This is a genomic window from Streptomyces sp. NPDC060002, from assembly GCF_042737245.1.
In the GTDB taxonomy this organism is placed as follows: domain Bacteria; phylum Actinomycetota; class Actinomycetes; order Streptomycetales; family Streptomycetaceae; genus Streptomyces.
In genome coordinates this window covers 1-57,355 of the sequence record NZ_JBHWUW010000045.1, presented here as the reverse complement: position 1 = coordinate 57,355, position 57,355 = coordinate 1, and the positions used below count along the sequence as shown (strand labels likewise).

Annotated in this window: 51 protein-coding genes (1 of these 51 cut by a window edge); 33 read left to right on the top strand and 18 right to left on the bottom strand. The window is 71.2% G+C overall.

Annotation, left to right across the window (positions count from 1 at the left end):
- Together ACFWBD_RS30945 and ACFWBD_RS30940 are read left to right on the top strand one after the other, a co-directional pair.
- On the top strand, positions 1–429 hold the final stretch of the coding sequence (locus ACFWBD_RS30945) for an SDR family oxidoreductase (RefSeq protein WP_385673942.1). It extends 456 nt beyond the left edge of the window; 429 of the gene's 885 nt are visible here — the last part of the coding sequence; its start codon lies beyond the left edge, outside the window; the stop codon is at positions 427–429.
- Positions 430–523: 94 nt separating this feature from the next.
- Positions 524–814, top strand: a complete 291-nt coding sequence (locus tag ACFWBD_RS30940; RefSeq protein ID WP_385673939.1) for a hypothetical protein — start codon at positions 524–526, stop codon at positions 812–814.
- Positions 815–880: 66 nt separating this feature from the next.
- Here ACFWBD_RS30940 and ACFWBD_RS30935 read toward each other — a convergent pair whose 3' ends face one another.
- Positions 881–4,348 (bottom strand): S41 family peptidase, encoded by a 3,468-nt coding sequence (locus tag ACFWBD_RS30935; protein ID WP_385673937.1) that lies wholly within the window; start codon positions 4,346–4,348, stop codon positions 881–883.
- Between the two features lie 182 nt (positions 4,349–4,530).
- On the opposite strand from ACFWBD_RS30935, the gene ACFWBD_RS30930 reads away from it, so the two are divergent.
- The 6 genes from ACFWBD_RS30930 (at position 4,531) to ACFWBD_RS30905 (ending at position 10,622) form a co-directional block, all read left to right on the top strand.
- Entirely contained in the window at positions 4,531–5,136 is a 606-nt protein-coding gene (locus ACFWBD_RS30930; RefSeq protein WP_385673934.1) for a TetR/AcrR family transcriptional regulator, read from the top strand.
- A gap of 139 nt (positions 5,137–5,275) precedes the next feature.
- Entirely contained in the window at positions 5,276–7,525 is a 2,250-nt protein-coding gene (locus ACFWBD_RS30925) for an MMPL family transporter (protein WP_385673931.1), read from the top strand.
- A gap of 239 nt (positions 7,526–7,764) precedes the next feature.
- Positions 7,765–8,256, top strand: a complete 492-nt coding sequence (locus ACFWBD_RS30920) for a YbaK/EbsC family protein (RefSeq protein ID WP_385673928.1) — start codon at positions 7,765–7,767, stop codon at positions 8,254–8,256.
- Positions 8,253–9,098: an EamA family transporter gene (locus ACFWBD_RS30915; RefSeq protein ID WP_385673925.1), complete on the top strand. Its 846-nt coding sequence runs from the start codon at positions 8,253–8,255 to the stop codon at positions 9,096–9,098. The genes ACFWBD_RS30920 and ACFWBD_RS30915 overlap by 4 nt, the downstream gene beginning before the upstream one ends.
- A gap of 97 nt (positions 9,099–9,195) precedes the next feature.
- Positions 9,196–10,275, top strand: coding sequence for an arylamine N-acetyltransferase (locus ACFWBD_RS30910; RefSeq protein WP_385673922.1), 1,080 nt, complete (start codon positions 9,196–9,198; stop codon positions 10,273–10,275).
- Positions 10,276–10,349: 74 nt separating this feature from the next.
- Positions 10,350–10,622 (top strand): DUF1876 domain-containing protein, encoded by a 273-nt coding sequence (locus ACFWBD_RS30905; protein WP_385673985.1) that lies wholly within the window; start codon positions 10,350–10,352, stop codon positions 10,620–10,622.
- Positions 10,623–10,635: 13 nt separating this feature from the next.
- Here the strand turns inward: ACFWBD_RS30905 and ACFWBD_RS30900 are convergent, their stop codons facing one another.
- The 6 genes from ACFWBD_RS30900 to ACFWBD_RS30875 all read right to left on the bottom strand — a co-directional run bounded on the left by ACFWBD_RS30900 (position 10,636) and on the right by ACFWBD_RS30875 (position 15,712).
- Positions 10,636–11,823, bottom strand: a complete 1,188-nt coding sequence (locus tag ACFWBD_RS30900) for a serine hydrolase domain-containing protein (protein WP_385673920.1) — start codon at positions 11,821–11,823, stop codon at positions 10,636–10,638.
- A 77-nt stretch (positions 11,824–11,900) separates the two neighbouring features.
- Positions 11,901–12,365, bottom strand: coding sequence for an organic hydroperoxide resistance protein (locus ACFWBD_RS30895; protein WP_385673917.1), 465 nt, complete (start codon positions 12,363–12,365; stop codon positions 11,901–11,903).
- A 267-nt stretch (positions 12,366–12,632) separates the two neighbouring features.
- Positions 12,633–13,100: a MarR family winged helix-turn-helix transcriptional regulator gene (locus ACFWBD_RS30890; protein WP_385673914.1), complete on the bottom strand. Its 468-nt coding sequence runs from the start codon at positions 13,098–13,100 to the stop codon at positions 12,633–12,635.
- Entirely contained in the window at positions 13,097–13,885 is a 789-nt protein-coding gene (locus tag ACFWBD_RS30885) for an energy-coupling factor ABC transporter ATP-binding protein (RefSeq protein ID WP_385673912.1), read from the bottom strand. The genes ACFWBD_RS30890 and ACFWBD_RS30885 overlap by 4 nt, the downstream gene beginning before the upstream one ends.
- On the bottom strand, positions 13,873–14,634 hold the full coding sequence (cbiQ, locus tag ACFWBD_RS30880; RefSeq protein WP_385673909.1) for a cobalt ECF transporter T component CbiQ: 762 nt from the start codon (positions 14,632–14,634) through the stop codon (positions 13,873–13,875). The genes ACFWBD_RS30885 and cbiQ overlap by 13 nt, the downstream gene beginning before the upstream one ends.
- Before the next feature lie 4 nt (positions 14,635–14,638).
- Positions 14,639–15,712, bottom strand: coding sequence for an energy-coupling factor ABC transporter permease (locus ACFWBD_RS30875; RefSeq protein WP_385673906.1), 1,074 nt, complete (start codon positions 15,710–15,712; stop codon positions 14,639–14,641).
- A 220-nt stretch (positions 15,713–15,932) separates the two neighbouring features.
- Between ACFWBD_RS30875 and ACFWBD_RS30870 the strand changes: the two genes are divergently transcribed.
- Positions 15,933–16,289, top strand: coding sequence for an SsgA family sporulation/cell division regulator (locus tag ACFWBD_RS30870; protein WP_385673903.1), 357 nt, complete (start codon positions 15,933–15,935; stop codon positions 16,287–16,289).
- A 36-nt stretch (positions 16,290–16,325) separates the two neighbouring features.
- Here ACFWBD_RS30870 and ACFWBD_RS30865 read toward each other — a convergent pair whose 3' ends face one another.
- Entirely contained in the window at positions 16,326–18,005 is a 1,680-nt protein-coding gene (locus ACFWBD_RS30865; RefSeq protein WP_385673900.1) for a penicillin-binding transpeptidase domain-containing protein, read from the bottom strand.
- A 233-nt stretch (positions 18,006–18,238) separates the two neighbouring features.
- Positions 18,239–19,870: a penicillin-binding transpeptidase domain-containing protein gene (locus tag ACFWBD_RS30860; RefSeq protein WP_385673897.1), complete on the bottom strand. Its 1,632-nt coding sequence runs from the start codon at positions 19,868–19,870 to the stop codon at positions 18,239–18,241.
- 422 nt (positions 19,871–20,292) lie between these two features.
- Between ACFWBD_RS30860 and ACFWBD_RS30855 the strand changes: the two genes are divergently transcribed.
- Entirely contained in the window at positions 20,293–22,518 is a 2,226-nt protein-coding gene (locus ACFWBD_RS30855; protein WP_385673894.1) for an ATP-binding protein, read from the top strand.
- A gap of 699 nt (positions 22,519–23,217) precedes the next feature.
- Here ACFWBD_RS30855 and ACFWBD_RS30850 read toward each other — a convergent pair.
- Positions 23,218–24,969 (bottom strand): dolichyl-phosphate-mannose--protein mannosyltransferase, encoded by a 1,752-nt coding sequence (locus tag ACFWBD_RS30850; protein ID WP_385673891.1) that lies wholly within the window; start codon positions 24,967–24,969, stop codon positions 23,218–23,220.
- Positions 24,970–25,065: 96 nt separating this feature from the next.
- On the opposite strand from ACFWBD_RS30850, the gene rsmI reads away from it, so the two are divergent.
- The 13 genes from rsmI (at position 25,066) to ACFWBD_RS30785 (ending at position 41,152) form a co-directional block, all read left to right on the top strand.
- Complete coding sequence (gene rsmI / locus ACFWBD_RS30845) at positions 25,066–25,926, top strand: 16S rRNA (cytidine(1402)-2'-O)-methyltransferase (RefSeq protein ID WP_385673888.1); 861 nt, start codon at positions 25,066–25,068, stop codon at positions 25,924–25,926.
- A gap of 317 nt (positions 25,927–26,243) precedes the next feature.
- Positions 26,244–26,675, top strand: a complete 432-nt coding sequence (locus tag ACFWBD_RS30840; protein ID WP_385673886.1) for a hypothetical protein — start codon at positions 26,244–26,246, stop codon at positions 26,673–26,675.
- 43 nt (positions 26,676–26,718) lie between these two features.
- Positions 26,719–27,597, top strand: a complete 879-nt coding sequence (locus ACFWBD_RS30835; RefSeq protein ID WP_385673883.1) for a TatD family hydrolase — start codon at positions 26,719–26,721, stop codon at positions 27,595–27,597.
- Between the two features lie 114 nt (positions 27,598–27,711).
- Complete coding sequence (locus ACFWBD_RS30830) at positions 27,712–29,247, top strand: ubiquitin-like domain-containing protein (protein ID WP_385673880.1); 1,536 nt, start codon at positions 27,712–27,714, stop codon at positions 29,245–29,247.
- Complete coding sequence (rsmA, locus tag ACFWBD_RS30825) at positions 29,244–30,239, top strand: 16S rRNA (adenine(1518)-N(6)/adenine(1519)-N(6))-dimethyltransferase RsmA (RefSeq protein ID WP_385673877.1); 996 nt, start codon at positions 29,244–29,246, stop codon at positions 30,237–30,239. The genes ACFWBD_RS30830 and rsmA overlap by 4 nt, the downstream gene beginning before the upstream one ends.
- A complete protein-coding gene (locus tag ACFWBD_RS30820; RefSeq protein WP_385673875.1) occupies positions 30,236–31,141 on the top strand; it encodes a 4-(cytidine 5'-diphospho)-2-C-methyl-D-erythritol kinase in 906 nt (301 codons plus the stop codon). The genes rsmA and ACFWBD_RS30820 overlap by 4 nt, the downstream gene beginning before the upstream one ends.
- A gap of 121 nt (positions 31,142–31,262) precedes the next feature.
- Positions 31,263–32,741, top strand: coding sequence for a HEAT repeat domain-containing protein (locus ACFWBD_RS30815; protein WP_385673872.1), 1,479 nt, complete (start codon positions 31,263–31,265; stop codon positions 32,739–32,741).
- Positions 32,742–33,063: 322 nt separating this feature from the next.
- On the top strand, positions 33,064–34,869 hold the full coding sequence (locus ACFWBD_RS30810; protein WP_385673869.1) for an ABC-F family ATP-binding cassette domain-containing protein: 1,806 nt from the start codon (positions 33,064–33,066) through the stop codon (positions 34,867–34,869).
- A gap of 191 nt (positions 34,870–35,060) precedes the next feature.
- A complete protein-coding gene (locus ACFWBD_RS30805) occupies positions 35,061–36,899 on the top strand; it encodes a PQQ-binding-like beta-propeller repeat protein (RefSeq protein WP_385673866.1) in 1,839 nt (612 codons plus the stop codon).
- Positions 36,900–36,984: 85 nt separating this feature from the next.
- A complete protein-coding gene (locus ACFWBD_RS30800; RefSeq protein WP_385673863.1) occupies positions 36,985–39,078 on the top strand; it encodes a PQQ-binding-like beta-propeller repeat protein in 2,094 nt (697 codons plus the stop codon).
- Positions 39,079–39,328: 250 nt separating this feature from the next.
- Positions 39,329–40,042: a LuxR C-terminal-related transcriptional regulator gene (locus ACFWBD_RS30795; protein ID WP_384115452.1), complete on the top strand. Its 714-nt coding sequence runs from the start codon at positions 39,329–39,331 to the stop codon at positions 40,040–40,042.
- Positions 40,039–40,494, top strand: a complete 456-nt coding sequence (locus ACFWBD_RS30790; RefSeq protein ID WP_385673859.1) for a hypothetical protein — start codon at positions 40,039–40,041, stop codon at positions 40,492–40,494. Before ACFWBD_RS30795 ends, ACFWBD_RS30790 begins: the two co-directional genes overlap by 4 nt.
- Positions 40,495–40,579: 85 nt before the next feature.
- On the top strand, positions 40,580–41,152 hold the full coding sequence (locus tag ACFWBD_RS30785) for a dihydrofolate reductase family protein (RefSeq protein ID WP_385673856.1): 573 nt from the start codon (positions 40,580–40,582) through the stop codon (positions 41,150–41,152).
- Here ACFWBD_RS30785 and ACFWBD_RS30780 read toward each other — a convergent pair.
- On the bottom strand, positions 41,122–41,409 hold the full coding sequence (locus ACFWBD_RS30780; protein WP_385673853.1) for a DUF397 domain-containing protein: 288 nt from the start codon (positions 41,407–41,409) through the stop codon (positions 41,122–41,124). The two genes, ACFWBD_RS30785 and ACFWBD_RS30780, sit on opposite strands and share 31 nt — an antisense overlap.
- 10 nt (positions 41,410–41,419) lie before the next feature.
- Complete coding sequence (locus ACFWBD_RS30775) at positions 41,420–42,271, bottom strand: helix-turn-helix domain-containing protein (protein ID WP_385673850.1); 852 nt, start codon at positions 42,269–42,271, stop codon at positions 41,420–41,422.
- Positions 42,272–42,476: 205 nt separating this feature from the next.
- On the opposite strand from ACFWBD_RS30775, the gene ACFWBD_RS30770 reads away from it, so the two are divergent.
- The gene (locus tag ACFWBD_RS30770) at positions 42,477–42,884 is read left to right on the top strand and encodes an ATP-binding protein (RefSeq protein WP_385673847.1); all 408 of its coding nucleotides are present in this window, start codon (positions 42,477–42,479) and stop codon (positions 42,882–42,884) included.
- Between the two features lie 103 nt (positions 42,885–42,987).
- Complete coding sequence (locus ACFWBD_RS30765) at positions 42,988–43,257, top strand: hypothetical protein (RefSeq protein WP_385553944.1); 270 nt, start codon at positions 42,988–42,990, stop codon at positions 43,255–43,257.
- 69 nt (positions 43,258–43,326) lie between these two features.
- Here the strand turns inward: ACFWBD_RS30765 and ACFWBD_RS30760 are convergent, their stop codons facing one another.
- Together ACFWBD_RS30760 and ACFWBD_RS30755 are read right to left on the bottom strand one after the other, a co-directional pair.
- Positions 43,327–43,725 (bottom strand): hypothetical protein, encoded by a 399-nt coding sequence (locus tag ACFWBD_RS30760; RefSeq protein ID WP_385673844.1) that lies wholly within the window; start codon positions 43,723–43,725, stop codon positions 43,327–43,329.
- A gap of 36 nt (positions 43,726–43,761) precedes the next feature.
- On the bottom strand, positions 43,762–45,462 hold the full coding sequence (locus tag ACFWBD_RS30755; protein WP_385673841.1) for a sodium:solute symporter family protein: 1,701 nt from the start codon (positions 45,460–45,462) through the stop codon (positions 43,762–43,764).
- Between the two features lie 149 nt (positions 45,463–45,611).
- Here ACFWBD_RS30755 and galT point away from each other — a divergent pair, with 149 nt between their 5' ends.
- From galT to galK, 3 genes are read left to right on the top strand one after another with little or no spacing between them, the layout of a single operon-like run.
- Positions 45,612–46,673, top strand: a complete 1,062-nt coding sequence (galT, locus tag ACFWBD_RS30750; protein ID WP_385673838.1) for a galactose-1-phosphate uridylyltransferase — start codon at positions 45,612–45,614, stop codon at positions 46,671–46,673.
- Complete coding sequence (gene galE / locus ACFWBD_RS30745) at positions 46,670–47,665, top strand: UDP-glucose 4-epimerase GalE (protein WP_385673835.1); 996 nt, start codon at positions 46,670–46,672, stop codon at positions 47,663–47,665. The genes galT and galE overlap by 4 nt, the downstream gene beginning before the upstream one ends.
- Complete coding sequence (galK, locus tag ACFWBD_RS30740; protein WP_385673832.1) at positions 47,665–48,822, top strand: galactokinase; 1,158 nt, start codon at positions 47,665–47,667, stop codon at positions 48,820–48,822. Before galE ends, galK begins: the two co-directional genes overlap by 1 nt.
- Positions 48,823–48,939: 117 nt before the next feature.
- On the opposite strand, the gene ACFWBD_RS30735 is transcribed toward galK, so the two are convergent.
- Positions 48,940–49,434: a GNAT family N-acetyltransferase gene (locus ACFWBD_RS30735; protein ID WP_385673829.1), complete on the bottom strand. Its 495-nt coding sequence runs from the start codon at positions 49,432–49,434 to the stop codon at positions 48,940–48,942.
- A 270-nt stretch (positions 49,435–49,704) separates the two neighbouring features.
- Between ACFWBD_RS30735 and ACFWBD_RS30730 the strand changes: the two genes are divergently transcribed.
- Positions 49,705–50,472, top strand: coding sequence for a LuxR C-terminal-related transcriptional regulator (locus ACFWBD_RS30730; RefSeq protein ID WP_385673826.1), 768 nt, complete (start codon positions 49,705–49,707; stop codon positions 50,470–50,472).
- Here the strand turns inward: ACFWBD_RS30730 and ACFWBD_RS30725 are convergent.
- On the bottom strand, positions 50,431–50,928 hold the full coding sequence (locus ACFWBD_RS30725; protein ID WP_385673823.1) for a MarR family winged helix-turn-helix transcriptional regulator: 498 nt from the start codon (positions 50,926–50,928) through the stop codon (positions 50,431–50,433). The two genes, ACFWBD_RS30730 and ACFWBD_RS30725, sit on opposite strands and share 42 nt — an antisense overlap.
- 89 nt (positions 50,929–51,017) lie before the next feature.
- On the opposite strand from ACFWBD_RS30725, the gene ACFWBD_RS30720 reads away from it, so the two are divergent.
- The 3 genes from ACFWBD_RS30720 (at position 51,018) to ACFWBD_RS30710 (ending at position 52,424) form a co-directional block, all read left to right on the top strand.
- Complete coding sequence (locus tag ACFWBD_RS30720) at positions 51,018–51,815, top strand: trans-aconitate 2-methyltransferase (RefSeq protein ID WP_385673820.1); 798 nt, start codon at positions 51,018–51,020, stop codon at positions 51,813–51,815.
- Between the two features lies 1 nt (position 51,816).
- On the top strand, positions 51,817–52,185 hold the full coding sequence (locus ACFWBD_RS30715; protein WP_385673816.1) for a glyoxalase: 369 nt from the start codon (positions 51,817–51,819) through the stop codon (positions 52,183–52,185).
- Positions 52,186–52,250: 65 nt separating this feature from the next.
- Positions 52,251–52,424, top strand: a complete 174-nt coding sequence (locus ACFWBD_RS30710) for a CsbD family protein (protein WP_385673813.1) — start codon at positions 52,251–52,253, stop codon at positions 52,422–52,424.
- 136 nt (positions 52,425–52,560) lie between these two features.
- Here the strand turns inward: ACFWBD_RS30710 and ACFWBD_RS30705 are convergent, their stop codons facing one another.
- Positions 52,561–53,241, bottom strand: a complete 681-nt coding sequence (locus ACFWBD_RS30705) for a TetR/AcrR family transcriptional regulator (RefSeq protein ID WP_062645257.1) — start codon at positions 53,239–53,241, stop codon at positions 52,561–52,563.
- Positions 53,238–54,251, bottom strand: coding sequence for an acyl-CoA desaturase (locus ACFWBD_RS30700; protein ID WP_385673810.1), 1,014 nt, complete (start codon positions 54,249–54,251; stop codon positions 53,238–53,240). The genes ACFWBD_RS30705 and ACFWBD_RS30700 overlap by 4 nt, the downstream gene beginning before the upstream one ends.
- 313 nt (positions 54,252–54,564) lie before the next feature.
- On the opposite strand from ACFWBD_RS30700, the gene ppc reads away from it, so the two are divergent.
- Entirely contained in the window at positions 54,565–57,306 is a 2,742-nt protein-coding gene (gene ppc / locus ACFWBD_RS30695) for a phosphoenolpyruvate carboxylase (RefSeq protein ID WP_385673807.1), read from the top strand.
- The last annotated feature ends 49 nt before the right edge of the window (positions 57,307–57,355 follow it).

The window sequence follows — 57,355 nt, the reverse complement described above, 5'->3', positions numbered from 1 at the left end:
TACTGCGCGTCCAAGTCGGGTGTGGAGGCGTACGCGCACAGTCTGCGGGCCGAGGTCGGGCACCAGGGTGTGCGGGTCGGCGTCGGCTACCTGTCCTGGACCGACACCGACATGGTGCGGGGCGCCGATCAGGACGAGGTGATGCGGGAGTTGAGGCAGCGGCTGCCGTGGCCGTCGAACAAGACGTATCCGCTGGGGCCGGCCGTCGACCGGATCGTGGCCGGGATCGAACGGCGCTCGTCGCACGTGTACGGACAGTGGTGGCTGCGGGGGATGCAGGGTGTGCGCGGCTATCTTCCCGCGATCGTCGGGACGGTGGGCCGGCGCGAGATGAAGCGGTTCGCGCCCCGGCTGCACGGGATGCGGACGGGGCTGGTGGGCGCGGGCGGTTCCGCCGACGAACAGGCGAGGGCTACGCAGCGTAGTTGATCGACATGCGCGCCGTGAGCGCCCGTGTGAATCTGGTCGAGGCCCCACCAAGGGGCCCCAACCCCCCCTCATCTCCCCACAGGAGTGAACCCACATGGGTATGAAGGACAAGTTCCAGGACCAGTCCGAGCAGTTCAAGCAGCAGGCCAAGCAGAAGGTCGAGCAGGCCAAGGAGCAGGCTCAGCGTGGCAAGCAGCGCCCGGGCGAGCGTCCCGGTGAGCGGCCCGGAGAGCGTCCCGGTGAGCGTTCCAACGGGCGTCCCGGTGAGCGTCCCGGTGAGCGGTCCGGTGAGCGGTCCGGCGAGCGGTCCGGTGAGCGTCCCGGCCAGCCGGAGCGTATGCGGCGCGAGGACGACGAGCGCATCGGCCAGGACTTCGACGTGTAGCTGATCTCGGCTACCGCCGTTGACGTGGGGCGCCCTCCCTCGGGAGGGCGCCCCTGCGTTCTGCGTTCAGCGCCCTGTGCGGGGCGGCAGCCGGGGGCGGGAGCGGTCGGGGACGTCGTCGTAGGTCGGCGGGGTCGCCGGGGGGCGGGTGGCGAGGAGGTCCAGGGCCAGCCGTACGGCGTCGTCGAGTTGGGCGTGGCGGCCCTCGGCCCAGTCGAGCGGGGTGCGCAGCACCTCGAGGTCGGGGGTGACTCCCTTGTTCTCCACGGACCAGCCGTACGCGTCGAACCAGGCCGCGTTCATCGGGACGGTGATGACGGTGCCGTCGCCGAGCCGGTGGCGGCCGGTCATGCCGACCACGCCGCCCCAGGTGCGCTGGCCGACCACCGGGCCCAGCTTCAGCAGCTTGAAGGCGGCCGTGATCATGTCGCCGTCGGAGGACGTCGCCTCGTCGGCCAGGGCCACCACCGGGCCCCTCGGCGCGTTCGAGGCGTACGACACCGGCTGGGCGTCGCGGGTGAGGTCCCAGCCCAGGATCGTGCGCGTCAGCTTCTCCACCACCAGCTCGCTGATGTGCCCGCCCGCGTTGCCGCGCACGTCCACGAGCAGCGCGGGCCTGGACACCTCCATCCGCAGGTCGCGGTTGAACTGGGCCCAGCCCGAGCCGCCCATGTCGGGGATGTGCAGATAGCCGCACCGGCCGCCGCTCAACTCGTGGACCACGGCCCGCCGTTTGGCCACCCAGTCCTGGTAGCGCAGGGGGCGTTCGTCGGTGAGCGGGACCACGGCCACCCGGCGCGGGCGGCCCGCCTCGCCCTGGGCCGGGGTGAAGGTGAGTTCCACGGTCGTGCCGCCCGCGCCGGCGAGGAGCGGGTACGGGCCGGTGGCCGGGTCGACCTGCCGGCCGTCCACGTGGGTGAGCACCGCCCCGTCCCGGATCCCGGTGCCGGCCAGCGGTGAACGCGCCTTGGAGTCGGAGGAGTCGCCGGGCAGGATCCGCCGGACGGTCCAACCGGCATCTCTGCGCACGAAGTTGGCGCCCAGCAGGCCCTGGAGACGCTGGTAGTGCGGCGGTCCCTCGTTGCGGCGGGCGGCGGTGACGTACGCGTGGGACGTGCCGAGTTCGCCCAGCACCTCACGCAGCAGATCCGCGAACTCGTCGGGTGACGCGACCCGTCCGACCAGTGGCCGGTACTGGTCGAGGATCGCGTCCCAGTCGATGCCGCACATCCCCGGGTCCCAGAAGTAGGCGCGGATCAGCCGTCCGGCCTCCTCGTACGACTGACGCCACTCGGCGCTCGGGTCCACCTGGTGCAGGATGCGCCGCAGGTCGATCCAGACCGTGGAGTCCGAGTCCCCGGCCTCGGCCGACGGCACCGCCCGCAGGTCGCCCTCGTCGACCACGACCAGCCGGGAGCCGTCCCCGCTGAGCGCGAACCAGTCGAGATCGTCGACGAGTTCGGACTTCTTCGCCTTGCTGATGTTGAAGTACTCGAGCGTCGGCCGTCCGCTGGTGTCGTCCGGGTTGGCGAAGGTCTCGCCCAGCGCCCCCGAGATCGGCCAGCGCAGCCACACAAGACCGCCGCCCGCCACCGGGTAGAGCGCCGAGTACTTGGACGCCGGTACCGGGAAGGGCGTGACGCGGCTCTCCAGGCCCTCGATCTCGACGGTCACGGCTCCGTCGCCGCCCTCGTCGTCCTGCACCGGGTCCAGGCCTCCGGCGGCGGGCCGGCCCTCCGGGGTCAGGGCGAAGGGGGAGGGGGTCGCCGACGACAGCGGCACCAGGTAGGGGCGGCAGCCCAGCGGGAAGGACAGGTCGCCGGTGTGTACGTCGTACACGGGGTCGAAACCGCGCCAGGAGAGGAAGGCCAGGTAGCGGCCGTCCCGGGTGAAGACCGGGTTCTCGTCCTCGAACCGGCCGTTGGTGACGTCGACGATGAGCCGGTCCTTGATGCGGGCCATCTTGATCTGCCGCAGCGACCGGCCGATCCCCGGATGCGACCAGGTCAGCCAGTTCCCGTCGGGGGAGAAGGCCAGGTCCCGCACGGGTCCGTTGACCGACGAGATCAGCTCGGTGACCGCGCCGTCCGCGTTCGCGCCGTCCGGGCTCGCATCAGCCGCGTTCGCGCCGTCCGGGTCCGCGCCGTCCGGGTCCGCGCCGTCCCGGTCCGCGCCGTCCGGGTCCGCGCCGTCCCGGTCCGCACCGGCCGGGTCCGCACCGTCCGGGTCCGCACCGTCCGGGTCCGCGCCGTCCGGGTCCTCGGCGCCCGTGTCGTCGGGCCCGGTGATGTCGTCGGCCATGGTGACGTCGTCGGACACGGTGATGAGGAGCAGCCGTCCGTCGTGCGCGGCGACGGCGAGCCGCTCGCCGTCGGGGTCGGACACCATCTCCAGCACCCGCCCGAGCCGTCCGGAGGCCAGCCTCCGGGGTGCGCGGTCGCCGGTGGCCCGGGGGAGATGGGCGATCTCGACGGCGTCCTCGCCCTCGGCGTCCGTCACATAGGCGACCTGGCCGCCCGAGCCGAGCATCTCCGGCAGCCGCACCCGTACCCCGGGGGTGTCGGTGATCGTCCGGGCGGGGCCGTCCCGGTGCGTCAGCCAGTACAGGCTGCCGCGTACGACGACGGCGCTCGCCCGTCCCGTCTCGTCCACGGAGATGCCGTCCACGTGCTGGGCGGCCGGGATCTGGTAGGGCCGCCGCCCCGCGCGCGGTCCGCCGAGTCGTACGTCGATCCGGCGCGGCTCGGAGCCGGCGGCGAGGTCGTCGACGATCCACAGGTCCCCGGCGCACTGGTACACCACCCGGGTGCCGTCGCCGGCGGCGTGCCGGGCGTAGAAGGCGTCGTGGTCGGTGTGCCGGCGCAGGTCGGAGCCGTCGTGGGCGCAGGAGTAGAGGTTGCCGACACCCTCGTGGTCGGAGAGGAAGGCGATCCGTCCGCCGGCGAAGAGGGGGGAGTGCAGATGCCCGTCGAGGTCGGCCAGGAGCCGCTGGCCGTGCAGCCACAGGCGGCCCGTCGCCCCGCCCCGGTAGCGCTTCCAGGCGGCGGGTTCGTGCGGTGGGGTGCCGGTGAGCAGGAGGGTTCTGCGTTCGCCGTCGATGTCGGCGCTCTGGAGGTCGGAGACCGGGCCCCAGGGGAGCTTGCGGCCGGGTGCGCCGTCGGTGGGGACCTTGTAGGCCCAGGTGAAGTAGGAGAAGGGCTCGCCGTGGGAGGCGACGGCGAGGATGTCGGTGTTCCCGTCCTGGTCGGGGGGCGTCCAGCCGCAGACCTGGGTGTCGGAGCTGCCCCAGTACGTCAGCCGCCGGCCCGGTCCGCCGTCCACGGGCACCAGATGGATCTCCGGGACGAGACTGCGCCAGCTCGTGTACGCGATCATGCTTCCGTCGGGGGAGAACCGGGGGTGTCCGGCCTTGGTGCGGTCGACGGTGAGCCGCCAGGCGCGGCCGGGGTCGGCCAGGGGGGCCAGCCAGAGGTCGTCCTCGGCCACGAAGCACAGCAGGTCACCACTGAGGTGGGGCAGACGCAGATAGCTCACCTCCCCATGCTTTTCCGGCGAATGGGGCCGGGCAACTTATGTGCTCGCCGTGCGCCCGTCTTATGCGCCCTTCACGTTCGTGAGCCAGCACACGTACGAAACGGTTTCGTTTCGCTACTCCTCAGGGTATCTTCATGGTGTACGAGACGAGTTGGCTACGACGGAGCCGGAAGGTGAGTGGCATGACTGAGATCGCAACGGCGCGTCGCAGTCGCATCACACCCGAGCGCGAGGCCGAGCTGTACCGGGCCGTGCTCGACCTGCTCCGCGAGGTCGGCTACGACGCCCTCACCATGGACGCCGTCGCCACCCGCACCCGATCCAGCAAGGCGACGCTCTACCGCCAGTGGGGCGGCAAGGCCGAGCTGGTGGCGAAGGCGGTGCGGCACGACAAGCCGGGCGCCTCCGCCGGCGGTGTCGACACCGGATCGCTCCGAGGCGACCTGCACGCCCTCACCATGCGTTCGGACGACTGCGAGATGGAGCAGAACTCCGCGCTGATGCGAGGACTGGCCATGGCGATCCATGGCAGCCCGGACCTCCTGAAGGCGTTCAAGGAACACCTCGTCGAGCCGGAGATGGCGGAGTTCCGCAAGGTGCTCCAGCGGGCGATCGACCGGGGCGAGGTCCGTGCGGACAACCCCGCGCTCGACTTCGTGCCGCACATGATGATCGGCGCGTTCGCCGCCCGCACCATGCTCGACGAACAACCGCCGACGCAGGCCTTCCTCCTCTCGTACATCGACGCCGTGGTCCTCCCTGCCCTCGGCGCCTCCACCACCACCTGACCGTCCCCACGGTCCGCCCATCCTGACGTCACCGCTCACGTCGTCGGGCCGATCACCCCTGCCCTCCCCGCCGGGTTGGTCAACCCTGCCCTTGGGGCCTTGAGTCCCCACACCACGACCTGACCGGGAGTACGCCTCCGTGGCCACGTTCCTTTACAAACTCGGCCGGTTCGCCTTTCGGCGCCGCCACTTCGTCGCCCTGATATGGGTGGCCCTGCTGACCCTCGCCGGCGTCGGCGCCGCCTCCGCGCCCGCCGCCGGCACGACCTCCTTCTCCATCCCGGGTGTCGAGGCCCAGAAGGCCTTCGACCTGCTGGAACAGCGTTTCCCCGGAGCCAGCGCCGACGGCGGGACCGGACGCATCGTCTTCAAGGCGCCCGAGGGCCAGAAGATGACGGACGCCGCCAACAAGGCGACCGTCGAGAAGACCGTCAAGGCGCTCGGCGACGGCTCCGAGGTCGTCTCCGTCACCGACCCGTTCACGACGAACGCGGTGAGCAAGGACGGCACGGTCGCCTACACGTCGGTGAAGTACGACGCCCCCGGCATGGAGCTGAAGGACTCGACCAGGGACGCCCTCGAGACGGCCGGCGACGAGGCCCGCGCCACCGGACTGACCGTGGACGTCGGAGGTGACGCCCTGCAGGCAGGGGCCGAGCCCGGTGCGATCGGCGAGGTCATCGGTCTCGCGATCGCCGCCGTCGTCCTCGTCATCACCCTGGGCTCCCTGGTCGCGGCCGGACTGCCGCTGCTGACGGCGATCATCGGCGTCGGCATCGGCGTCTCCACCATCACCGCCCTCGCCAAGGCGCTCGACCTCGGCGACACCACCTCCACCCTCGCGCTGATGATCGGCCTCGCGGTCGGCATCGACTACGCGCTGTTCATCGTCTCCCGCTACCGGAGCGAACTGGCCGAGGGCCGCGACCGCGAGGAGGCGGTCGGCCGCGCCACCGGCACCGCCGGCTCGGCGGTGGTCTTCGCCGGCCTCACGGTCGTGATCGCCCTGGCGGGCCTCGCGGTCGTCAACGTGCCGATGCTGACCAAGATGGGCCTCGCGGCGGCCGGCACGGTCGTGGTGGCCGTCCTCATCGCGCTGACCATGATCCCGGCGCTGCTCGGATACGCCGGCAAGAAGGTCAAGGCCACGGGCGAGAAGCGCAGGCCGACCGGCGAGAAGACCGGTGACAGGACCGGCGGGGAGGGCCGGCCGGGCAAGCAGGCCAAGCCCGGCCCGGGCGTCCGCTGGGCGAGCTTCGTCATCCGCCGTCCGGCCGCCGTGCTGCTGCTCGGCGTGGTCGGTCTGGGCGCGGTCGCCGTCCCCGCCACCCAGCTGGAGCTGGGCCTGCCAGACGACGGCTCGCAGCCGACGTCCACGACGCAGCGCCGGGCGTACGACCTGCTGTCGGAGGGCTTCGGCCCCGGTTTCAACGGTCCCCTGATGATCGTGGTCGACGCCAGGAACAGCGACGACCCCAAGGCGGCGGCCACCACGGTGACCGACGGGATCAAGGACCTCGAGGACGTCGCGACGGTCACCCCGGCGATGTTCAACAAGGCCGGCGACACCGCCACGATCACCGTGATACCGGGCTCCAAGCCGTCCTCGACCCAGACCGAGGACCTGGTGCACGCCATCCGTGACCAGGGCGTCGACGTCAGGGCCGAGACGGGCGCGCAGGTGCTGGTCACCGGTACCACCGCGATGAACATCGACTTCTCGCAGAAGCTCAACGACGCGCTGATCCCGTACCTGGGCCTGGTCGTCGGTCTGGCCTTCCTGCTGCTGATCGTGGTCTTCCGCTCCATCCTGGTCCCGCTGAAGGCGGCCCTCGGCTTCCTGCTCAGCGTGCTCGCCGCGCTCGGCGCCGTGGTCGCGGTCTTCCAGTGGGGCTGGCTCAGCGGCCTGATCGGCGTCGAGGAGACCGGCCCGATCATGTCGATGATGCCGATCTTCATGGTGGGCGTGGTCTTCGGCCTCGCGATGGACTACGAGGTGTTCCTCGTGACCCGGATGCGGGAGGCGTACGTCCACGGCGAGAGCCCGAGCCAGGCCATCGTCACCGGCTTCCGGCACAGCGCCAAGGTGGTGGCCGCAGCCGCGATCATCATGATGGCCGTCTTCGGCGGCTTCATCAGCTCCACCGAGTCGATGATCAAGATGATCGGCTTCGGCCTCGCGATCGCCGTCTTCTTCGACGCGTTCATCGTGCGCATGGCGATCGTGCCGGCGGTGCTGGCCCTGCTCGGCAGGAAAGCCTGGTGGCTGCCGAAGTGGCTGGACCGCGCCCTGCCCAACGTGGACGTCGAGGGCGAGGGCCTGAAGACCCAGGCCGACGCCGCCTCGTCCCGGGACGGCGACGAGGACCGGGAACTGGTACGCGCCTGACGTACCGGTCCACCTGAAGACCGCCGGTGAGGGCTCCGTGGGGACGGGGCGCCCTCACCGGCTTCCTTTCCACCGTCGGCCAGGGTCGGGGTCATCGTCATGCCGGGCCGCCGTCGTGATCCTTCTCAGCACTTCGCACGCGCTCGTGCGGGACGTACGTCGGCTCCGCGCGGGGCCGGCATCGTGAGGCGGGACAACCCGCTCGCGTGCCCCGTACACCGACCGCTAGCGTGCCGTGCATGACGACGACAGCCGCGCATCCCCGATTCGCCGAGGCGCTGCGGGAACTGGGCCTCGACCAGCTGCACACCCGGGTCCGCCGCTTCCCCGAGGCGACCCGGACCGCCGCCGAGGCCGCCGCCGCGATCGGGTGCGAGCTGAGCCAGATCTGCAAGTCGCTGATCTTCGCGGCGGACGGGGTGCCGGTGCTGGTGCTGATGGACGGGGCCTCGCGCGTCGACCTGGAGCTGGTACGCAGGGAACTCGGCGCGCGGAAGGTGACCCGGGTCGCCGCCGACGTCGTACGGGAGACCACCGGGTACGCGATCGGGGGCGTGCCGCCCTTCGGGCACCGGACGCGGACGCGGGTGCTGGCCGACCGGAAACTGCTCGCGCACGACATCGTGTGGGCCGCCGCCGGGAACCCGCACGTCGTCTTCCCCATGGCGCCCGGAGACCTCGTCGAACACGCCGACGCCACCCTCGTGGACGTGCGCGAGCACACCGCGTGACCCCGCTGGTCACCACGGCCGTCCTGTTCGCCGCGATCACCCACGCCAGCTGGAACGCCATCGCCCACCGGATCACCGACAAACTCGTCGGGTTCACGCTGATCGCCGGCGGCGGCATGCTCATCGGGCTCGCGATGGTGCCGTTCACCGCGTTCCCGGCGGCCCGCGCGTGGCCGTACCTGCTGTCCTCCGCGCTGATCCACATCGCCTACTACGTGCTGCTGATGCGGTCGTTCCGGCTCGGCGACTTCGGGCAGGCCTACCCCATCGCGCGCGGCTCCGCGCCGCTCGTCGTCACCGTCCTCGCCGCCGTCTTCGCGCACGAGGTGCCGGACGGCTGGGCGGCCGCCGGTGTCGCGCTGTCCTGCGCCGGGCTGACCGGCGTCGCCCTGTGGGGACTGCGCGGCCGGCGGCCGAACTGGGCGGCGATCAGTGCCGCGCTGGCGACCGGGCTGACCATCGCCGCGTACACCGTCGTCGACGGGCTCGGCGTGCGCGCCTCCGGGTCCTCCCTGGGGTACATCGCCTGGCTGATGGCCGTGCAGGGGGCCGTCATCCCGGCGTACGCCGTCCACCGCTGGCGCGGGCGGACCCTCGCCGTGCTGCGCCCCTACGCCGCCCTGGGCCTCCTCGGCTCCGCGCTGTCCGTCCTCGCGTACGCGCTCGTCCTGTGGGCGCAGACCCGCGCCGAACTGGCGCCGATCGCCGCGCTGCGGGAATCGTCGGTCATCGTCGGGGCGGCCATCGGCGCGCTGTTCTTCAGGGAACGGTTCGGCGCGCCCCGGCTCGTCGCCGCCGGACTCCTCGTCGTCGGTATCGGCCTGATGCTGCACACCGGCTGAGCCACCCGTCCGTCTCGTCCGTCTCCCCTCCCCTCCCTCTCTTTCCTCTCCTCCGTCTTCTCCGCTCGTCCGGCGGCCGGCTGGTTAGGGTGAGGTCATGCCCGAGACGACAGCGTTCGGCCCCGACGAACTCGACGCGTATCTGCGGCGGATCGGCTGGGAGGGGGAACGCCGTGCCGACGCGGCGACCCTGCGGGGTGTCCACCTGGCCCACAGCCGCGCCATCCCCTTCGAGAACCTGGACCCGCTGCGCGGCACGGTCCCCTCGCTCGCCCCCGCGGACCTGATCGCCAAGCTGGTCCGGGGCGGCCGGCGCGGCGGCTACTGCTACGAGCACAACATGCTGTTCGCGACCGTCCTGGAGGCGCTGGGCTTCGGAGTGACCCTGCTGACGGCCCGGGTCGTCGTGGGCGCGCAGCGGTTCGAGGACCGGCCCCGCACCCATATGGCGCTCCTCGTCGAGGTTGCCGGCGACCCGCGGCCGTACCTCGCCGACGTCGGTTTCGGCGCCCGGGGAGCCCTGCTCGAAGCCGTCCCGCTCACCGCGGACGCCGAGTTCCACGACGCGGGCCGCCGCCATCGCCTCGTCCACGCCCCGCACCGCGGCCCGCTGGAGCTGTGGGTGCTCCAGGCGAACGGGGCGCACGCGGCGAACGGGGTGCCCAAGGCGCCTGAGGCAGCCGGGGTGGCCGAGACAGCCGGGGCGGTCGGGGCGGTCGGGGTGGCCGGGGTGGCTGGTGCGGCCGGGGTGCCGGAGACGGCCGAGGCGCCCGAGACGGCCGGGGTGGCCGAGGGGCTCGAGACGGCCGGGGCGGCCGGGGTGGCCGAGACGGCCGGGGCGGCCGAGACAGCCGGGGTGCCCGAGACGGCCGGGGTGGCCGACGGGGGTGCCTGGCAGGCGCAGTACGCCTTCACTCTCGAACCGTTCGAGCGGCCCGACTTCGAAGTGATCAACTGGCACATCGCCACCAACCCCCGCTCACCGTTCAGCAGCCGCGCCTACGTCCAGCGCAGCACGCCCGACCGCCATCTCCTCCTCGACGGCCCGCTGCTCACCGAGACCCACGCCGACGGCTCCGTCAAGCGGCGCGAGCTCACGGACGAGACGGAGGCGCGTCGGGTCCTCGACGAGGAGTTCGGCATCGCCGTGCCGGACGGGACGCGGCTGCTGCCCTGAGCCGACTGGGTGCGTCCGTCCGCTCTCAGGAGCACTCTGGAAGGAGGACTTCCGGAGGTGACCTCATGACCACTATGCACACCACTGTCGGATGGCATGTCGAGCTGGAGTTCGAGGAGGATGGCCGGCACACACGCGCGGTCGCGCTGGTACGCCTGCCCGACGGGACCGAGATCAGGACCCAGGGGCATGCCACCCGGCACAACGTGGACATCGACCAGCCACGGGTCGGCGAGGAGATCGCCGGCGCCCGCGCCCTCAACGAGATAGCCATGCGGTTGCTGACCAAGGCCCATGTGGAGATCGACGACGACTCGGGCCGCAGGTCGCACTCGATCAACGTGTGAGCGCGTGAGAGCCTCAGCGTCCGGCGGCCAGGGCCGTCCGCACCGCCCGCAGCAGCGCCTGCGCGCGCGGGTCAGCCGTCACGCTCGTCCGGAAGCCGTTGGTGACATAGCCGAAGGCGACCCCCGACTCGGGGTCCGCGAGGCCGAGCGCGCCCCCGCGGCCCGGGTGCCCGAAGGAGGTGGGGGACAGCAGCGGGGACGCGGCTCCGTGCAGCATGGGGCCGAGGCCGAACCGGGTGTTCACGACGAGCACCCTGTCCGGGCCCGAGGACTGCTCGCCGCGCGCCAGTTCCACCGTCTCCGGCCGCAGCAGCCGCACCCCGCCCGCCACCTCGCCGATCAGCGACGCGTAGAAGCGGGCCAGGCCGTCGGCGGTGGCGATGCCGTTGGATGCGGGGAGCGCCGCGGCCCGGTAGGCGGGGTCGTTCTCGTCGGGGAGCGGGGTGATCGCGGCGAAGGCGCGGCGGGTGAGCGAGTCGGGATCGGCGTAGGCGGCGACGACGGCCGGCTTGGGCCGGGTCCGCAGCGCCCCGCTCTGCGCGGGCGCGTCCACCTGCCCCACGCGCCCCACTCGCGCGCGCTGCGCCTGCGGCAGTCCGAGCCACAGGTCGGCCCCCACGGGCCCGGTGATCTCGTCGGCGATCCACTCGCCGATGGTCCTCCCGGTGATCCGCCGCACCAGCTCGCCGGTCAGCCAGCTGTATGTCTGCGCGTGGTAGCCGTGGTCCGTCCCGGGCTCCCAGGCCGGTGCCTGCGCCGCCACCGCCGCCGCGCCGAGGTCGGGGTCGGCGGCTTCGGCGGGGGTCAGCGGCCGGTCCAGCACGGGTACGCCGGCGCGGTGCGCGAGCAGGTGCCGCACGAGCGTCCGCTCCTTGCCCGCCGCCTTGTACTCCGGCCAGTACGCCCCCACGGGCGCGTCCAGGTCCAGTTCCCCGCGCTGGTGCAGCAGCAGCAGCGCGGCGGCGGCGACGCCCTTGGTCGCCGACCGCACGATCTGCGCGGTGCCCTGTTCCCAGGGCGCCCCGTCGGCGGCGCCGGCCCCGCCGTCGACGTCTCGTGTGCCGCCCCACAGGTCGACGACCTTGTGCCCGTCCCGGTAGACGGCCACCGCCGCGCCCCGGTCCCCGAGCATCTCGAAGTTGCGGACGAACGCCTCCCGGACCGGCTCGAAGCCCTCGGCCACCGCACCGCTCACGTTCACGCCCGCCACGCCCTCTCGAAGATCGCCTTCAACTCCTGGGGGAACACCCCCGTCGAGCCTGCGATTCCTTCGTTCCGCTAGCCGAGAATGATCGTTACGTCGATGTTGCCGCGGGTGGCGTTCGAGTACGGGCAGACCTGGTGCGCCGCGTCCACCAGCTTCCCGGCGAGTTCCGGGTCGAGTACGGGGAGCGAGACGCTGAGCGCGACGGCGAGCCCGTAGCCCTTGGTCTTGTTGGGGCCGATCCCGACCTTCGCCGCCACCGTGGACCCGGTGAGGTCGAAGCCCGCGCGGTTGCCGACGAGGATCAGCGCGTTGTGGAAGCAGGCGCTGTAGCCGGCCGCGAAGAGCTGCTCCGGGTTGGTGCCGTTGCCGTCGCCGCCCAGCTCCGGCGGCATCGCCACCTTCAGCCCGATCTGGCCGTCCTGGCTGGTCACGTACCCGTCGCGGCCGCCGTGGGCGGTCGCCTCGGCGACGTATGTGATCTTCGTCGGACGGGTGTCGACGGTGTGGACGCCGTCGACGGCGCTGCCTTCGGTCACGGCGGGACCTCCCCCGGGAACTTGCCCAATTGCTTTGCCCAATTACATCGTGCACAAGGTACCGGCCGGTAGGTAGGCGCTCGCTTACCAGGGGGGTGGTAACCGGGGGTAACTTCAACCGACGAGACGGCAACCGGGCTGCGGCGGGACGGCGGCCGGGCTGCGGTGAAACGGCGGCCGGACGGCGGCCGGGCTGCGGCCGGGCTGCCATGAGGTCGTTGCGGGCGTTGCGGGGGCAGGCGAAGTCGTCACGGGCGGCCGCGGGGTTCAGCGGGTGCGGTCCGCCGCGCCCTGCGCCCGTTCCGCGAGCCCCCACAGTTCCTCGCGCAACCGCGTGACCTCGGCCGTCCCGAGCCCCGTCGTCGCGAGCAGGGTGCCGGGTACGCGCTCCGCGCGCCCCTTCAGCTCCTGGCCGCGCCCGGTGCACGCGACGAGCACCGAGCGCTCGTCCCGCGCCGAGCGCTCCCGGCGCACGAGCCCCGCCGCCTCCAGTCGTTTCAGCAGCGGCGACATCGTGCCGTAGTCGAGGCGCAGGGCCGTGGCCAGCTCCTTGACGGTCGTCTCACCGCGCTCCCACAGGACCAGCAGCACGAGGTACTGGGGGTAGGTGAGCCCCAGTTCGTCCAGGAGCGGCCGGTAAGCGGCTGTCACCGCGCGCTGGGCCGCGTACAGCGCGAAGCACAGCTGCTCGTCGAGGAGCAGCGTGCCGTCGGCGGTGGGTGCCTCGTTCGTCACGCGCCCATTGTTGCGGAGCGCGGGTCGAACCCGAAGGGCAACTCCAGGCGATGGGCGCGCATGAGGGCGTCGTCGGCGAGCAGACCGCCGGTCCGGCCGTCCGCCGCGATCACGCCCTCACTGAGGATGAGGGCGCGCGGGCACAGCTCCAGGGCGTACGGCAGGTCGTGCGTGACCATGAGTACGGTGACGTCCAACGACCGCATGATGTCGGCCAGCTCACGGCGCGAGGCGGGGTCGAGGTTGGAGGACGGCTCGTCCAGGACGAGGATCTCCGGCTCCATCGCGAGCACCGTGGCGACGGCCACCCGGCGCCGCTGGCCGAAGGACAGGTGGTGCGGCGGACGGTTCTTGAACTCCGCCATGCCGACCTGCTCGAGCGCGTGGTCGACCCGCGCCTCCAGAGCGGCCCCCTTCAGCCCGGCCGCCGCCGGTCCGAACGCCACGTCCTCGCGGACCGTCGGCATGAACAACTGGTCGTCCGGGTCCTGGAAGACGATGCCGACCTTGCGGCGGATCTCGGCCATGTGCTGCTTGCCGACGGGCAGCCCGGCCACCGTCACGGTGCCCGCGCCGCCGGTCAGGATGCCGTTGAGGTGCAGCACGAGGGTCGTCTTGCCGGCGCCGTTGGGGCCGAGCAGCGCGACCCGCTCGCCCCGTGCGACGGAGAAGTCCACGCCGAACAGGGCCTGGTGGCCGTCGGGGTAGGCGAAGGCCAGGCCGGCCACTTCCAGGGAGGGCGAGGGCGGCACGGCGGGCGTCACGGCGTCAGTCACAGGGACCATCCCAACACGCAGACCAGGAGGGCGGCGAACGGGAGGGTCAGCGCGTACGACCACTGTGCCCGCGACGCGGTCACCTCGTCGATCACCGGCATCGAACCGGCGTACCCCCGGCTGATCATGGCCAGATGTACGCGCTCGCCGCGCTCGTAGGAACGGATGAACAGCGCGCCCGCCGACTTCGCGAGCACCCCCCAGTGCCGTACGCCCCGCGCCTCGAACCCGCGCGACTCCCGGGCGATCCGCATGCGCCTCATCTCGTCCGTGATGACGTCGCCGTAGCGGATCATGAAGGACGCGATCTGCACGAGCAGCGGCGGCAGCCGCAGCCGCTGGAGGCCGAGGAGCAGTTCACGCAGCTCCGTGGTGGACGCCAGCAGGACGGAGGCGGCGACGCCCAGGGTGCCCTTCGCGAGGACGTTCCAGGCGCCCCACAGGCCGTTGACGCTGAGCGACAGGCCGAGGACGTCCACCCGCTCGCCCTCCGCCACGAACGGCATCAGCACCGCGAACGCGACGAACGGCACCTCGATCAGCAGCCGTTTGAGCAGGAAACCGGCGGGCACGCGCGCGTGGTGCGCGGCGAAGGCCAGCAGGACGGCGTACAGGCCGAACGCCCACATCGCCTCGCGCGGCGTCGACACCACGACCACCACGAAGGCGAAGACGGCGGCGAGCTTGGTGTGCGGCGGCAGGCCGTGCACGGGCGAGTGCCCGTGCCGGTAGAGCCGGTGCGCGTGTCCTGCGCCCATGACGTCAGACGTTCTCTACGGCCGTCGGTGACACGTCGTCACCCGTCCGGCGCCTGCGCACCGCCCAGAACACCGCGCTGCCCGCGACGACGGTCGTCCCTACGCCGATCACGCCCGCGAGACCGCCGGACAGCCGGGCGTTCGTCACGTCCTCGACGCCGTAGTCGGCGAGCGGGGAGTCGGCGGACGCGTGCTTCTCGGCCTTCGCGTCGATGCCCTTGTCGGCGGCGACCTTCTCCAGGCCGTCGGGGTTCGCGGAGGCGTAGAAGCTGACGAAGCCGGCCAGGACGAGGGAGGTGACCAGACCCGTCACCCACAGCGTGCGCCGCGAGGTGCGCGCCGCCACGGGTGCCGTGCGTGCGCCGGCCGGCGCCTCCTCGGCCGCCGGAGCGTCGACGAGCTCGCCGTGCACCCGCAGCTGGAGCTTCTGCCGCAGATCGCGCGCGCCGTGGACGAGATCCGGCCGTACGGCGACGACGGCGCCCACGGTCAGCGCGGTGATCACGGCCTCGCCGATGCCGATCAGCACATGCACGCCGATCATCGCGGTCGCCACCTTGCCGATCGACACGTCGGTGGTGCCGCCGATCCAGTAGATGAGCGTGAAGGCCACGGCGGCGGCGGGCACGGACAGCACGGCGGCGACGAAGGACGCGGCCGTGATGGACCGGCGGCCGCGGGGCAGCACCTTCACCAGGCCGCGGAAGACGGCGTACGCCACGACGGTCGTCACGATCGCCATGTCGGTGATGTTCACGCCGAGCGCGGTCAGACCGCCGTCGGCGAAGAGGATGCCCTGCATCAGCAGGACCACGGACACGCACAGGACGCCTGTGCAGGGGCCCACGAGTATCGCGGCGAGCGCGCCGCCGAGCAGATGGCCGCTGGTCCCCGCCGCGACGGGGAAGTTCAGCATCTGCACGGCGAAGATGAACGCCGCCACCAGGCCGGCCAGCGGCGCGGTGCGGTCGTCGAGCTCGCGGCGCGCGCCGCGCAGGCTCACGGCGATGGCGCCGGCTGCGACGACTGCGGTCACGGCGGAGGTCGGGGCGTCGATGAATCCGTCGGGTACGTGCACCCGTCGATGATAGTGGCTTAATGCGAACGGTTCGCAAGAGCGAGCAGGTTGTCTCTTCGCGCTCGTGGCAGGTCCGTACCGGTGGCGCGCACCGGACCCCGTGTATCGCACATGTGAGATATGCCTGCGCGGAGGAGCGCAATCCGCAAAATATGCGACATTGGAAGGGGAGTGGACGCACAGCTTCCGTACAGGTCACGCTGCGTGAGAGGGTCGGCCGATGTCCGTAGTCGAACAGTACGCGCGAGCCCACATCGTCACCGACGCCGACCAGGCCGAGGAAGAACGCAAGGCCGTACCCGTCGTCCTGCGCTATGACCCCGAGGACCCCCGAGCGGTTCGTGTCGGGCTGCCCGACCGGCGCGAGTGGACGTTCTCCCGCGCCCTCCTCGAACAGGGGCTGCGCGCCCCGACCGGTACCGGCGAGGTACGGGTGTGGCCGTGCGGGCGCGTCCAGACCGTCGTCGAGTTCCACTCCCCGCACGGCGTCTCGGTCGTCCAGTTCGAGTCGAAGACGCTGGTGCGGTTCCTGCGCCGCACCTATATGGCGACGGCGCAGCAGCCCGTCACGCACTAGCCGGGGATCGGGTCGGCGGGCGTTGCGGCCGGGGTGTCAGTCGCCCATGCGCAGCAGTGACGCCACGATCGGTCCGGCCGTGTCGCCGCCGTGCCCGCCCGCCTGTACGACGCCCGCGGCCGCGAGGTCGCCTCGGTAGGCGGTGAACCAGCCGTTGGGCTTGTCCTGGTTGTCGACCTCGGCCGAGCCCGTCTTGGCGCCGTAGTCGGGGCCCAGACCGGACATCGCCTCGGCGGCGGTGCCGGCCGCGGCGGTGTAGTTCATCAGCTCCCGCAGCTGCGACACCGTGGACGACGACATCGTGCGCGAGGCCGTCGCCAGCGTGCGGTCGTCCACGGACGGGGCGACCAGATACGGCTGGTGGAAGGCGCCCGCCTTCACGGTGGAGGCGACCGAGGCCATGTTCAGCGGGTTCATCCGGACCCCGCCCTGACCGATCAGCGACGCCGCCATCTGGGCCGCCGACTGCACCGGCACCGAGCCGTCGAAGGACGGGACGCCGATCGCCCAGTCGTTCATCGACAGACCGAAGACCTGCTGCGCCTGCTTGGTCAGGCTGTCGTTGTCCAGCTCGGGCGCCTGGCTGATGAAGGCGGTGTTGCAGGATCGCGCGAAGCTCGCCTTGAAGGTGCCGCCGGTGATCTGGAAGTCGTCGTCGTTGTGGAACTTCCAGCCGCCGTAGGTGAACGTCTTCGGGCAGGGGTGCGTCTTGTCCGCCGACGCCAGGTCCTTCTCGATGAGGAGCGACGAGGTGATGACCTTCATCGTGGAGCCGGGCGCGAGCGAGCCGTTGAACGCGGTGTTGAAGCCGTGGCTCGCGTTGGCCACCGCGAGGATCTCGCCCGTGGAGGGGCGCATCACGACGACCGACGAGCGCGCGGTCTTCGCCACCTGCTGCTCGGCGGCCGCCTGGAGGGTAGGGCTCAGCGTGGTCCTCACGGTGCCCGGAGTGCCCTTGCTGAGCTCCAGCAGCGTCTTGTCGGAGGCCTTCTTCGCCTTCGACGCCTTGCCGCGGACGACCTGGAGCTCCACGCCCGCCTTGCCGCCCGCCTTCTTGCCGTACTTCTCCCGCAGCCCGTCCAGGACCGGCTCCAGGGAGGGGTACCGGGCGGCGGTGAGCTCGCCGCCCGCGCTGTCGACGGCCTTGACCGGCGGAGTGCCGGACTCACCGGTGACGAGCGTGTCGCCGTCCTGGAGGTCCGGGTGGACTACGGACGCGTGCCAGTCGACCTGCGCCTTGCCGTTCCTCGGGTTACGGACGACGGTGAGCGTGCTGTCGTACGTGAGCGGCTTGCTGACGCCCTTGTACTTCACCGTGCCCTTCACGGAGAACGGGACCTTGGCCCCGGCGGCCTTGCCGGCGGTGAGGGTGACGCCCGTGACGTGCGCGTCCTTGGTGTAGCCGGTCAGGAGGGCGGTGGCGGCCGCGGAGTCGTCCGTGGCGGCGGCCGCCCCGGACACCTTGCCCTGCTGCCAGGCCGTCAGGAACCGGGTGGCCGTGCTCTTCGCCTCGGTCGCCGACGGCGCGTCGGCCCTGACCCGCGGTACCTGCTTGCCGTTGGCCGCCGCGGCCGACCCCTCGTCGGCCGCCGCTCCGCCGCCGTACAGCGCGTAGACGCCGATGCCCGCCCCGCCCACCACGACGGCGATCATCCCGCCGGCGACGGCGGGCCGCCGCTTCTTGCGCCGCTCTTCGACGCGCCTTCTCTTGCCCACTGCCAGATCCTCCGGATCCCCAGGGGCTTCCCCCCAGCCCAGCCGCCCTCGTTGCCCTCACTGACCCCAACGACGGCTACTACCCTAGAGTCCCGTCCTGTGAGGGTGACGTCACGTGTGACGTCAGCCACCGTGCCGTCGGTCACTGTGCCGTCAGTCACCGTGCCGTCGGTCACTGTGCCGTCGGTCACCGTGCCGTCGGTCACCGTGCTGTCGGCGACCGTCCCGCCGGTTCAGCCCGCCCGCAGCACGTCCACGACGATCGGGCCGGACGCGTCGACTCCGTGACCGCCGTCCTGGGTCATCGCGGCGGCCGCGACATCACCCCGGTACCCCGTGAACCAGCTGTCCGACCTGTTCTGCCCGTCGACCTCGGCGGAGCCGGTCTTCGCGCCGATCCGGCCGCTCAGCCCGGCCATCACCTCGGCCGCGGTGCCGCTGGTCGCGGTGCGGTTCATCATGGAGCGCAGTTGCCGCACGGTGCTCGACGACAGGCCACGCGCGTGTGCCGGTTCGCGGCCGTCGAGGCTGAGCGGCACGATCACCGGCTGCCGGAAGGCGCCCGTCATCGCGGTCGCCGTGACCGACGCCATGTTCAGCGGGTTCATCTGGACCTGGCCCTGGCCGATCAGACCGGCCGCGGTGTCCGGGCCGCCGGCGGCCGGGACGGAGCCGTCGAAGGACGGGACACCGGTCTGCCAGTCGAGTCCGATCCCGAAGCGGTCCCGGGCCTCGTTCGTCAGCGAGTCGACCTTCACCTCGTCCGCGAACTTCACGAACGCCGTGTTGCAGGAGCGGGCGAAGCTCTCGGCGAGGGTCGCGTTCTCGTTCGGCTTCATGCCGGTGATGTTCTGGAAGGTCTGGCTCTCGGAGACGGCCGAGGGCGGACAGGGCGCGGGGCCGTTCGCGGTGGTGAGGCCGTTGTCGATGAGGGTGGCCGCGCTGACGATCTTCATGGTGGAGCCGGGAGCGACCTCCCCCAGGAACGCGGCGTTCCAGCCGTCGGTCCGGTTGTTGGCGACCGCCAGCACCTCACCGGTGCTCGGCTTGACGGCCACCACCGACGACTGGTTGTACTTCTGCACCGCCTTCTCCGCGGCCGCCTGCACGTCGGCGCTGAGGGTGGTGGGCACCTTGCCCGCCTTGCCCTCGGCGAGAGTCAGCAGCGGGGTGTCGGCGGTGTCCTGGGTGGCGTGTCTGATCGCCAGCTCGACGCCCGCCGTCCCGCCCGCCTTGCTCCCGTACTTGGCGCGCAGCTGGTCCAGGATCGGCCCCAGGGAGGGGTACTTCTCCTTGGTGAGCACCTTGCCGTCACGGTCCACGGCCTCGATGGTCGGCGCCGCCGACGAGCCCGTGACCAGGGTGTCGTCCATGGACTTCAGCTCGGGGTGGACGACCGACGGCGCCCAGTCCACCAGCGCCTTACCGGTGGTGACGCCCCGTACGACCGTCAGCTCGCTCTTGTAGCCGAGCGGCTTGGACTTCCCTGCGTACGACACCGTCGCCTTGACCGAGAACGGCACGCTGTCGCCCACCGCGGCGCCCGGTGTGATCTTCACGCCGGTGATGTGCGCCGACTGGCCGTAGGAGGCCAGCAGGGGCTCGGCCTTCTCCGCGTTGTCGGTGAGACCGGCGGCCACCGCGGCCTGCCCCTTCTCCCAGGCCGCGAAGAACTCGGCGCTCGTGTCCTTCACCTCGGACCCGCTGGGCGGCCCGGTCTTCACGACCGCCGGATCGCCGCCCCCCGCCCCGTCGCCCCCGCCCCCGTTCAGCGCGTTCACGATGTTGAAGGCCCCGTACCCGGCCCCGCCCACCATCACCGCGAAGACCGAGCCGACTACGGCTGCTTTGGCCCCCTTGCGCATGTTCGCCCTCCCCGTTGTCCCCGTCACTGTCCCCGCGGGGCTTTCTGAACGCGTTCAGAAAGGTCCCCTCGGCCTCACAGTAAGCGGAAAGGGTGGAGCGTGGGGCGAGAGTTGCCGCAATCGTTAGACCCACGTATCCAGCCACATACGTGAACGCCAGTCGTCGATCGGGATGGCCTGCCTGTCACTGTGACGCCTCCGGGGTCCCGCATGTCACGCCGATGAAGGCCGATCGGGCGCACCGTCCGCCTTCGGCCAGGGCTGTGTACGCACCCTTGGTGTCGCTGCACAGCGCGCCGCCCGCTGAACGGGCCGTGTCGCACAAGCGCCACGAGTCGCTGCGGCGCGCCCCTGTGTGCGGATGGGCATGCGGCCGGAGCCGGCGCGGTGCGGTCTTGTCAGGGCGGAACGTTGCCGGTGAGATGGGGCAGGCACAGCATGCGAAGTGGGCGATATCCGGCAAGGGGGAACTGGTGCGAGATCCGTTGTCGGGGGACGGCGCGCGTAATCAGGTGTCGGGCGTGGGTGCGGGTGCTGTACAAGGACGGGACTTCCAAGGCAACACGATCCATCTGCATTCCGGCGGGGCGCAGACGCCGAGGCCTCGTCAGCTGCCGCGTGACGTCTCCTGCTTCACGGGGCGGCGCCGCGATATGTCGGCCCTCGACTCACTGCTTGACGAGTCGACATCGCGGTCCGTCACCATGATTGTCTCCGCTATCGCGGGGGCGGCCGGCGTGGGGAAGACGGCGCTCGCCGTCCACTGGGCGCATCGGGTGAGGGACCGGTTCCCCGATGGGGATCTGTATGTGAATCTTCAGGGATATGGCCCGGGCAGGCCGCTTCTGCCCGGGGACGTGCTCGACGGATTTCTGACTGCCCTGGGTACGGCGCCCGAGCGCATCCCGCGGGAGGTCGAGTCGCGGGCGGCCATGTTCCGCACGCTGGTGGACGGACGGCGGATGCTGATCGTTCTCGACAACGCCAACAGTGCCGAGCAGGTACGCCCCATGCTGCCCGGTTCGCGGGGGCCGCTGGTCGTGATCACAAGCCGTAGTCGGCTGGCCGGACTCGTCGCCCGCGACGACGCGTTCCGAGTCCACCTGGATCTGCTGGCCCCGGATGAGGCAAGCATGCTGCTGGGCAAGATCGTCGGCCCGGACCGCATTGCCGCCGAGTCGGAAGCGGCCATACGCATCGCCCAATTCTGTGCGCACCTTCCACTGGCACTGCGGATCACGGCCGAGTATTTGGCGGCACATCCGCGTAGGCCGCTTGCCGAACTTGCGCAGACTCTCGCCGGCGAGGACAACCGGTTGGATGTCTTGGCTGCCGGCGATGACGAGACGACTGCGGTGCGCAACGTGTTCTCTTGGTCATATCGCGCTCTTCGCCCTGAACTGGCCCGTACTTTCAGACTCTCGGGTCTGCATGCCGGTCCTGATATGTCCATCGACGCCATCGCGGCGCTGACCGGAACGGGTACGGTCGCCACGCGCAGACTTGTTGACGGAGTGGCGGCCGTTCATCTCATTGAAGAACCCGCCGACGGCCGTTATCGATTCCACGACCTGCTACGGGTCTACGCCGGCGAGCGCGCCATCGCGGACGAGTCGGGGGCGGCCCGTAAGGAGGCCGTGGAGCGAGTGCTCCTGTGGTATTTGCACGCCACTTCGGCGGCCAGGACCGTGCTCACGGTCGGCCGGCCCCGGACCCCGCTCATGTTGCCCTCCGAATTCGGCCTCCCACCCGCTTCCGCTCCTGTATTCACAGGTCACAGGGAGGCGTTGGCGTGGTGCGATGCCGAACTGGCCAACATTGAGGCGGCGATAGGGCAAGCCGCAGAGGAAGGTCGCGACGACGTGGCCTGTTGGCTGCCTGTGGTACTTCAGCCGTACTTCCAGCGCCGAAATCCCTTCCGTGCCTGGGTCGCCACTCATACGGCCGGCCTCGACGCCGCCCGGTCGGTGAACGACGCTCAGGCAGAGGCCGAACTGAACCGGGGTATCGGGGGCGCCTACTACTACCAGGGCCGTTTCGAGGAATCGTATGAGCACCAGCGCCGGGCTCTCGACGGCTATCGGGCGCTGGGCTGGGATGGGGAGATCATACTGGTCAACCTGGGGAGCGTCTGCGCCGCTCTGGAACGATACGACGAATCCTTCGTCCATCTCCGCGAGGCATTGGGCCTGTCCCGCAGGACCGGTCACCGCAATGCGGAGGGATTCGCTCTCCAGAGCATGGGGGCAACCTGCCAGCGGCTGAACAGGTTCGAGGAGTCGGTACCCTACTGCAGAGACGCCGCCGAAGTGTTCCGCGAGACGGGTGACCGTTTCGGTTTCGGTATTGCTCTGGCCCGGCTGGCCTATGCCTTCTTACGGCAGCGCAAAATGCCCGAGTCGATCGACTGCTTGAGGCAGGCGCTCGGTAATTCCCGCGACATCGGGGACCATCCTGGCGAGGCGTGGCTCCTTGAGACCCTGGGGACCGCCACGTACGAGATCGGTCAGAAGGAATCGGCACTGGAGAACTGGCGGGACGCGCTCCGTCTCTACGAACGGCTGCTGGACAACGACGGTGCTGCCCGCGTCCGTACGCAGCTCTCCGGTCCTGCGGTCCCGCTGACCACTCCGCTTCCGCGCCTATGAGGCACCCGGTGGCGCGGACGGGGGAACAGGAGGGTGAGAAGGGTCGGATCCAGTGACGAACGAGTTCCCGGAGAAGTTCCTGCCTTGCAGCACTGGCCCGTGAAAGGTGCCTCCGCTGATGGCGTTGTGCGTGCCACCGGCACCCGCATCCACGAGCTTCGCCTGCTCATGCCATCGCTGTAGCGCCAGGTGGAAGTCTGTGTCCACGGCCGCCCGTACTGCCAGCACGGTACTGAGTGCCTGGGCGTGGGCCAGATCGCCCGGCGTTCGAACCAGTCGCGCCAGTTCGGCTTCACCCGAGCTCACTGCCGGAGCACCAGAGTCCTCGGCTCGTCGGAACGGACGCCGCACCAGCGAGCCGAGGCCGGCCCACGCTTGCCGACCGACTTCCCCGCCGGCGCCACCCGCCAACGCCGCGAGCAATCCCACCGACACCGGATCCACGCTGCACCACCTCTCTTATCTGTGCATTCACCACAAGTGGACCACCCCAGTGAGGAGGGCATGGCCCAGTCCGGTCATCTGTCGGCCGAAGGGGTCGCGAGGGCGGGTGCGATGGAGTTGTGCGCCGCAGTCTGCGGTGGCCACGAACCCGGGCCGCCTCCGGGGCCCCTGAGGAGGCCCGGAGAGGCCGTCAACGGCCGACGATGACCACGACGACTGAATGCCAGTCGTGGTCATCGTGGTGTGTCAGCCCAGCTAGACCCACGTATCGAGCCACATTCGCGAGCGCCAGTCGTCGATCGGGATGGCCTGGCCGGTGTACAGGGGCCAGAAGTAGACGAAGTTCCAGGCGATGAGGAGGACGAGGACGCCCGCGCCGGTGGCGCCTGCCACGCGGCGGGTGTCGGTGGAGCCCGGTGGGCCGACGAGCGCGCCGATCATCATCGCCACCGCCAGGCACAGGAAGGGCAGGAAGACGACGGCGTAGAAGAGGAAGATCGTGCGTTCCTGGTACATGAACCACGGCAGGTAGCCGGCCGCGATGCCGCAGACGATCGCGCCGGCCCGCCAGTCGCGGCGGAAGAGCCAGCGCCACAGGACGTAGGCGAGCGCGAAGCAGGCCGCCCACCACAGCAGCGGGGTGCCGATCGCGAGGACCTCGCGGGCGCACTTCTCGCCCGCGTCGGTCGGGCAGCCGTCCGCGCCGGGGGCGGGGGACTCGTAGAAGTACGAGACCGGGCGGCCGAGGACGAGCCAGCTCCACGGGTTCGACTGGTACGTGTGCGGCGAGGTGAGGTGGGTGTGGAACTCGTAGACCTCGTGCTCGTAGTGCCACAGGCTGCGCCACCAGTCGGGGAACAGCCAGGTCCAGTCGCCGCCCTTGCCGTCGGTGGCGGCCCAGTTGCGGTAGTAGCCGCCCTTGCCGTCGGCGGCGGACAGGATCCAGCCGGTCCACGACACCAGGTAGGTGGCCAGCGCGACCGGGACCGTGGCCAGGAACGCGAAGCCCGTGTCGCGCTTCAGCACCGCCAGGTACGGGCGGCGGGCGCCCGCCACCTTGCGGGAGCCGACGTCCCACAACACCGCCATCAGGCAGAACGCGACCAGGATGTAGAGGCCGTTCCACTTCGTGCCGATGGCCAGGCCCAGCATCAGGCCCGCCCCCCAGCGCCACGGGCGCAGGCCCAGGCGGGTGGTCTCCGCGATGTGCGGGTCGGGGCGGTAGCGGCCGTCCACGTCGGGTGGGAGCGCGGCGGCGAGTTTCTCGCGTGCCTTGTCCCGGTCGACCACCAGGCAGCCGAACGCCGCCAGTACGAAGAACATCAGCACGCCGTCGAGCAGCGAGGTGCGGCTCATCACGAAGGCGAGCCCGTCGACCGCCATCAGGGCGCCCGCCAGACAGCCCAGGAAGGTGGAGCGGAAGATCCGGCGGCCGATCCGGCACAGCAGCAGGACACTGAGCGTGCCGAGCACCGCCGTCATGAACCGCCAGCCGAACGGGTCGAACCCGAAGAGCAGTTCGCCCAGCCCGATCACGTACTTGCCGACCGGCGGATGCACGACGTAGGCCGCGTCCGCCGGGATCGTGACGTGCCCGCCGGAGGAGAGGATGACGTCGTTGGCGTTCTTGTCCCAGTTGACCTCGAACCCGCGGTGGACGACCGCCCACGCGTCCTTGGCGTAGTACGTCTCGTCGAATATCACCGCCTTGGGGCTGCCCAGGTGCCAGAAGCGGAGCACGCCCGCCAGCAGCGTGACCAGCAGCGGACCGCCCCAGGACGACCAGCGCCCGATCCGGTCAGCCCACACGGGCGGAAGGCCCAGCGCCTGCCACAACCGGGGGCTGGGCTGCGCGAACGGCGGCACCAGCCGCTCCCGGACGTCGGCGGAGGGCTCCGCCGTGTATCCGAAACGGCGCAGCCGTTGCTGCCACGACGGCCGCTGATCGGGCGGCGTCCGGCCCTGCCGGTAGTCCGTGGAGTCCATGGAGGACGCGGTACTGGTCACCGCGCCATCGTAGGGAACAGGTCTGTGTGAGTCCCGTGCATGGGCCCTAACCGGCCTGGTCGATCGAGTGGGGCCCGGCCCTGCGAGGATGGAAACGTGACAGCTACGCCCGGAATCCTCGTTCTTGCCGGTACTCCCATCGGTGACGTGTCCGACGCCCCGCCCCGGCTCGCCGAGGAGCTGGCCGGCGCCGACGTGATCGCCGCCGAGGACACGCGCCGGCTGCGGCGGCTGACCCAGGCGCTCGGGGTGACGCCCAAGGGGCGTGTCGTCTCCTACTTCGAGGGCAACGAGTCCGCCCGTACCCCTGAGCTGGTCGTGGAGCTGGTGGGCGGCGCGCGGGTGCTGCTCGTCACCGACGCCGGGATGCCGTCGGTCTCCGACCCCGGGTACCGGCTGGTCGCCGCGGCCGTGGAGCAGGACATCCGGGTCACCGCCGTCCCCGGGCCGTCCGCGGTGCTCACCGCGCTGGCCCTGTCCGGGCTGCCCGTCGACCGGTTCTGCTTCGAGGGGTTCCTGCCGAGGAAGGCGGGGGAGCGGCTGTCCCGGCTGCGGGAGGTCGCGCAGGAACGCCGGACCCTCGTGTACTTCGAGGCCCCGCACCGGCTCGACGACACCCTCGCCGCGATGGCCGAGGTGTTCGGCGCGGACCGGCGGGCCGCCGTGTGCCGGGAGCTGACGAAGACGTACGAAGAGGTGAAGCGCGGTCCGCTCGGCGAGCTGGCGGAGTGGGCGGCCGAGGGCGTGCGGGGCGAGATCACCGTCGTCGTCACCGGGGCGCCCGAGCGCGGGCCCGAGGAGTTCGACGCGGCGGAGCTGGTGCGGCGGGTGCGGGTGCGCGAGGAGGCGGGCGAGCGCCGTAAGGAGGCCATCGTGGCGGTGGCGGCGGAGGTGGGGCTGCCGAAGCGGGAGGTGTTCGACGCGGTGGTGGCGGCGAAGAACGCCGGGGAACTGTGACCGCCGTCAGCGCAAAGCCGTGGCGGTGCGGCGGTGCGGCGGTGTGACGGTGTGGCGGTGCGGCGGTGTGACGGTGTGACGGTGGGGCGGTGGGACGGTTGTTGCTCGGGTGTTGTGAAGGGACTCACACCCCCTCTGAGCAGGGCGCATGTCGTCTGAGCGTGCGCCCCATGCGCGGGCAAAGGGCACCGGGCGTTGTGGCAAGGGACGCCCAAATCGGCTTCAACAGTGCACAGGTCGAGTGCATTCGCTCCGGGTGAGGCGTCCACTGGATGACGGGACTCGACCCGTCCCACCGGCGGACCACAGGAGCGGTCATGAGTGAGATCACAGGGCAGACCGGCCTCCGCGGCGGCGCGAGCGCCGTCGTCAACGAGTCGTACTCCTTCGCCTGCATGCGTTGTGGGCACGGCTGGGAGCAGGCCTTCGAGATAGAGCACCACACCGACGCCGACGGTCACGAGTTCGTCCTCTACGTGGCGAACGGGCGGGTCGTGCCGTCGCCGCTCAGTCGCCCCGCGTGCCAGAACTGCGACGGGCACGTCGTGCGCATCATGCGGGCGGGGCAGGTGTCGTCGGTGCTCAGCGCGGCCCGTCCGCACAAGGCGTCCCCGGCGGGACCGGTCCGGGCGCCGGTCGCGGCGGCCGGGGAGCCGTCCGACCCGCAGTCCGACCCGCAGTCCGAGGTGCCGCAGCAGCACCACTGGCACCTGTCCGACCTTCTGCACCCGTTCCGCAAGGCGAGCTAGCCGGCCGGACAGGGAGGGCGTGCCCCTTCCGTAGGATCGGGGCATGCCTTCGAACGCCGACAAGAGCGCCGCGCCGCCGCTTCCGGCCCCCCTCGGGGTGCCGGTCGCCGACTCCCACACCCACCTCGACATGCAGTCGGGCACGGTGGAGGAGGCCCTCGCGAAAGCCGCGTCGGTCGGTGTGACGACGGTCGTCCAGGTCGGCTGCGACGTACGGGGTTCCCGGTGGGCGGCCGAGACGGCGGCGGCCCACGGCAGTGTCCACGCCGCGGTCGCCCTGCATCCGAACGAGGCGCCGCGCATCGTGCACGGGGACCCCGACGGATGGTCCCGCCAGGGCGCGCGGACGCCGGGCGGCGCGCAGGCGCTCGACGAGGCGCTCGCCGAGATCGACCGCCTGGCCGCGCTCGCGCACGTCAAGGGCGTCGGCGAGACGGGACTCGACTACTTCCGCACCGGCCCCGAGGGCAAGGAAGCCCAGGAGAGCTCCTTCCGCGCCCACATCGAGATGGCCAAGCGGCACGGCAAGGCCCTGGTCATCCACGACCGCGACGCCCACGCCGACGTCCTGCGCGTCCTGAAGGAGGAGGGCGCCCCCGAGCGCACCGTCTTCCACTGCTACTCCGGCGACGCCGAGATGGCCGGGATCTGCGCCCGCGCCGGATACTTCATGTCCTTCGCCGGCAACGTCACCTTCAAGAACGCCCAGCAGCTCCGGGACGCCGTCGCCGTGGCCCCGCTGGAGCTGCTCCTGGTGGAGACCGACGCCCCCTTCCTGACCCCGGCGCCCTACCGCGGACGGCCCAACGCCCCGTATCTGGTCCCGGTCACGGTGCGCGCCATGGCCGCCGTACGGAACATCGACGAGGACACCCTGGCCACCGCCCTCGGCGCGAACACCGCACGCGCGTTCGACTACTGAGCGCATCCGGCACCCGTCGAACACAACTCTCGGTAGCCGTGCCACTTTGGAGAGTGACCGTCGCTCCGCTAGGTTCTGGGGGCCCGATCCGGACCCCTCCCCTGGAGTGTCGGCGTGAGCAACTCGCAGTACTTCGAGTACGAGCCGTACGGCGGTGGCGGGTCGTACGCCGACCTGCACAACGCCGAGACGATCGCGTACGGCGTGTACGCGGCGCCCGGGACGTACGACGACACGTACCGGCCCGCGTACGAGGCGTACGAGGCACCGCCCGAGCCTCCGGCGACCCTCCAGCTCCCCGAGCCGGTCCCGTTCGCCGAGCCGGTCCCGTTCGCCGGGGCCAGTCCCTACGCCGAGACGGTTCAGCTCGCCGGGGCCGCCCAGTACGCCGAGACCGTTCAGCTCGCCGGAGCCGCCCAGTACGCCGAGACGGTCCAGCTCACCGGCCCGGTGCTTCCCCAGCAGTCGCCGCTGCCGCGGCAGGACGCGGGACAGGACGCGGGGCGGGATGCGGGGCGGGCGGCGCGTCGGCGCAGGACGCGCTTCGCGGAGCGCCCGGAGTCCACGATCCGCCGGCTGGTCCCGCAGGCACTCGTCGTGGCCTTTCTGGCCGGCGGCACCACCGCCTTCGTCGCCGAGGACAAGGCGGTCGAGCTGACCGTGGACGGCAAGCCGCGCACGCTGCACACCTTCGCCGACGACGTGACCGAACTCCTCGCGGAGGAAGGCGTGCGGGTGGGCGCGCACGACGTGGTGGCGCCCGCCCCCGGTACCGCCCTCACCAGCGGCGAGGAGATCGCGGTGCAGTACGGGCGGCCCGTCCGGCTCACCCTGGACGGACACCGGCAGGAGGTGTGGACGACGGCGCACACCGTGCAGGAGGCGCTCCAGCAGCTCGGGGTGCGCGCGGAGGGCGCGTACATGTCCGTCCCGCGTTCCCAGCCGATCGGACGCGCGGGGCTCGCGCTGGACGTACGCACCGAACGCTCGGTCACGGTCATGGCCGACGGCCGGGCCCGCACCATCCGCACCAACGCGGCGACCGTGGGCGAGGCGGTGGCCGCGGCCGGGATCACCCTGCGCGGCCAGGACACCACGTCCGTCGCGTCCGGCAGCTTCCCGCGCGACGGGCAGACCGTCACCGTGCTGCGGATCACCGGCACCAAGGAGGTGCGGGAGGAGGCGATCCCGTACGACGTGCGCCGCACCGACGACTCCTCGCTGTTCAAGGGCACGGAGGTGGTGGAGCGGGCCGGACGGCCCGGCCTGCGCCGGATCACGTACTCCCTGCGCACCGTCAACGGCGTACGGCAGACACCGCGGCGGATCCGCGACGAGCTCGTGCGCGAACCGCGCGACCAGGTGGTGAAGGTCGGGACGAAGCCGCTGCCGGCGTCCGTGCGCGGCGCCGACGGCCTGGACTGGCGGAGCCTCGCGGTCTGCGAGTCGGGCGGCCGGCCGAACGCCGTCGACCCCTCGGGCACGTACGGCGGGCTGTACCAGTTCGACACCCGCACCTGGCAGAGCCTCGGCGGCAGCGGACGGCCCCAGGACGCCCCGGCGGCGGAACAGACGCTCCGCGCGAAGAAACTGTACGTGCGACGCGGGGCGAGTCCCTGGCCGCACTGCGGGACGCGGCTGCACGGATGAGAGGTGCGGCGGCGGACGGTGTCCGTGCGCCCCCGTACCCTTGTCCCGTGAGCACCAGCCCCGCCCCCGACGCCCTCCTGGGCCCCGCCGACATCCGTGAGCTGGCGGCGGTCCTCGGCGTGCGGCCCACCAAACAGCGCGGTCAGAACTTCGTGATCGACGCGAACACGGTCCGCCGTATCGTCCGCACCGCGGAGGTCCGGCCCGACGACGTGGTCGTCGAGGTCGGCCCCGGGCTCGGCTCCCTCACCCTGGCGCTGCTGGAGACCGCCGACCGGGTCACCGCCGTCGAGATCGACGACGTCCTGGCCGGCGCGCTGCCCGCGACGATCGCGGCGCGCATGCCCGAGCGCGCGGAGCGCTTCGCGCTGGTGCACTGCGACGCGATGCGGGTGACCGAACTGCCCGGCCCCGCCCCGACCGCGCTGGTCGCGAACCTGCCGTACAACGTGGCCGTGCCCGTGCTGCTGCACATGCTGGAGACCTTCCCGAGCATCGAGCGCACCCTCGTCATGGTCCAGTCGGAGGTCGCCGACCGGCTCGCCGCCGGGCCCGGCTCGAAGGTGTACGGCGTGCCGTCCGTCAAGGCCAACTGGTACGCCGAGGTCAAGCGGGCCGGCGCCATCGGGCGCAAGGTCTTCTGGCCCGCGCCGAACGTGGACAGCGGGCTGGTGTCGCTGGTGCGGCGGACCGAGCCGATCAGGACCACGGCGTCGCGGCGCGAGGTCTTCGCCGTCGTCGACGCGGCGTTCGCCCAGCGGCGCAAGACCCTGCGGGCCGCGCTCGCCGGATGGGCGGGCTCCGCGGCGCGGGCGGAGGAGGCCCTCGTGGCGGCCGGCGTCTCGCCGCAGGCGCGCGGCGAGGCCCTCACGGTCGAGGAGTTCGCCCGCATCGCCGAGGCCGCGCCGGACCGGGAGACACCCGCCGGATCCCCGGCCTCCCTCGCCTCCCCGGCCTCCCTCGGATCCCCGAAGCGGAAGGACTCCGAGTGAGCGTCACCGTGCGGGTGCCCGCCAAGGTCAACGTGCAGCTCGCGGTGGGCGCCGCCCGCGCGGACGGCTTCCACGACCTGGCGAACGTCTTCCTCGCGGTCGGCCTCTACGACCAGGTCACGGTGGCCCCGGCCGACGCGCTCCGCGTCACCTGCGAGGGCCCGGACGCCGGCCAGGTCCCCCTGGACCGTACGAACCTGGCGGCGCGGGCCGCGATCACGCTGGCCGAGCGGTACGGCCGTGCGCCCGACGTGCATCTCCACATCGCCAAGGACATCCCCGTCGCCGGGGGCATGGCGGGCGGCAGCGCGGACGGCGCGGGCGCGCTGCTGGCCTGCGACGCGCTGTGGGGCACCGGCGCCACGCGTGACGAACTCCTCGAGATCTGCGCAGAGTTGGGCAGCGATGTGCCGTTCAGCCTGGTCGGCGGGGCGGCCCTCGGTACCGGGCGCGGCGAGAAGCTGACGCCGCTGGAGGTCGGCGGCACGTTCCACTGGGTGTTCGCGATGGCCGAGCGGGGGCTGTCGACCCCGTCGGTGTTCCGGGAGTTCGACCGGCTGGCGGAGGGCCGGGACCTCCCCGAGCCGGTGGCCTCCCGGCACCTCCTCGACGCCCTGGCCGAGGGCGACCCGGACGCCCTCGCGGCCACCGTCTCCAACGACCTCCAGCCGGCCGCGCTGTCGCTCTTCCCCGAACTCGCCGACAGCCTCGCCGCGGGCCACGCGGCCGGCGCCCTCGCCACGCTCGTCTCGGGCTCGGGCCCGACCACCGCGTTCCTCGCCCGCGACACCGCCGCCGCGGAGAAGATCGCGGAGGCGCTGCGCACGTCGGGCACCTGCAGGAGCGTGCGGGTGGCGGCGGGACCGGCGCCGGGCGCGACGGTCGTGGGGGACCGGCCTTGACGCGGCCGCCCCGGTCGTCGGTCGCCAGGTCCCGGCCGTAATTCGGCTGCCCCGGGCGCCCCGCGCCCTCTAGGCTCCCTCGGCCGGTCGCATCGCGAGACCGGCAGGGGGAGGTATGCGCATGGGGTCGACGGAACTCGTCGCGGCCGTTCGGCGGGGTGACGCCGACGCGGTTCGGGAGCTGCTGGAGGGCGGGGCGGATCCGAACGCCCGCGACCCGGCCGACGGCGTTCCCCCGCTCTGCGTGGCCGTGGCGGCCTACGACGAACCGGTCGCCGGGGAGCTGATCAGGGCCGGCGCCGACCCGCTGCGGTCGCCGGGCGGGGCGCCGGGAGGGGATCCCGGGTTGCCCGGCGGCGACACCGCGCTGACCCGGGCGGTGGACGGCGGCTGCTCGTGGATGGTCACCGCGCTGCTCCCCGACCTCGTGCACCTCGACGCCGACGCGCGGGCCGACCTGCTGGCACGCGCGCGGTACTGGGCCGAGGCAGACCTCGAGACCGAGCTGCGGCGCAGGGCCGGAGCGGCCGGGCCGCTCGAACGGGGCACGGTGCGGGTCGATCCCTGGTACGCCCACCACGAGCGGTACTCGCTCGGCGGGCAGACCGTGTGGGACGGTCATCCGGGCGTCCTCACCGTGCTGGAGGAGCGCTTCCGGATCCGTACGTCGTTCGACGAGCTGCTCGCGCGGGCGCTCACCCGCCCGGACCGGGACCACAACGTCTGGTCCGACTCCGTCTGTCTCCTCGCCGGCCGGCTGGACGAGGAGACCTGGGGCGCCGCCCAGGCGCTGAGCGCGCATCCCGACCGACTGCACCGACTCTTCGCCGCGGACGTGCTGCGGTGCCTCGTCATCGGGTTCGGCGGCCTGTTCTCGCGGCCGGGATCCGTGGTCTACAAACTCGCGCCCGAGGTGTTCCTGCCCTGGGCCCTGGAGGAACCGGACCCCGAGGTGCTCGCCCTGGTGCTGTCCGGGCTGAGCGAGGAGGGCGACTCGGCCGGGAACGGGGAGATCATCGAGCCCGTCGGTCTGTCCTACGCCGGGCATCCCGACCCGCGGGTACGCCTGGAGGTGCCCGACACCCTGAGCCGGGAACCCGCGCGTGCGCGCGTGCCGCGCGAGAAGCTCGACGTCCTGTACACGCTGGCGCGCGACCCCGACCCCCGGGTGCGCGAGCGGGCGGCCCGCTGGCTGGCGCACTGCCCCGCCGAGGCGCCCGGCATCACCGACGTGCTCGCCGGACTCCTCGGCGACGAGCTGCGGGACACCCGGGTGCACGCCGCCTACGGGCTCGCGCAGCGCGACGACCCGCGCTGTGTGGCCGCCGAGCGCGGGCTGCGGCCCCTCGACGTCGACGGCGGGCCGGACGACGGCCTCCTGCGGGCGATGTGGCGCTACGAGGAGCGCCACCCGGAGGCCCGCGGACCGAGGCTTTCCGAACCGAAGGTCTCCGAACCGGGGGTCTCCGAACCGGGGGTCTCCGAACCGGGGGTCTCCGAACCGAAGGCCTCCGATCCGGGGGTCTCCGATCCGGGGGTCTGTGAACCGGGGGTCTGTGAACCAGGGGTCTGCGAACCGAGGGTCGCCGAGCCGGAGTGACGGTCCCGTCCGGTCTGACGCGCTCACGTCCGTCTCCGGGCCGCCCGGCCCGCCCGCCTTCGCCCGCCCCGGCGTACGCGAGGCGGTGTCCGCCCGGCGTGTGCAACCGTTCGTCGCTCGGCGGGAGGCAGCTTCCGTTCGCCGACATCCGGGGGGCGTGAGCGGCTCGCGCACGCGCCGCTCGTGGGCGGCGCGCACGACGATCGCGCGCTCTGCCGGAAGCCGCTGACGCCCTCGGGGCCGCGAAACAAGCCGGGCACCCGAGCGCGTCCGCCGCGCCGACTACCCTGGAGGGTCGAGCATCCCCCGTGGCAGGAGAGAAATGGCCGTCAATCTGGTCAATGTCGAGAACGTCAGCAAGGTGTACGGGACCCGTGCCCTCCTCGACGGAATCTCGCTCGGCGTGTCCGAAGGGGACCGGATCGGCGTCGTCGGCCGCAACGGCGACGGAAAGACCACGCTGATCCGCATGCTCGCCAAGCTGGAGGAGACGGACTCCGGCCGGGTCACGCACTCCGGCGGGGTACGCCTGGGCGTGCTCACCCAGCACGACTCGCTCGACTCGGCCGCGACCGTACGGCACGAGGTCATCCGGGACATGGCCGACCACGAGTGGGCCGGCAACGCCAAGGTCCGCGACGTGCTCACCGGGCTCTTCGGTGGGCTCGACCTGCCCGGGTTCCCGCAGGGCCTGGACACCGTCATCGGTCCGCTCTCCGGCGGTGAGCGCCGCCGGATCGCGCTCGCCAAGCTGCTGATCGAGGAACAGGACCTGATCGTCCTGGACGAGCCGACCAACCACCTCGACGTCGAGGGCATCTCCTGGCTGGCCCGGCATCTGCGCGAGCGCCGCTCCGCGCTCGTCTGCGTCACCCACGACCGCTGGTTCCTCGACCAGGTCTGCACGCGCATGTGGGACGTGCAGCGCGGCGACGTGCACGAGTACGAGGGCGGCTACTCCGACTACGTCTTCGCGCGCGCGGAGCGTGAGCGCATCGCCGCGACCGAGGAGGTCAAGCGGCAGAACCTGGTCCGCAAGGAGCTCGCCTGGCTGCGCCGCGGCGCGCCCGCGCGGACGTCCAAGCCGCGGTTCCGCGTCGAGGCCGCCAACGAGCTCATCAAGGACGTGCCGCCGCCCCGCGACAGCAGCGAGCTGATGAAGTTCGCGTCCTCGCGCCTCGGCAGGACGGTCTTCGACCTGGAGGACATCACCGTCCAGGCCGGTCCCAAGGTGCTGCTCAAGCACATCACCTGGCACCTCGGCCCCGGTGACCGCATCGGCCTGGTCGGCGTCAACGGCGCCGGCAAGACCTCCCTGCTGCGGGCCCTGGCCGAGGCCGCCCGCAGCGAGGGCGAGGTGCAGCCCGCGGCCGGCCGGGTCGTCGTCGGCAAGACGGTCAAGCTCGCCTACCTCTCCCAGGAGGTCGCCGAGCTCGATCCCGGTCTGCGGGTCCTGGAGGCCGTCCAGCAGGTGCGTGAGCGCGTCGACCTGGGCAAGGGGCGCGAGCTGACCGCCGGGCAGCTCTGCGAGACGTTCGGCTTCAACAAGGACAAGCAGTGGACGCCGGTCGGGGACCTGTCGGGCGGTGAGCGCCGCCGCCTGCAGATCCTGCGCCTCCTCATGGACGAGCCGAACGTCCTCTTCCTCGACGAGCCCACCAACGACCTCGACATCGAGACCCTCACCCAGCTCGAGGACCTCCTCGACGGCTGGCCCGGCTCGATGATCGTCATCTCCCACGACCGTTTCTTCGTCGAGCGGACCACGGACCGGGTCTTCGCGCTCCTCGGCGACGCGGCCCTGCGGATGCTCCCGCGCGGCATCGACGAGTACATCGAGCGCCGGCAGCGCATGGAGGAGACCGCGGCGGCCTCGGCTCCGGCGGCCGTCGCGAAGCCCGTGGCCGAGAAGAGCGCCGCCGACCAGCGCGCCGCCAAGAAGGAACTCCAGAAGATCGAGCGGCAGTTGGACAAGGTTTCCGAGAAGGAGTCCAAGCTGCACGCCCAGATCGCCGACAACGCCACCGACTTCGAGAAGGTCGCCGAACTCGACGCCGGGCTGCGGGGACTGGTGGGCGAGCGCGAGGAACTGGAGCTGCGGTGGCTGGAACTCGCCGAGGACGCGTGAAGGGTGCGTGAAGGCGCATAACGACGGCATCACGGGCCGGTCCTCCCTTGGGAACAGGGCTGGATCGGCCCCGGGAGCCGTCCGTCACGGGTGATAGAAAGAGCCGTCTGAGAACTTTCTGAAGACGGCTCCGGGCGGGTCACTGACCTGGGGGCGTGGCTAAAAACCAGTGACATAGGGGGAACACGCTGATGGCTCAGCCGCCCAATCAGCCGCCGCAGCAGGGTGGTTTCGGAGCACCGCAGGACCAGCCGCAACAGCCACAGGCACCACAGGCGCCGCAGCCGCCACAGGGGGGTTTCGGCGCGCCCCGGATACCGCCGCAGCCGCCCCAGGGCCCGCCCGCCCAGCCGCCGCAGCCGGGTTACGGCTATCCGCAGCAACAGCCGCAGCAGCCCGGCCCGTACGGCCAGCCGCCGCTGCCCGGTCCCTACGGTCAGCCGCCGCAGCCGGGCTCGTACGCTCAGCCGGGCCCCTACGCCCAGCAGGGGCCGTACGGTCAGCCGAGCGGACCCTACGGTCAGCAGCCCGGTTACGGCTATCCGCAGCCGCCCCAGTTCCCCGGCGCGCCCGGCGCTACCGGTACCCCGCCCGGTGGGCGCAACCCCTTCAAGGGGCGGCCCGCGCTGGTGGTCGGGGCCGCGGTGGCGGCGCTGCTGGTGATCGGCGGGACGGTGTTCGCGGTCACGAACGGCGACGACGAGGGCGGCAAGAAGCCGGTCGCCGGACCGAGCGACGACGGCAAGGCCACGTCGAGCGGCGCACCGGCGAACCCCGGTGACGGCAGCGGCGACGGCGGTGCGGACACCGAGGACTTCAACGCGGACCGCAAGGCCGGCGAGGCGAAGGTGCTCTGGTATAAGGAGGCGCCCGACGCGCCCGCCTCCGGCGCCGACGCACCCGGCATGTGGATCACCTCCAAGACGGCCGTGAAGGCGGCGTACAAGGAGGTCGTCGCGTACAACGTCGGCGACGGCAAGCCCACCTGGGACACCATCGCCCTGCCGCAGAAGATCTGCGCGGTCACCCCGCAGAAGACGGCGGACGACAAGGTCGTCGTGGCGTACATGAGCGGCACCAGCGACCGCGCCAAGTGCAACCAGCTCCAGCAGATCGACCTCGGCACCGGCGCCAGGGGCTGGAAGGGCGTGGTCGCGGACGGCGCGCTGTTCGACAGCGCCATCAGCATCGAGCTGTCGCTGGCCGGCAACACCCTGATGGTGGGCCGCTCGCAGTCCGGCACGGCGTACGACGTCCGCACCGGCAAGAAGCTGTACGACAAGCAGAAGTACGGCGACGCCTGCTTCCCGACGGCGTTCGCGGGCGGGACCCGGCTGATCGCGGTGGCGTCCTGCGACGCGACCGAGGCCAACGAGCACGACGAGATCCAGGAACTGGACCCGGCGACCGGCAAGGCCAAGTGGACCCAGAAGTTCGACAAGGGCTGGTCGGTCGCGAAGACGTACTCGGTCGACCCGTTGGTGGTCTACAGCACCAACGAGGACAAGAACACCTGGAACATCGCCACGTTCAGGCCGGACGGCTCCTACCGCTCGCAGGTCGGCTTCGACGAGGACTTCGCGCCCGAGTGCGACTCCGGCTTCCTGCAGCGCAACCTCACGGGCTGCACGGGCACGGCCTCCGACGCGAACACGCTCTACCTGCCGACCGAGTCGAGCAGCGGCCCCAACGAGATCGTGGCGATCGACCTCTCCACCGGCAAGGAGAAGTGGCGGGTGAAGTCCCCGACCGAGGAGGCGATGCTGCCGGTGAAGGCCGAGGGCGGCAACCTCGTCGCGTACGTCGAGCCGTCGTACGACGCGGCCGGCCGGGTGGTGGGCATCCCGACAGCCGGGTCCGCCCACACGCCGACGACGCTGATGCAGCTTCCCGAGAGCACGGCCGAGATCGAGGACGGCTTCTACTCGCGCGACCTCGCCTGGGTCGGCGGGCGCCTCTACCTCTCCTCCACCCGGCTGACGGGCAACGACGACACGAAGGAGAAGCTGATGCTCGCCTACGGCAAGTGAGGCGACCCACCGCCTTCCCCGCCCCGTCGACGTCCCCGCCCCGTCCGCCCGAGCTTTCCGAGCGTTCTCCCGAGGTATCCACACCATGACCCAGCCGCCGCCCCCACCGCCGAACCAGCCCTCGCAGCAGCCGCAGCAGGGCGGTTTCGGCCCGCCCGAGCCGCCGCAGGACACGCCTCCGCAGGACGCCGTGCCCAAGGAGGCGGCACCGCGGGACGCCGCGCCGCAGCCTCCCGCCCCCAGTCTGGCGAAGGCCCCGCAGCCGGGCTACGGCTACCCGCAGGCACCCCAGCCGGGCCAGGCACCCCAGCCGGGCCAGGCACCGCAGGCGCCCCCGACCCCGGCGGCTCAGCCTCCCCAGGCTCCCCAGCCTCCGCAGACGCCTCCGCCCCCGGCCCCGTCCGGGCCGCCCCCGCAGCAGCCCCAGCCGGGGTACGGCTACCCGCAGGCGCCGGGCGGGCCGACGCCCCCGGCCGCCAACCCCGGTTACGGCTATCCGGCCCAGCCGGGCGCGCCCGCGCCCTCCGCGTACGGTCAGCCCGCGCCGCCCGGCCCCTACGGTCAGCCGACGCCCCCGTACGGCCAGCAGCCCGGTTACGGCTACCCGGGTCAGCCGGGGCAGCCGGGCTATCCGGCCGCTCAGGCGGGTTACGGCTACCCGGGGCAGCCCACCATGCCCATGCACTCGCAGGCCGGCGGCCCCGGACAGGGACCGGGCGCCGGCGCCGGCAAGAAGTTCAACGCGCAGGTGGCGATCATCATCGGGGCGGTCGTCGCGATCGCGCTGATCGTCGGCGGCGGCGTCTGGTACTCGAAGTCGAGCGACAGCGGCAAGAAGGAGGAGGCGGACACCGCGGGCCCGACCGGCGGCGGGGGTGACACCGGTGGCACGGGAGGCACCGGCGGCACGTCCTCCGGCGGCACGGAGAAGGTGCCGGCCGACCCTGCCTCGGACGTCCTCTTCAAGGTCCCGATGCCCGTGGTCAAGAAGGACGACAGCGTCGGCGTCAAGGGCTCCTGGCTGACCGACAAGGCGTACGTGAAGACGGGCGTCAACGAGGTCGCCGGCTACGACCTGGACAAGGGCACCAAGCTCTGGTCGGTCCCGCTGCCCGGCCCGGTGTGCGAGGCCAGCAGGTTCGCCACCGACGACTACCGCACGGCGGTCACCTTCCAGGCGAGCGCCACCGACACGGCCGCCTGCGACCAGGTCGCGGCGATAGACCTCGCCGCGGGCAAGCAGCTGTGGAAGAAGACCGTCAACTCCGGTGACTACCCGATCAGTTTCAACAACGTCACGGTCAGCGGGAACACGGTCGCCCTCGGCAGCACCAACGGCGGCGCCGCCTTCGACATCGACTCCGGCAAGGTGCTGTGGTCGCCGAAGCCCGCGGACACCTGCTACGACGCCGGCTACGGCGGCGGCCCGAAGCTGGTGGCGGTCCGCAAGTGCGGCGCGTACGACAACCCCGAGCTGCACATCCAGACCATCGACCCGGTGTCCGGCAAGGTGATCTCCGAGTACAAGCTGGCCACGGGCATCGAATACGCGTCCGTCGTGTCCAGCGACCCGCTGGTGGTGGCCGCCGACGTCGGTGACAGCGCCGGTGACGGCAGTGGCATCTCGGACTTCTTCTCCATCGACAACAAGACCGGCAAGCTGCGCACCCGCATCTCGGTCCCGGGCGACCAGTACGCGGCCGACTGCGAGGGCATCACCAGGATCGAGGCCTGCACGGGCCTGGCCGTCGGCAACGACCGGATCTACGTCCCGACCGAGGAGCACGACGGCACCGGCGACTACAGCCGGACCAACGAGGTCATCGCCTTCGACCTGACCACCGGCAAGCAGACCGGCCAGCGCGCGGACGCCGGCGACGGCTACACGATCTACCCGCTGCGCATGGACGGCAGCAACCTGATCGCCTACAAGCGGCCGCCGTACGACAAGGGCGGCCAGGTCGTCAGCATCGCCGGAGGCTCCTTCAAGGAGACCAAGCTGCTGGAGAACCCGGCCACGGACGCGGTGCACGACCTGGAGACCAGCATGTCCCCGGAGTACTCCGAGGTCCTCTTCTCCCAGGGACGCCTGTTCATGTCCGAGGTGTACGCCGACGACGGCTCGCTCTCGAGCGGTGATCCGCAGTACCTCGCGGTCGCCTTCGGTGCGGGCAGCTGATCGTCTTAATCGCCGTGACGGCCCCGTCCCTGTTCAGGGGCGGGGCCGTTCACTTATCGCTCATGACCCTCGAATGTGAGGAATTTCGGCGATCCGGGGCACTTCTCACCAGTAGGGGGAGCGCGACGTCGAACAAGCGTGTAGCTTCCGGGGGCATGAAGAACGGGGTGCCGGGGGGCACCCTTTGTTGGTCCGCGAGGGTCCGTGTGAGTCCGTGTGGGCATCCATGGGGGGACTGGGGGGTTGCTCGTTGGGAGTGCGGCTGATGGTGGTCGACGACCACCGACTGCTCGCCGAGGCACTGGCCTCGGCGCTCAAACTGCGGGGGCACCGGGTGCTCGCCGCGGCGGCACCGGCCGCGGGCGCGGCGGAGCTGGTGATCACCCGCGCCCCGGAGGTGTGTCTGCTGGGTACGGCGGTCCCGGCCGAGCCGGGCATCTTCGACCCGGTGGTCCGCATCAAGCGGGAGCGGCCACAGGTGGCGGTCCTGGTCCTCGGCCCGGTACCGAGCCCCCGCGGCATCGCGGCGGCCTTCGCCGCCGGCGCCTCCGGCTACGTACGCCACGACGAGCGCATAGAGGGCGTCGAGCGGGCCATCATGAAGGCACGGGCGGGCGAGGCGGCGGTGGCTCCGACGCTGCTGCAAGGCGCGTTCAGCGAACTCCTGAACCCGGCGGCCCAGCCGGACGACGAAGGCCAGCGGCTGCTCCAGATGCTCACGCCCCGCGAGGTGGAGGTCCTGGTCCGGGTCGCCGACGGCGAGGACACCCGCCTGATCGCCGCCGGCATGGGCATCGCCCCCTCCACGGCCCGCACGCACGTCCAGCGGGTCCTGATGAAACTGGGCGTCGGCTCCCGCCTGGAGGCGGCGGCCCTGGCGGCCCGCACAGGCCTGCTGGACCGCGCGGGACCACTGCCGCACACGTCCCGGAACACGGGGGACGCGGCCGGCGGTCTCGCATGACCGTCCGCACGGTCGTCGGGCGGGGTGTGCGCCTCGGCGCGCTGATCGGCATGTGGCCCGCGGGGATCGTCGGCACCTTGTGCCTGGTGGCGGCGTTCGTCTTCCTGGCCGGCGGCCACGGGACGAGCGCCTGGCTGCTCACCGTGGCGAGCGCCTACGCGGTACTGGCCGCCATGACGGTGGGCATCACGCTGGGAGCCGCAACCGGTCTCGCCCTGGCGCTCGCCCCCCGCCGGCTGCTCGCACGCCCGCCGCTGCGGGGCCTGCTCGCGGCACTCACCGCCGGGCTGCCGGTCGCGGCCCTCTCCGTCGCCGCCCTGACCGGAGACGGCTACACCCTCGCGAGCTACCCGCCGTCGATCCACTTCCTCACCTGGTCGGCGACCCTGACGATCGCCCTGGTGGCGGCGGCCCGCAGCGGTGACATCGCCGGCTGCGGCGCCGATCTCTGACGGGCGCCGATGAGTTTCGCCGTGATCCGCGGTCAGAGATCATGACTGAACCGACGGCGACGCCCCGACACCCCGAGGACCTCACATGCGCACCCTGATCAGCACCGCATTCATCTCGCTCGACGGTGTCGTCGAGGCACCGGGCGGCGAGCCCGGTTACCGGAACGCCGGATGGACCTTCAAGGACGTCGAGTTCCTGCCCGAGGCCTTCGAGATCAAGGGCCGGGAGCAGACCGAGGCCACCGCGATGCTGCTGGGCCGGACCAGCTACGAGGCGTTCAGCCCCGTGTGGCCCGACATGGCGGACTTCGCCGACTACAAGGTGATGCCGAAGTACGTCGTCTCCACCACCCTCACCGAGGACGACCTGGTGTCGAACTGGGGCGAGACGACGATCCTGCGCTCGCTCGACGACGTCGCCGCGCTGAAGGCGACCGAGGGCGGCCCGATCATCGTCCACGGCAGCGCCTCCCTCAACCAGGCCCTCTCGGACGCCGGCCTGATCGACCGCTACCACCTGCTCGTCTTCCCGCTCCTGCTCGGAGCCGGCAAGCGGCTCTTCAGCGCCACGGACAAGGACACCCAGAAGCTGAAGCTCGTCGAGCACGAGGCCTACGCCAACGGCCTTCAGAAGAACGTCTTCGACGTCGTCCGCTGAGGCGCGAGGCCGGTACGTATCCCCGCCAGGAGGTGAGCTAGGGCGGCGGGCGTGGCGGTGAGGGCCGTTTCCGGGGTGTCACTCTCTCGAAGGTGAAGGGCCGCGGGGGCGGGGGAGGCGGCGAGTTCGACGCACGTGTTCCCTTCGCCGCCGTCGGAGAACGTCGACTTCTGCCAGGACACGGCGAGTTCGACGCAGGCGTTGCCCTCGGCGCCACCCGAGAATGTGGACTTCTGCCAATGCAGGGCCTGGGTCATGGGGTGCGCCTCACAGTTCCTTCGACAAGCGGTGGACGAAGTCCCGGGACGCTTTGGGGTCCAGCGTCACCTTCTCCACCTTACGGAAAAGCGTTCGAAGCGTGGTGAGTTGGGGTTCGGCGTCGATGAACGCGGTGCCGGTCGCGCCTTCCCTTAGTCCGGTGTCGAGTTGGGGTACCGGACCGCCCATGTACATCATCGAGGCTCCGGCGCCGCCGAAGCCGTCGAGGTCGGTGGGGATGACACGCATGGTGATGTGTTCGTGTTCGATCTGCCCCAGGATCTCCAGGAGTTGAGCGCGGGAGACGTGCCGGTCCGCCACGCGGATGCGTAGAGCGAACTCGTGGATGATCGCCTCGTACGAGGTGGGGTTGTCGTCCGCGATGACAGTGCGTCTCCGCATGCGGTGTTCCACCCGGGGGATCAGCTCGCTCTCGGGCAATTCCGGACGCATGTATCCGAACACCGCGCTGGCGTACTCAGGGGTCTGGAAGAGCCCGGGAACGTATGTGATCGCGACTTCGCGCAGGAAGGTCGCATGGTGCTCCGTCTCGGCCAGGTCCAGGTTCACCGGCGGCAGGACTCCCCGGTACTCCTCCCACCAGCCGCGTGTCCGGTCCGATGCCATGGCCATCAGGGCCTCGATCAACGCCTCGTCCGCGCAGGCGTAATGGGCCGCCAGGCGGCGGACACGCTCCGGGCTCACCCCCGCGACGCCGGACTCGATCTGGCTCATCTGGACCGCGTCGGCACCGAGCAGCGCAGCGGCTTCCCGCGCCTTCATGCCCGTCGCTTCGCGGAGTTTGCGCAGTTCAGCGCCCAGTCGCACCCTACGGGCCGTGAGATGCCTCTTGGGTGGCACGCGGCGCACCTCCTCGCCTCAACTGCTTTGGGGACGTCCCTCGTTCGAGGGTCAGGATAGGCCAACCGCTTGCGGCTTCCTAATGTTAGGAAATACCGTCGGTGACGCACCGCGCACGCTGCGGAAGTGCACCGCCCCGTCCTGCCATGACGGCTGCGGCAATGCCACCGCGCGTAAATCCCCTCACGTCACTCGGAGTTGACGCATGTCCGATCCCTGGGAGTACTCCCTCTACATCCCCAGCGACCCCCGCGCCGTCACGGTCTGCCGCCGCACCCTGCGCCTGATCCTCACCCTGCACGGTCTGATCCACCTCGTGGACACAGCGGAGCTGCTCGCCTCGGAGCTGGTCTCCAACGCCGTACTGCACACCAAGGGCCCGGCCTGCCTGCGCCTGCGCCTGCGCTTCCGGGACGGGGTCCTTCAGATCGGCGCCTGGGACGCGGACCCCGAACCGCCCGAGCCGCCGCGCCGGCTGGAGGACCTGACCGGCGCCGAGAGCGGCCGGGGGATGGCCCTCGTCCGGGCCTGCTCGGACCTCTGGCACTGGCAGCCGCTGACCCGGATGGGGCATCGCGGCAAGCTCGTCTGGTGTGAGCTGGCGGTGGCATAAGGCCCAGCCTGTGGTGCAAAGCGGATAATCACGACATACGGTGCGTAACCGTAACGTCTCGCTCTGTAGTGAGGCACGCCATCCAGACGGAAAAGGGTACGCAATGCGCAAGCTCCGCAACACCGCTCTCGTGGCCGCCATGATCGGAAGCCTCGGCATGGCCGGCGCCGGATTCGCCTCCGCCGCCGTCTACGGCTCGGACGGGGACTCCCGGGAGTGCTCCAACCACGTGGAGAACATCTCGTTCGGCCTCATCAACATCCCGAACCTGAACCTCCCGCTGCTCGGCCTCTCGTCGAACCAGGACGCGACGCAGCAGATCTGCAACAACGGGGACGACGCCATCAACGCGAACGTCGCCGACCACGAGTAGACGCACTGAGCCGGCTCCGGGATCCGACGGATCGGATCCCGGAGCCGGCTCACCTCGCGAACCGCGCCGCTACTCGCCCCGCGGGAACTCCCGGGACTCCGGGGACTCCCCGCCCAACGCCTCCGGCGGCAGCGTCGGGGTGACCGGCGCCACGGGCCGCAGCTTCAGCCAGGCCAGGAAGAAGATGCCCAGGGCCAGCATGGCCAGGCCGGTCCACAGGTTGATGTTGATCCCCTGGGCCTTGTCGATCTCCGCGTCGCTGTCCGTGATCCCGGCGATCGTGACGATCACGCCGTAGACGACGAACAGGCCGCCGATGATGCGCCGCAGGTCGAAGATGCGGGCCGCGGTCGTGGACTTCTCCTCGAGTTCCGTCACCTCCCGCTGGAGGTCGGCCTCGGAGTACCCCGCCCGCCGCAGCCGCTCGGCAGCCTCGGCGCGCTCAGACGGTTCGAATTGCTCGGACATGGTCTCTCCAGTCTCCCGCAGTAGTCGCGACCGGGCTCAGAACGAGAACGGGATGTAGCAGAGGGCGGCCAGGATCACCGCGCTCCAGCCCAGCAGGGCCGGGCGCCGGTACCACGCGTCGTCGCCCGCCGCCGGCGGCTCGGCCATGCCGGGGGAGACGGTGCCGTAGACCAGGCCCTGGAGCTCCTCGTCCGTCTTGGGGGCCGTGAACAGCGACACCACCACCATGACGACCGCGCCCGCCACGAAGCCCGCGATCGCGGAGACGAAGTTGGCGCCCTGGTCGGTGGGGATGCCGATGATGTCCTGCTTGTAGAGGACGAAGTAGTTGACCATCGCCGCCGTCGTGCCCGCGAGCAGGCCCCAGAAGCCCGACTTCCTCGACGCCCGCTTCCAGAACATGCCGACGATGAAGACGACGAACATCGGCACGTTGAAGAAGCTGAACAGAGTCTGGAGGTAGCTCATGATGTTGGAGAAGGAGGAGGCGAGGAACGCCGTGCCCACCGACGCGGCCACGCCGATCGCCGTGATGAGGCGGCCGAAGCGGACGTAGTACGCGTCCTCGCGCCCGCGCACCACGTACTTCGCCCAGATGTCGGTCGTGAACACCGTGTTGAACGACGAGACGTTCGCCGCCATGCCCGCCATGAACGCCGCCAGCAGGCCCGTCACCGCGATGCCCAGTACGCCGTTCGGCAGCAGTTCCTGCATGAGATACGGGATCGCGTCGTTGTACTGGAGGTCGGAGTCGGCCGTACCGATCTTCGGGACCAGCACCGCCGCCACCAGGCCCGGGATCATCACCAGGAAGACGATGAAGATCTTCGGGAAGGCGGCGATGAGCGGGGTGCGCTGGGCCGCCGACAGGTTCTTCGCCGACAGGGCGCGCTGCACCTCGGCGAAGTTCGTCGTCCAGTAACCGAACGACAGCACGAAACCGAGGCCCAGCACGATGGTCAGCCAGTTCGCGCCGAGCGGGTTGTCGCTGCCGATGCCCGTGCCGCCCCACGCGGTGACGAAGTCGTCGCCGTGGGCCTGCGTCAGGGAGTCCGTCAGGCCGTCCCAGCCTCCCACCTTCTTCAGGCCGAGCACCGACAGCGGGATGAGCGCGGCCAGGATCACGAAGAACTGGAGGACCTCGTTGTAGATCGCCGAGGAGAGGCCGCCGAGCGTGATGTAGGCCAGCACGAAGGCGCCGGCGACCACGATCGCCACCCACTGCGGCCAGCCCAGCAGCGCCTCGACGACGATCGCGAGGGCGTACAGGTTCACGCCGGAGATCAGGATCGCCGCGAAGGCGAACAGGGCCGAGCTCAGCAGGTGGGCGCCCCGGTCGAAGCGCAGCAGCAGGAACTCGGGGACGGAGCGGACCTTGCTGCCGTAGTAGAACGGCATCATCACCAGGCCCAGGAAGACCATCGCCGGGATGGCGCCGATCCAGTACCAGTGGACGGTGTACGCGCCGTACTGCGCGCTGTTGGCGGCCATGCCGAGGATCTCGGTGGCGGCCAGGTTGGCCGAGACGAACGCGAGGCCCGTGATCCAGGCGGGCAGGGAGCGTCCGGAGAGGAAGAAGTCGAGGGTGGTCTTCACCGATCTGCGGGCGGCGAAGCCGATGCCCAGCACCACGACGAAGTAGATGCCGAGGATCGTGTAGTCGAGCCAGTTCGTCGGCAGCCGCAGCTCTGCCGCCAGCTGTACTGCCGTGTAGGCCGGGTCTGTGGGGGTTCGCATGCCCTGCTCACTTTGTTTGGTGTTCTTTGTTCGGTTGTGGTGGTGACTCGCGTGGGGGTTTATGGTTTTATGTGTTTGGTTCTGTTGGAAGCTTTGCTAGGTGTACGGATCTAGGTCTGCGGGTCTAGAGGTACGGATGGAGAGTCGCGGTGAAGAAGACCTCGACCCGCTTGGCCGACGGTCGTGAGCTGATCTACTACGACCAGCGGGACGACTCGGTGCGCGACGCGGTGGACAGGCGTCCGCTCGACCCCACGGTCACCACTTCGGAGGTACGGCGGGACCCCCTGCTCGGCGATTCCATCGCCGTGGCCTCGCACCGGCAGGGGCGCATCTACCACCCGCCGGCCGACGAGTGCCCGCTCTGCCCCTCCCAGGGCGACCGGCTCAGCGAGATCCCGGACTCGTCGTACGACGCCGTCGTGTTCGAGAACCGTTTCCCCTCGCTGGCCGGCGACTCCGGGCGCTGCGAGGTGGTCTGCTTCACCTCCGACCACAACGCGTCCTTCGCCGACCTCACCGAGGAGCAGGCACGACTGGTCCTCGACGCGTGGACGGACCGGACGTCCGAGCTGTCTCATCTGCCCTCCGTGGAACAGGTGTTCTGCTTCGAGAACCGAGGCGCCGAGATCGGCGTGACTCTGGGTCACCCGCACGGGCAGATCTACGCCTACCCGTTCACCACTCCGCGCACCGCCCTGATGCTGCGTTCGGTCGCGGCGCACAAGGAGGCGACCGGCGGGGAGAACCTGTTCGACGCCGTCCTGGAGCGTGAACTCGCCGACGGGCGGGTCGTCCTGGAGGGTGAACACTGGGTCGCGTTCGTGCCCTACGCGGCGCACTGGCCGTACGAGGTGCACCTCTACCCGAGGCGCCGGGTGCCGGACCTGCTCGCCCTCGACGAGGAGGCGCGCACAGAGTTCCCCCAGGTCTATCTGGAACTCTTGAGGCGCTTCGACCGGATCTTCGGCGAAGGTGAACCGCCCACGCCCTACATCTCCGCCTGGCACCAGGCGCCGTTCGGCGCGCTGGAGGAGTTCGAGGGTGTCAACCGGGACGACTTCGCGCTCCATCTCGAGCTTTTCACCGTTCGCCGCACTTCCGGCAAGCTGAAGTTCCTCGCGGGCTCCGAATCAGGCATGAACGTCTTCATCAACGACGTGCCGCCGGAGTTCGCGGCCCAGCGACTGCGAGAGGTAGCGAGTTCATGAGCGGCACCGCCGGCACGAGCGGCAAGTATCTGGTCACGGGTGGCGCGGGCTACGTCGGCAGCGTGGTCGCCCGGCACCTGCTGGAGGCCGGCCACGAGGTCGTCGTCCTCGACAACCTCTCGACCGGTTTCCGCGAAGGCGTCCCGGCGGGTGCCTCGTTCATCGAGGGCGACATCCGCGACGCCGCCAAGTGGCTCGACGGCTCCTTCGACGCCGTGCTCCACTTCGCCGCGTTCTCGCAGGTCGGCGAGTCCGTCGTCAAGCCCGAGAAGTACTGGGACAACAACGTCGGCGGCACCATGGCCCTGCTCGGCGCCATGCGCGAGGCCGGCGTGCGCAAGCTGGTCTTCTCGTCCACGGCGGCGACGTACGGCGAGCCGGAGCAGGTCCCGATCGTGGAGAGCGCGCCGACGCGGCCCACGAACCCCTACGGCGCCTCCAAGCTCGCCGTCGACCACATGATCAGCGGCGAGGCCGCCGCCCACGGGCTCGGCGCCGTCTCCCTGCGGTACTTCAACGTGGCCGGCGCTTACGGCGAGCAGGGCGAGCGCCACGACCCCGAGTCGCACCTCATCCCGCTCGTCCTCCAGGTCGCGCAGGGCCGCCGCGAGGCCATCTCCGTCTTCGGCGACGACTACCCGACGCCCGACGGCACCTGCGTCCGCGACTACATCCACGTCGCCGACCTCGCCGAGGCCCACCTCCTCGCCGTCGCCGCCGCCGAGCCCGGCGAGCACCTCATCTGCAACCTCGGCAACGGCAACGGCTTCTCCGTGCGCGAGGTCATCGAGACCGTCCGAGAGGTCACCGGCCACCCGATCCCCGAGGTCGTGGCCCCTCGCCGCGCGGGCGACCCGGCCGTCCTGGTCGCCTCGGCGGCCACCGCCCGTGAGCGGCTGGGCTGGAACCCGTCCCGCGCGGATCTCGCGGGTATCGTCGCGGACGCGTGGGCGTTCGCGCAGCACATCGCAAGCAGCGCAAGGGAGTCGTAGTGGGGGCACAGGAAGTTCGCGAGGGTTTCGTCCGGCTGTACGGGGCCGAGCCCGAGGGCGTCTGGGCGGCGCCCGGCCGCGTCAACCTCATCGGTGAGCACACCGACTACAACGACGGCTTCGTGATGCCCTTCGCGCTGCCGCACATCGCGGTCGCGGCGGTCTCACGGCGTACGGACGGCGTGCTGCGGCTGCACTCGGCCGACCTCGACAGCGGCGTCGCCGAGCTGCGGCCGGCCGACCTGGCGCCCGAGTCCGACGGCAACTGGACGGCGTACCCGGCCGGAGTCGTCTGGGCGCTGCGCGAGGCCGGCCACCCGGTGACCGGCGCCGACATCCATCTGTCCTCGACGGTCCCGTCGGGCGCGGGTCTGTCGTCCTCCGCGGCACTGGAGGTCGTCGTGGCCCTGGCGCTGAACGACCTCTACGACCTCGGGCTCCAGGGCTGGCAGCTCGCCCGCCTGTGCCAGCGCGCCGAGAACGTCTACGTCGGCGCGCCCACCGGCATCATGGACCAGACGGCGTCCGCGTGCTGCGAGGCCGGGCACGCGCTGTTCCTGGACACCCGCGACCTCTCGCAGAAGCAGATCCCCCTCGACCTGGCCGCCGAGGGCCTGCGTCTGCTGGTCGTCGACACCCAGGTCACGCACGCCCACAGCGGTGGCGAGTACGGCAAGCGGCGGGCCGGCTGCGAGAAGGGCGCCGCCCTCCTCGGCGTCGACGCGCTGCGTGACATCCCGTACGCCGACCTGGACGCGGCCCTCGCCCGGCTCGGCGACGAGGAGGAGGTCCGCCGCCTGGTCCGCCATGTGGTGACGGAGGACCAGCGCGTGGAACAGGTCGTCGCCCTCCTGGAGTCCGGCGGTGACAGCCGTGCCGTCGGCCCGATCCTGACGGCGGGTCACGCCTCGCTCCGGGACGACTTCCGGGTCTCCTGCCCCGAGCTGGACCTCGTCGTCGACACCGCCCTCGCCCACGGGGCGCTCGGTGCGCGGATGACCGGCGGCGGGTTCGGCGGGTCGGCGATCGTGCTGGCCGAGGCCGCCGACGTCGAGACGCTCACCAAGGGTGTCGAGGAGGCGTTCGCGGCCGCGGGGCACAAGGCTCCGCGGGTGTTCGAGGCGGTGCCCGCGGCAGGGGCGCGTCGGCTGAGCTGAGTTTCGTCGTCGGGGCGGTGGGGGTGGCCGAGTGGATCTCGCCCCCGCCGCCCCTTCCCGTTCCCGTCCCTGGGGGCTGCGCCCCCAGACCCCCCTTGTGCCTGGACTGCCTCGGCCTCAAGCTCCGCCAGAGGGGGTACCCCCAGACGGGCTTGCCTGCCCCAGCCTTTTCGTCAGGGTGAACTCCGTCAGGCCCGGGGGGTAGTCCTCGATCGTGCACACCACCTCGTAGCCCTGGCGTCTGTAGAACTCCGGGGCCTGGAAGTCCCAGGTCTCCAGGCGTACGCGGTCGCAGCCGCGCTGCTCGCGGGCGATGCGCTCCGCTTCGGCGAGGAGGGCGCTGCCCAGGCCCGTGCCCCGGTGCCGGGCGTCGACCCAGAGGTAGGTGACGTGCAGCCAGGCCGTCCAGGTGTGGCCCACCAGACCGCCGGCCAGGTCGCCGTCGGGGTCCGTGGCCCAGACGTGCAGCGCCGACTCGCGTTCCGCGGGGGTGCCGCGTAGTGCGCGCAGGACCGGGGAGGCCTCGGTGTTGGTGGCGAGAAGCCGCGAACGGAGAAGATCGCGGCGAGTCCTGTCGACTTCTGTCTCAAGACGAAACATGCGGCACACCATAAGCGCGGTGGCCGAACCAATCCTGCAATTTGCCTTCCGCTGTACGCCCGCGGCCCTACCCTGTGAACAGTGCCGGTGGGGGCCGGTACTGATCAGGGGGCGAGACAGTCGGGTACGGCGCCCGCGGTGGGGGTAGCAGTCTCTGCACGGCGGCGGCCGTTGCGGCAGTGACATCCCCTCCGGGCGTCGTATCCGCGCCGGTCTTCGTTCTCCGTCTCCGGACCTTGGGGTATCCCCGGCTCTGTCAAGGAGCTTGGGGAAGGGGGTTTCGTGGTTCGCATTCGTGTACTGGTCGTCGACGACCACCGTATCTTCGCCGAGTCGCTCGCCGCGGCACTGGCCGCCGAGCCCGACGTCGACGTGTCCGCGGCCGGCAGCGGCCCGGCGGCACTGCGCAGCCTGGAGCGCGCGGCCGCCGAGGGGCGCCGGTACGACGTGCTGCTCGTCGACGCCGATCTGGGCGCCGCTCTGCCCGGCATACGGCCCGCCGTGCCCGTGCGGGAGGTGGGGGAGGACGGGCTCGTCGACGGGATATCGCTGGTCGTGGGGGTCCGTGCCGCGCAGCCCCATATCCGGATCGTCGTCCTCGCCGAGAAGGACGATCCGCGCCGCGCGGCCCTCGCCCTCCAGGCCGGGGCGTCCGGCTGGGTGGCGAAGGACTGCTCGCTGTCCCGTCTGCTCACCGTCATCAGAGGCGTACTGCGGGAGGAGACGCACCTCCCGCCCGCGCTCCTCACGGGCGTCCTGCGGGAGTTGACGGCCGCCCGCAAGCATCGCACCGAGAGCGAACGGCTGGTGGAGTCGCTCACCCCGAGGGAGCGGGAAGTGCTGCGCTGCATGGTCGCGGGACTGGGCAGGAAGGCGGTCGCCGACCGGCTGTTCCTCTCCCCGCACACCGTCCGCACCCATATGCAGAACGTCCTCGGCAAACTGGGCGTGCACTCCACCCTCGCCGCGGTCGCGCTGGCGCGCCGGGCCGGGGTGGGGCCGGTGGACCTAGCCGGGGATGTTGTCGAACGGGGCGGTCAGCTGGCGTAGCAGGCCCGCCAGTTCACCGCGCTGGGCGTTCGAGAGCTCGGCCAGGATCGCTCGTTCCTGGTCGAGCAGGCCGGCGAGGGCCTGATCGGCGCGGTCCTTGCCGCCGTCCGTGAGGCGGACGAGCACACCCCGGCGGTCGGTCGGGTCCGGCAGTCGCTCCACCAGGCCCTTCTTCGCGAGCCGGTCGATACGGTTCGTCATCGTGCCCGAGGTCACCAGCGTCTGTGTCAGCAGCTGCCCGGGCGAGAGCTGGTAGGGCGCCCCCGCCCGCCGGAGCGCCGTCAGGACGTCGAACTCCCAGGGCTCCAGCTGGTGCTCGGAGAACGCCAGACGGCGTGCGCGGTCCAGGTGCCGGGCCAGTCTGCTCACCCGGCTGAGTACTTCCAGCGGCTCCACGTCGAGGTCCGGGCGCTCCCGGCGCCACGCTGCGACCAGCCGATCGACCTCGTCCTCCATGACGATCAGTGTAGTGGTTGTGTCGACGTGAAGTCTCTTGATGTCGAGTCTCTTGACATCAAGATAAATGCCGGGGGAAAGTACCAGGCATGACGACGAACCCCACCTGGGACCCCGCCCAGTACCTGCGTCACGCCGGCCACCGCGCCCGGCCCTTCGGCGACCTCCTCGCGCGCGTTCCCGATCTGCCCGGCGACCCGCCCCGCATCGCCGACCTCGGCTGCGGCCCCGGCACCCTCACCGCCGTCCTCGCCGACCGCTGGACCACCGCCCGGGTCACCGGCTACGACAACTCGCCCCGGATGCTCGCCGACGCGGCGGCGCACGCGGGCGGGCGCCTCGACTTCGCCGACGCCGACCTCGCGACCTGGACGCCGGGGGAGACGTACGACCTGCTCGTCTCGAACGCCGCCCTCCAGTGGGTACCCGGCCACCTCGACGCCTTCGCCGGCTGGCTGGACGGCCTCGCCCCCGGCGGCACCTTCGCCTTCCAGGTCCCCCACAACATCGACGCGCCCCTGCACGCCCTCATGCGCGAGCTCGGCGACGGCGTCCGCTGGAAGGGCCGCCTCGGCCACGTCCTGCGCCACGAGGACTCCGTCCACGCCCCCGGCGTCTACCTCGACCGGCTGGCCCGCCTCGGCTGCGCCACCGACGTCTGGACGACCACCTACTTCCATGTGCTCCAGGGCGACGACCCCGTCCTCGACTGGGTCAAGGGCACCGGTCTGCGCCCCGCCCTCGACGCCCTCGCCGACGACCCCGAGGCCCGCGACGCCTTCGTCACCGAATACCGCGACCTGCTCCGCGAGGCCTACCCGAGCGCGGAGTACGGCACCGTCCTGCCGTTCCGCCGCCTGTTCGCGGTGGCCGTGAAGGCGGCCTGACGTGCTGGCCACCTTCGACCATGTGCAGCTCGCCGCCCCGCCCGGCTCCGAGGACCTGCTGCGCCGCTTCTACACCGGCACCCTGGGCATGACCGAGGTCCCCAAGCCGGCGGTGCTCGCGGCGAAGGGGGGATGCTGGTTCCGGGCGGGGGCCGTGCACCTGCATCTGGGGATCGAGGCCGGCTTCAGGCCGTCCGCGAAGGCCCACCCCGGGCTGCGGGTCACCGCGATCGAGGCGTACGCCGCCTGGCTGGAGGCCCGCGGCACACCGGTCACCTGGGACGCGGACCTGCCGGGACACCGCCGCTTCCACGCCCGGGACCCCGTCGGCAACCGGCTGGAGTTCCTGGAGCCCGTCAGCGGGGTTTGAGGGGCTCCGGACGGGTCACCCGCAGTCTTGAGACCACCCGCAGACCTGACTGGGAGTGATGGACAGTGGCAGGCGAGCAGAAGTCCAAGGCGAAGATGGAACAGGCCAAGGGCAAGGCGAAGGAAGCGATCGGCCGCACCGTGGGCAACGAGCGGATGGAGGCCGAGGGACGCGCCGACCAGGCGAAGGGCGACGCCCGTCAGGTTAAGGAGAAGACCAAGGACGTCTTCAAGCACTGAGGGCGTGACGAGGCACCGACGCGCCGCGGCGCGTCGGGGACACATGCGGGCGGGGTCCCGACCTTCGTGGTCGGGGCCCCGCCCGCATGTGTGCCGCGTCCGAATGCGCGTACGGCGATGCGCTTTCGCCGTCCCGTCAGGCCTTCCGGCGGCCTATCAGGTGCGGCTTCGCTTCCAGCCCGTCCAGCCCGTGCCAGGACAGGTTCACCAGGTGGGCCGCCACCTCCGCCTTCTTCGGGCGGCGTACGTCCAGCCACCACTGACCGGTCAGGGCGACCATGCCGACCAGGGCCTGGGCGTACAGCGGGGCCAGCTTCGGGTCGAAGCCGCGGCTCTTGAACTCGCGGCCCAGGATGTCCTCCACCTGGGTCGCGATGTCGGAGATCAGGGACGCGAACGACCCGGTCGACTGCGGGATGGGGGAGTCCCGCACCAGGATCCGGAAACCGTCCGTGTACTCCTCGATGTAGTCGAGGAGCGCGAACGCCGCCTGTTCCAGGAGCTCGCGCGGGTGGCCCGCCGTCAGCGACGACGTGACCATGTCCAGCAGCCGGCGCATCTCCCGGTCCACGACGACCGCGTACAGCCCCTCCTTGCCGCCGAAGTGCTCGTACACCACCGGCTTGGAGACCCCGGCCTTCGCCGCGATCTCCTCCACCGAGGTGCCCTCGAAACCCTTCGCCGCGAACAGGGTGCGACCGATCTCGAGCAGCTGCTGGCGCCTCTCCGCACCCGTCATACGGGTGCGCCGGGCGCGCCGCGGCTTGGCTTCGTTGCTCGGGGTACTGCTGGGATCGGTCGCCACGCCGTCAATCATGCCGCCTCGGCGGTGGCCTTCCCCCGTCGGGAGTCGTCCTCACCCGTGTTGCGACGCGAATCGATACGCGAGCGTGACGGCCAGCGGACGTCGTAGGCCCACCCGAGCATCTCGAACCACCGGATGAACCGCGCCGAGGAGTCCAGCTGGCCCCGCATCACGCCGTGCCGCGCCGAGGTCGGGTCCGCGTGGTGCAGGTTGTGCCAGGACTCGCCGCAGGACAGGACCGCCAGCCACCAGACGTTGCCGGAGCGGTCACGCGACTTGAACGGGCGCTTGCCCACCGCGTGACAGATCGAGTTGATCGACCACGTCACGTGGTGCAGCAGGGCCACGCGCACCAGCGAGCCCCACAAGAACGCCGTGAACGCGCCCCACCAGGACATCGTCACCAGCCCGCCCACCAGCGGCGGCAGCGCCAGCGACAGGATCGTCCAGTAGACGAACTGCCGCGACACCGCGCGGATCGCCGGGTCCTTGATCAGATCCGGCGCGTACTTCTCCTGCGAGGTCTGCTCCTCGTCGAACATCCATGCGATGTGGGCCCACCACAGGCCCTTCATCAGGGCCGGGAGCGTCTCGCCGAACCGCCACGGCGAATGCGGGTCACCGTCCGCGTCGGAGAACTTGTGGTGCTTGCGGTGATCGGCCACCCAGCGCACGACCGGCCCCTCCACCGCCATCGACCCCATGATCGCCAACGCGATCCTGAGCGGCCGCTTCGCCTTGAACGAACCGTGCGTGAAGTAGCGGTGGAAACCGATCGTGATGCCGTGGCAGCCGAGGAAGTACATGAAGACCAGCAGACCGAGGTCGAGCCAGCTCACCCCCCAGCCCCACGCCAGCGGCACCGCCGCCAGCACCGCCAGGAACGGGACGACGATGAAGATCAGCAGCATGATCTGCTCGATCGAACGCTTCTGCTCGCCACCCAGGGTGGCGGAGGGCGGGGGGGTGCCGTCGGGCGCCTTCAAAGGGTCATCGATCACGTTGGAGCTGCCTGTGGTCATGCGCGTCCCCTGGGGGGTCTTGGAATGAGGGAGATGCCGTCGTTCCGCACACCGCGGAAGGTCACACAGCGAACCAATGCCACGCTCCCTACGGTTCCGTAACCTACGGCATCGTAAGTATGGCAGTGCCCTGCCGGGCGGCAAGAGCCCGCCAACCTGCGCGTCCCCATGGACACCTATCCTTGGAGACAGTCGGACAGCGCGGTCCGCTCTGTTTTCTTCCCGGATGTCCGGCCCCTATGCGACGCCCGCCGCGGGGCCGGAGTCCGGGTTCCCTCCCGGACGAGCTTCAACACTGCAAGGAGCCGCACCTGTGAGCAGTGCCGACGACCTTGGCCAGGCCACCGCAACGACCAGCACCGAGCTGCGCGCCGACATCCGCCGACTGGGGGACCTCCTCGGCGAGACCCTCGTCCGGCAGGAAGGCCCGGAGCTTCTCGACCTGGTCGAGAAGGTCCGCCGCCTCACCCGCGAGGACGGCGAAGCCGCCGCCGAACTGCTGCGTGGCATCGAACTGGAGACCGCGGCCAAGCTGGTCCGCGCCTTCTCCACCTACTTCCACCTCGCCAACGTCACCGAGCAGGTCCACCGCGGCCGCGAACTGCGCGAGCGCCGCGCCGCCGAGGGCGGCCTGCTCGCCCGCACCGCCGACCGCCTCAAGGACGTCGACCCCGAACACGTCCACCAGACGGTCCGCCACCTCAACGTTCGCCCCGTGTTCACGGCGCACCCCACCGAAGCCGCGCGCCGGTCGGTACTGAACAAGCTCCGGCGCATCGCCGCGCTCCTCGAGACCCCCGTCATCGAGGCCGACCGCCGCCGCTACGACACCCGCCTGGCCGAGAACATCGACCTCGTCTGGCAGACCGACGAGCTCAGGGTCGTACGCCCCGAGCCCGCCGACGAGGCCCGCAACGCCATCTACTACCTCGACGAACTCCACGCGGGCGCCGTGGGCGACGTCCTGGAGGACCTCACCGCCGAACTGGAGCGGGTCGGCGTCAAGCTCCCCGAGAACACCCGCCCGCTCACCTTCGGCACCTGGATCGGCGGCGACCGCGACGGCAACCCCAACGTCACCCCCCAGGTGACCTGGGACGTTCTCATCCTCCAGCACGAGCACGGCATCAACGACGCGCTGGACATGATCGACGAGCTCCGCGGCTTCCTCTCCAACTCCATCCGCTACACCGGCGCAACCGAGGAACTCCTGGAGTCGCTGAAGGGCGACCTCGAACGGCTGCCCGAGATCAGCCCCCGCTACAAGCGCCTCAACGCCGAAGAGCCCTACCGGCTCAAGGCCACCTGCATCCGGCAGAAGCTCGAGAACACCAAGCAGCGCCTCGCCAAGGGCATCCCCCACGAGGCCGGGCGCGACTACCTCGGCACCAGCGAGCTCCTCGCGGACCTCACCCTCATCCAGACCTCCCTGCGCGAGCACCGCGGCGCTCTGTTCGCCGACGGCCGGATGAACCGCACCATCCGCACCCTCGCCGCGTTCGGCCTCCAGCTCGCCACCATGGACGTCCGCGAGCACGCCGACGCCCACCACCACGCCCTCGGTCAGCTCTTCGACCGTCTCGGCGAGGAGTCCTGGCGCTACACCGACATGCCCCGCGAGTACCGCACGAAGCTGCTCGCCAAGGAACTGCGCTCCCGCCGGCCGCTCGCCCCCTCCCCGGCACCCGTCGACGCCGCCGGCGAGAAGACCCTCGGGGTCTTCCTCACCGTCAAGCGGGCCCTGGAAGTCTTCGGCCCCGAGGTCATCGAGTCGTACATCATCTCGATGTGCCAGGGCGCCGACGACGTGTTCGCGGCGGCGGTCCTGGCCCGCGAGGCCGGCCTCGTCGACCTGCACGCCGGCTGGGCGAAGATCGGCATCGTGCCGCTCCTGGAGACCACGGACGAGCTGAAGGCCGCCGACACCATCCTCGAGGACATGCTCTCCGACCCCTCCTACCGGCGCCTCGTCGCGCTGCGCGGAGACGTCCAGGAGGTCATGCTCGGCTACTCCGACTCCTCGAAGTTCGGCGGCATCACCACCAGCCAGTGGGAGATCCACCGCGCCCAGCGCCGACTGCGCGACGTCGCCCACCGCTACGGCGTCCGGCTGAGGCTGTTCCACGGCCGCGGCGGCACCGTCGGCCGCGGCGGCGGCCCCTCCCACGACGCCATCCTCGCCCAGCCCTGGGGCACCCTGGAGGGCGAGATCAAGGTCACAGAACAGGGCGAGGTCATCTCCGACAAGTACCTCATCCCCTCCCTGGCCAGGGAGAACCTGGAACTGACGGTCGCCGCGACCTTGCAGGCCTCCGCCCTGCACACCGCCCCCCGCCAGTCCGACGAGGCCCTCGCCCGCTGGGACGCCGCCATGGACGTCGTCTCGGACGCCGCCCACGACGCCTACCGCACCCTCGTCGAGGACCCCGACCTCCCGCCCTACTTCTTCGCCTCCACCCCGGTCGACCAGCTCGCCGACCTGCACCTCGGATCACGCCCGTCCCGCAGGCCCGACTCCGGTGCAGGGCTCGACGGCCTGCGCGCCATCCCGTGGGTGTTCGGCTGGACCCAGTCCCGCCAGATCGTCCCCGGCTGGTTCGGCGTCGGCTCGGGGCTCAAGGCGCTGCGCGACGCCGGCCTCGACACCGTCCTGGACGAGATGCGCGACCAGTGGCACTTCTTCCAGAACTTCGTCTCGAACGTCGAGATGACCCTCGCGAAGACCGACCTGCGCATCGCCCAGCACTACGTCGACACCCTCGTCCCCGACAACCTGAAGCACGTCTTCGACCGGATCAAGGCCGAGCACGCCCTCACCGTCGCCGAGGTACTGAAGATCACCGGCGAACCGGAACTGCTCGACGCCACCCCCGTGCTCAAGCAGACCTTCACCATCCGCGACGCCTACCTCGACCCCATCTCCTACCTCCAGGTCACGCTGCTCAAGCGCCAGCGTGACGCCGCCGCCGCGGGAGCCGAGCCCGACCCGCTCCTCGCCCGTGCCCTGCTCCTCACCGTCAACGGCGTCGCCGCGGGCCTGCGCAACACCGGCTGACCCGCACATCCGGCACGAAGGGGCGCCCCGGTCCGTACGGACCGGGGCG

Excerpts from the sequence above, each read along its gene's own strand:
- ACFWBD_RS30735 (WP_385673829.1), bottom strand. The coding sequence starts at position 49,434 with ATGGTGTGCCGCATGTTTCGTCTTGAGACAGAAGTCGACAGGACTCGC.
- ACFWBD_RS30870 (WP_385673903.1), top strand. The coding sequence starts at position 15,933 with ATGTCCGTAGTCGAACAGTACGCGCGAGCCCACATCGTCACCGACGCC.
- ACFWBD_RS30760 (WP_385673844.1), bottom strand. The coding sequence starts at position 43,725 with ATGTCCGAGCAATTCGAACCGTCTGAGCGCGCCGAGGCTGCCGAGCGG.
- ACFWBD_RS30725 (WP_385673823.1), bottom strand. The coding sequence starts at position 50,928 with ATGGAGGACGAGGTCGATCGGCTGGTCGCAGCGTGGCGCCGGGAGCGC.
- ACFWBD_RS30705 (WP_062645257.1), bottom strand. The coding sequence starts at position 53,241 with ATGATTGACGGCGTGGCGACCGATCCCAGCAGTACCCCGAGCAACGAA.
- ACFWBD_RS30810 (WP_385673869.1), top strand. The coding sequence starts at position 33,064 with ATGGCCGTCAATCTGGTCAATGTCGAGAACGTCAGCAAGGTGTACGGG.
- ACFWBD_RS30755 (WP_385673841.1), bottom strand. The coding sequence starts at position 45,462 with ATGCGAACCCCCACAGACCCGGCCTACACGGCAGTACAGCTGGCGGCA.
- ACFWBD_RS30940 (WP_385673939.1), top strand. The coding sequence starts at position 524 with ATGGGTATGAAGGACAAGTTCCAGGACCAGTCCGAGCAGTTCAAGCAG.
- ACFWBD_RS30840 (WP_385673886.1), top strand. The coding sequence starts at position 26,244 with ATGAGTGAGATCACAGGGCAGACCGGCCTCCGCGGCGGCGCGAGCGCC.
- rsmA (WP_385673877.1), top strand. The coding sequence starts at position 29,244 with ATGAGAGGTGCGGCGGCGGACGGTGTCCGTGCGCCCCCGTACCCTTGT.
- ACFWBD_RS30790 (WP_385673859.1), top strand. The coding sequence starts at position 40,039 with ATGACCGTCCGCACGGTCGTCGGGCGGGGTGTGCGCCTCGGCGCGCTG.
- ACFWBD_RS30885 (WP_385673912.1), bottom strand. The coding sequence starts at position 13,885 with ATGGTCCCTGTGACTGACGCCGTGACGCCCGCCGTGCCGCCCTCGCCC.
- ACFWBD_RS30855 (WP_385673894.1), top strand. The coding sequence starts at position 20,293 with ATGGGGCAGGCACAGCATGCGAAGTGGGCGATATCCGGCAAGGGGGAA.
- ACFWBD_RS30860 (WP_385673897.1), bottom strand. The coding sequence starts at position 19,870 with ATGCGCAAGGGGGCCAAAGCAGCCGTAGTCGGCTCGGTCTTCGCGGTG.
- ACFWBD_RS30800 (WP_385673863.1), top strand. The coding sequence starts at position 36,985 with ATGACCCAGCCGCCGCCCCCACCGCCGAACCAGCCCTCGCAGCAGCCG.
- ACFWBD_RS30920 (WP_385673928.1), top strand. The coding sequence starts at position 7,765 with ATGACGACGACAGCCGCGCATCCCCGATTCGCCGAGGCGCTGCGGGAA.
- ACFWBD_RS30815 (WP_385673872.1), top strand. The coding sequence starts at position 31,263 with ATGGGGTCGACGGAACTCGTCGCGGCCGTTCGGCGGGGTGACGCCGAC.
- ACFWBD_RS30770 (WP_385673847.1), top strand. The coding sequence starts at position 42,477 with ATGTCCGATCCCTGGGAGTACTCCCTCTACATCCCCAGCGACCCCCGC.
- ACFWBD_RS30785 (WP_385673856.1), top strand. The coding sequence starts at position 40,580 with ATGCGCACCCTGATCAGCACCGCATTCATCTCGCTCGACGGTGTCGTC.
- ACFWBD_RS30805 (WP_385673866.1), top strand. The coding sequence starts at position 35,061 with ATGGCTCAGCCGCCCAATCAGCCGCCGCAGCAGGGTGGTTTCGGAGCA.
- ACFWBD_RS30910 (WP_385673922.1), top strand. The coding sequence starts at position 9,196 with ATGCCCGAGACGACAGCGTTCGGCCCCGACGAACTCGACGCGTATCTG.
- ACFWBD_RS30930 (WP_385673934.1), top strand. The coding sequence starts at position 4,531 with ATGACTGAGATCGCAACGGCGCGTCGCAGTCGCATCACACCCGAGCGC.
- ACFWBD_RS30905 (WP_385673985.1), top strand. The coding sequence starts at position 10,350 with ATGCACACCACTGTCGGATGGCATGTCGAGCTGGAGTTCGAGGAGGAT.
- ACFWBD_RS30780 (WP_385673853.1), bottom strand. The coding sequence starts at position 41,409 with ATGACCCAGGCCCTGCATTGGCAGAAGTCCACATTCTCGGGTGGCGCC.
- ACFWBD_RS30835 (WP_385673883.1), top strand. The coding sequence starts at position 26,719 with ATGCCTTCGAACGCCGACAAGAGCGCCGCGCCGCCGCTTCCGGCCCCC.
- ACFWBD_RS30700 (WP_385673810.1), bottom strand. The coding sequence starts at position 54,251 with ATGACCACAGGCAGCTCCAACGTGATCGATGACCCTTTGAAGGCGCCC.
- ACFWBD_RS30720 (WP_385673820.1), top strand. The coding sequence starts at position 51,018 with ATGACGACGAACCCCACCTGGGACCCCGCCCAGTACCTGCGTCACGCC.
- galE (WP_385673835.1), top strand. The coding sequence starts at position 46,670 with ATGAGCGGCACCGCCGGCACGAGCGGCAAGTATCTGGTCACGGGTGGC.
- cbiQ (WP_385673909.1), bottom strand. The coding sequence starts at position 14,634 with ATGGGCGCAGGACACGCGCACCGGCTCTACCGGCACGGGCACTCGCCC.
- ACFWBD_RS30765 (WP_385553944.1), top strand. The coding sequence starts at position 42,988 with ATGCGCAAGCTCCGCAACACCGCTCTCGTGGCCGCCATGATCGGAAGC.